This window comes from Pseudomonas citronellolis, from assembly GCF_900112375.1.
In the GTDB taxonomy this organism is placed as follows: Bacteria; Pseudomonadota; Gammaproteobacteria; order Pseudomonadales; family Pseudomonadaceae; genus Pseudomonas; species Pseudomonas citronellolis.
Map to the genome: position 1 here is coordinate 1 of NZ_FOLS01000005.1, position 55,916 is coordinate 55,916.

At 68.9% G+C, this 55,916-nt stretch carries 48 protein-coding genes, 1 pseudogene and 3 riboswitches (1 of these 52 running past the window's edge); of the genes and pseudogenes, 16 read left to right on the forward strand and 33 right to left on the reverse strand.

The genetic code is table 11. The features are described from left to right. The 10 genes from BM060_RS06250 to BM060_RS06295 form a co-directional block, all read right to left on the reverse strand. The coding region (locus BM060_RS06250) for a helix-turn-helix domain-containing protein (RefSeq protein ID WP_177224366.1) at positions 1-222 on the reverse strand (222 nt) is incomplete at its 3' end. A 228-nt stretch (positions 223-450) separates the two neighbouring features. Then, positions 451-1,842 (reverse strand): efflux transporter outer membrane subunit, encoded by a 1,392-nt coding sequence (locus BM060_RS06255; protein WP_074978310.1) that lies wholly within the window; start codon positions 1,840-1,842, stop codon positions 451-453. Further along, positions 1,839-5,024, reverse strand: coding sequence for an efflux RND transporter permease subunit (locus BM060_RS06260; RefSeq protein WP_074978312.1), 3,186 nt, complete (start codon positions 5,022-5,024; stop codon positions 1,839-1,841). The genes BM060_RS06255 and BM060_RS06260 overlap by 4 nt, the downstream gene beginning before the upstream one ends. Positions 5,025-5,141: 117 nt before the next feature. Next, positions 5,142-6,374, reverse strand: coding sequence for a multidrug efflux RND transporter periplasmic adaptor subunit MexE (gene mexE / locus BM060_RS06265; protein WP_074978314.1), 1,233 nt, complete (start codon positions 6,372-6,374; stop codon positions 5,142-5,144). A gap of 484 nt (positions 6,375-6,858) precedes the next feature. Then, positions 6,859-7,761 (reverse strand): hydroxymethylglutaryl-CoA lyase, encoded by a 903-nt coding sequence (locus tag BM060_RS06270; protein WP_074978317.1) that lies wholly within the window; start codon positions 7,759-7,761, stop codon positions 6,859-6,861. 228 nt (positions 7,762-7,989) lie between these two features. Continuing rightward, a complete protein-coding gene (locus BM060_RS06275) occupies positions 7,990-9,939 on the reverse strand; it encodes an acetyl/propionyl/methylcrotonyl-CoA carboxylase subunit alpha (RefSeq protein WP_074978320.1) in 1,950 nt (649 codons plus the stop codon). Positions 9,940-10,024: 85 nt separating this feature from the next. Beyond that, the gene (locus BM060_RS06280) at positions 10,025-10,822 is read right to left on the reverse strand and encodes a gamma-carboxygeranoyl-CoA hydratase (protein WP_074978322.1); all 798 of its coding nucleotides are present in this window, start codon (positions 10,820-10,822) and stop codon (positions 10,025-10,027) included. Between the two features lie 92 nt (positions 10,823-10,914). After that, positions 10,915-12,522 (reverse strand): carboxyl transferase domain-containing protein, encoded by a 1,608-nt coding sequence (locus BM060_RS06285; RefSeq protein ID WP_074978325.1) that lies wholly within the window; start codon positions 12,520-12,522, stop codon positions 10,915-10,917. Positions 12,523-12,614: 92 nt separating this feature from the next. Beyond that, positions 12,615-13,778: an isovaleryl-CoA dehydrogenase gene (locus BM060_RS06290; protein WP_074978328.1), complete on the reverse strand. Its 1,164-nt coding sequence runs from the start codon at positions 13,776-13,778 to the stop codon at positions 12,615-12,617. A 43-nt stretch (positions 13,779-13,821) separates the two neighbouring features. Next, positions 13,822-14,214: a MerR family transcriptional regulator gene (locus BM060_RS06295; protein ID WP_074978331.1), complete on the reverse strand. Its 393-nt coding sequence runs from the start codon at positions 14,212-14,214 to the stop codon at positions 13,822-13,824. 210 nt (positions 14,215-14,424) lie between these two features. On the opposite strand from BM060_RS06295, the gene BM060_RS06300 reads away from it, so the two are divergent. The 4 genes from BM060_RS06300 to qhpG all read left to right on the forward strand — a co-directional run bounded on the left by BM060_RS06300 (position 14,425) and on the right by qhpG (position 20,632). Next, positions 14,425-16,332, forward strand: a complete 1,908-nt coding sequence (locus BM060_RS06300) for a sigma-54-dependent Fis family transcriptional regulator (RefSeq protein WP_074978333.1) — start codon at positions 14,425-14,427, stop codon at positions 16,330-16,332. Continuing rightward, positions 16,332-18,065, forward strand: a complete 1,734-nt coding sequence (locus BM060_RS06305; protein WP_074978336.1) for an ABC transporter ATP-binding protein — start codon at positions 16,332-16,334, stop codon at positions 18,063-18,065. The genes BM060_RS06300 and BM060_RS06305 overlap by 1 nt, the downstream gene beginning before the upstream one ends. After that, the gene (gene qhpE, locus BM060_RS06310; RefSeq protein WP_074978724.1) at positions 18,058-18,726 is read left to right on the forward strand and encodes a subtilisin-like serine protease QhpE; all 669 of its coding nucleotides are present in this window, start codon (positions 18,058-18,060) and stop codon (positions 18,724-18,726) included. Before BM060_RS06305 ends, qhpE begins: the two co-directional genes overlap by 8 nt. A gap of 598 nt (positions 18,727-19,324) precedes the next feature. Then, the gene (qhpG, locus tag BM060_RS06315; RefSeq protein ID WP_074978339.1) at positions 19,325-20,632 is read left to right on the forward strand and encodes a flavin-dependent monooxygenase QhpG; all 1,308 of its coding nucleotides are present in this window, start codon (positions 19,325-19,327) and stop codon (positions 20,630-20,632) included. Here qhpG and BM060_RS33660 read toward each other — a convergent pair whose 3' ends face one another. The 9 genes and pseudogenes from BM060_RS33660 to BM060_RS06355 all read right to left on the reverse strand — a co-directional run bounded on the left by BM060_RS33660 (position 20,633) and on the right by BM060_RS06355 (position 30,789). Continuing rightward, positions 20,633-21,187, reverse strand: coding sequence for a methyl-accepting chemotaxis protein (locus BM060_RS33660; RefSeq protein WP_370686617.1), 555 nt, complete (start codon positions 21,185-21,187; stop codon positions 20,633-20,635). A gap of 303 nt (positions 21,188-21,490) precedes the next feature. After that, positions 21,491-22,765 (reverse strand): annotated as a pseudogene (locus BM060_RS33665) (methyl-accepting chemotaxis protein); the annotation flags it as partial. A 93-nt stretch (positions 22,766-22,858) separates the two neighbouring features. After that, positions 22,859-24,184 (reverse strand): alginate export family protein, encoded by a 1,326-nt coding sequence (locus tag BM060_RS06325; RefSeq protein WP_074978727.1) that lies wholly within the window; start codon positions 24,182-24,184, stop codon positions 22,859-22,861. Positions 24,185-24,764: 580 nt separating this feature from the next. Further along, positions 24,765-25,580: an ABC transporter permease gene (locus BM060_RS06330; protein WP_009622674.1), complete on the reverse strand. Its 816-nt coding sequence runs from the start codon at positions 25,578-25,580 to the stop codon at positions 24,765-24,767. A 10-nt stretch (positions 25,581-25,590) separates the two neighbouring features. Beyond that, on the reverse strand, positions 25,591-26,424 hold the full coding sequence (locus BM060_RS06335; protein WP_043271809.1) for an ABC transporter permease: 834 nt from the start codon (positions 26,422-26,424) through the stop codon (positions 25,591-25,593). Between the two features lie 9 nt (positions 26,425-26,433). Next, positions 26,434-27,549, reverse strand: a complete 1,116-nt coding sequence (locus BM060_RS06340; protein WP_074978345.1) for an ABC transporter substrate-binding protein — start codon at positions 27,547-27,549, stop codon at positions 26,434-26,436. Between the two features lie 59 nt (positions 27,550-27,608). Then, the gene (locus BM060_RS06345) at positions 27,609-28,694 is read right to left on the reverse strand and encodes an ABC transporter ATP-binding protein (RefSeq protein ID WP_074978348.1); all 1,086 of its coding nucleotides are present in this window, start codon (positions 28,692-28,694) and stop codon (positions 27,609-27,611) included. 117 nt (positions 28,695-28,811) lie between these two features. Next, positions 28,812-29,741: a LysR substrate-binding domain-containing protein gene (locus tag BM060_RS06350; RefSeq protein ID WP_074978350.1), complete on the reverse strand. Its 930-nt coding sequence runs from the start codon at positions 29,739-29,741 to the stop codon at positions 28,812-28,814. A 4-nt stretch (positions 29,742-29,745) separates the two neighbouring features. Continuing rightward, entirely contained in the window at positions 29,746-30,789 is a 1,044-nt protein-coding gene (locus BM060_RS06355) for a helix-turn-helix transcriptional regulator (RefSeq protein WP_074978353.1), read from the reverse strand. 103 nt (positions 30,790-30,892) lie between these two features. On the opposite strand from BM060_RS06355, the gene BM060_RS06360 reads away from it, so the two are divergent. Together BM060_RS06360 and BM060_RS06365 are read left to right on the forward strand one after the other, a co-directional pair. Next, the gene (locus tag BM060_RS06360; RefSeq protein ID WP_074978356.1) at positions 30,893-32,638 is read left to right on the forward strand and encodes an amidohydrolase; all 1,746 of its coding nucleotides are present in this window, start codon (positions 30,893-30,895) and stop codon (positions 32,636-32,638) included. Next, the gene (locus tag BM060_RS06365; protein WP_074978359.1) at positions 32,635-33,540 is read left to right on the forward strand and encodes a CobW family GTP-binding protein; all 906 of its coding nucleotides are present in this window, start codon (positions 32,635-32,637) and stop codon (positions 33,538-33,540) included. The genes BM060_RS06360 and BM060_RS06365 overlap by 4 nt, the downstream gene beginning before the upstream one ends. A gap of 755 nt (positions 33,541-34,295) precedes the next feature. Here the strand turns inward: BM060_RS06365 and BM060_RS06370 are convergent. From BM060_RS06370 to BM060_RS06380, 3 genes are all read right to left on the reverse strand, one after another. Then, complete coding sequence (locus BM060_RS06370) at positions 34,296-35,609, reverse strand: NAD(P)/FAD-dependent oxidoreductase (protein WP_074978362.1); 1,314 nt, start codon at positions 35,607-35,609, stop codon at positions 34,296-34,298. A 168-nt stretch (positions 35,610-35,777) separates the two neighbouring features. Continuing rightward, the gene (locus BM060_RS06375) at positions 35,778-37,142 is read right to left on the reverse strand and encodes a glutamine synthetase family protein (RefSeq protein WP_074978365.1); all 1,365 of its coding nucleotides are present in this window, start codon (positions 37,140-37,142) and stop codon (positions 35,778-35,780) included. Between the two features lie 149 nt (positions 37,143-37,291). Continuing rightward, complete coding sequence (locus BM060_RS06380; RefSeq protein ID WP_043271801.1) at positions 37,292-37,477, reverse strand: hypothetical protein; 186 nt, start codon at positions 37,475-37,477, stop codon at positions 37,292-37,294. A gap of 176 nt (positions 37,478-37,653) precedes the next feature. Between BM060_RS06380 and BM060_RS06385 the strand changes: the two genes are divergently transcribed. After that, on the forward strand, positions 37,654-37,923 hold the full coding sequence (locus tag BM060_RS06385; RefSeq protein ID WP_043271800.1) for a MoaD/ThiS family protein: 270 nt from the start codon (positions 37,654-37,656) through the stop codon (positions 37,921-37,923). A 17-nt stretch (positions 37,924-37,940) separates the two neighbouring features. Then, the gene (locus BM060_RS06390) at positions 37,941-39,044 is read left to right on the forward strand and encodes a WD40/YVTN/BNR-like repeat-containing protein (protein ID WP_074978367.1); all 1,104 of its coding nucleotides are present in this window, start codon (positions 37,941-37,943) and stop codon (positions 39,042-39,044) included. Here the strand turns inward: BM060_RS06390 and BM060_RS06395 are convergent. After that, positions 39,041-39,304 carry a hypothetical protein gene (locus tag BM060_RS06395; protein ID WP_043271798.1) on the reverse strand — a complete coding sequence of 88 codons (264 nt, stop codon included), beginning with the start codon at positions 39,302-39,304 and terminating at the stop codon, positions 39,041-39,043. The genes BM060_RS06390 and BM060_RS06395 overlap by 4 nt on opposite strands. An 80-nt stretch (positions 39,305-39,384) precedes the next feature. Next, positions 39,385-40,278 carry a LysR family transcriptional regulator gene (locus BM060_RS06400; protein ID WP_074978370.1) on the reverse strand — a complete coding sequence of 298 codons (894 nt, stop codon included), beginning with the start codon at positions 40,276-40,278 and terminating at the stop codon, positions 39,385-39,387. An 84-nt stretch (positions 40,279-40,362) separates the two neighbouring features. On the opposite strand from BM060_RS06400, the gene BM060_RS06405 reads away from it, so the two are divergent. Continuing rightward, positions 40,363-41,139, forward strand: a complete 777-nt coding sequence (locus BM060_RS06405; protein ID WP_074978373.1) for an NAD(P)H-dependent oxidoreductase — start codon at positions 40,363-40,365, stop codon at positions 41,137-41,139. A gap of 433 nt (positions 41,140-41,572) precedes the next feature. Further along, on the forward strand, positions 41,573-42,325 hold the full coding sequence (locus BM060_RS33520) for a CatB-related O-acetyltransferase (protein ID WP_074978376.1): 753 nt from the start codon (positions 41,573-41,575) through the stop codon (positions 42,323-42,325). Positions 42,326-42,376: 51 nt separating this feature from the next. Here the strand turns inward: BM060_RS33520 and BM060_RS06415 are convergent, their stop codons facing one another. Beyond that, positions 42,377-42,634 (reverse strand): hypothetical protein, encoded by a 258-nt coding sequence (locus tag BM060_RS06415; protein WP_009622642.1) that lies wholly within the window; start codon positions 42,632-42,634, stop codon positions 42,377-42,379. Positions 42,635-42,999: 365 nt separating this feature from the next. On the opposite strand from BM060_RS06415, the gene BM060_RS06420 reads away from it, so the two are divergent. From BM060_RS06420 to BM060_RS06440, 5 genes are all read left to right on the forward strand, one after another. Then, positions 43,000-43,416 carry a hypothetical protein gene (locus tag BM060_RS06420; protein ID WP_009622640.1) on the forward strand — a complete coding sequence of 139 codons (417 nt, stop codon included), beginning with the start codon at positions 43,000-43,002 and terminating at the stop codon, positions 43,414-43,416. A gap of 32 nt (positions 43,417-43,448) precedes the next feature. Further along, positions 43,449-43,510: riboswitch (Fluoride riboswitch) on the forward strand. A 136-nt stretch (positions 43,511-43,646) separates the two neighbouring features. Next, complete coding sequence (locus BM060_RS06425) at positions 43,647-44,891, forward strand: cation:proton antiporter (protein WP_074978379.1); 1,245 nt, start codon at positions 43,647-43,649, stop codon at positions 44,889-44,891. Beyond that, the gene (locus BM060_RS06430; RefSeq protein ID WP_009622637.1) at positions 44,888-45,307 is read left to right on the forward strand and encodes a universal stress protein; all 420 of its coding nucleotides are present in this window, start codon (positions 44,888-44,890) and stop codon (positions 45,305-45,307) included. Before BM060_RS06425 ends, BM060_RS06430 begins: the two co-directional genes overlap by 4 nt. Before the next feature lie 21 nt (positions 45,308-45,328). Further along, positions 45,329-45,799: an HAD family hydrolase gene (locus BM060_RS06435; RefSeq protein ID WP_074978382.1), complete on the forward strand. Its 471-nt coding sequence runs from the start codon at positions 45,329-45,331 to the stop codon at positions 45,797-45,799. 20 nt (positions 45,800-45,819) lie between these two features. Next, positions 45,820-46,446, forward strand: a complete 627-nt coding sequence (locus BM060_RS06440) for a histidine phosphatase family protein (RefSeq protein ID WP_074978385.1) — start codon at positions 45,820-45,822, stop codon at positions 46,444-46,446. Between the two features lie 587 nt (positions 46,447-47,033). Here BM060_RS06440 and zapE read toward each other — a convergent pair. From zapE to crcB, 7 genes are all read right to left on the reverse strand, one after another. Continuing rightward, on the reverse strand, positions 47,034-48,116 hold the full coding sequence (zapE, locus tag BM060_RS06445; RefSeq protein WP_074978388.1) for a cell division protein ZapE: 1,083 nt from the start codon (positions 48,114-48,116) through the stop codon (positions 47,034-47,036). Between the two features lie 49 nt (positions 48,117-48,165). After that, positions 48,166-49,449, reverse strand: a complete 1,284-nt coding sequence (gene eno, locus BM060_RS06450; RefSeq protein ID WP_074978390.1) for a phosphopyruvate hydratase — start codon at positions 49,447-49,449, stop codon at positions 48,166-48,168. Between the two features lie 40 nt (positions 49,450-49,489). Continuing rightward, the gene (gene cfa, locus BM060_RS06455; RefSeq protein WP_245322986.1) at positions 49,490-50,593 is read right to left on the reverse strand and encodes a cyclopropane fatty acyl phospholipid synthase; all 1,104 of its coding nucleotides are present in this window, start codon (positions 50,591-50,593) and stop codon (positions 49,490-49,492) included. A 184-nt stretch (positions 50,594-50,777) separates the two neighbouring features. Next, positions 50,778-50,843, reverse strand: a riboswitch (Fluoride riboswitch). A gap of 48 nt (positions 50,844-50,891) precedes the next feature. After that, complete coding sequence (gene ilvD / locus BM060_RS06460; RefSeq protein WP_074978392.1) at positions 50,892-52,730, reverse strand: dihydroxy-acid dehydratase; 1,839 nt, start codon at positions 52,728-52,730, stop codon at positions 50,892-50,894. A 46-nt stretch (positions 52,731-52,776) separates the two neighbouring features. Next, entirely contained in the window at positions 52,777-53,331 is a 555-nt protein-coding gene (gene ppa, locus BM060_RS06465) for an inorganic diphosphatase (protein ID WP_074978394.1), read from the reverse strand. 19 nt (positions 53,332-53,350) lie between these two features. After that, complete coding sequence (locus BM060_RS06470; protein WP_074978396.1) at positions 53,351-53,695, reverse strand: DUF190 domain-containing protein; 345 nt, start codon at positions 53,693-53,695, stop codon at positions 53,351-53,353. Positions 53,696-53,708: 13 nt separating this feature from the next. Then, positions 53,709-54,092: a fluoride efflux transporter CrcB gene (gene crcB / locus BM060_RS06475; RefSeq protein WP_009622628.1), complete on the reverse strand. Its 384-nt coding sequence runs from the start codon at positions 54,090-54,092 to the stop codon at positions 53,709-53,711. A 124-nt stretch (positions 54,093-54,216) separates the two neighbouring features. Continuing rightward, positions 54,217-54,278: riboswitch (Fluoride riboswitch) on the reverse strand. A gap of 163 nt (positions 54,279-54,441) precedes the next feature. Here crcB and BM060_RS06480 point away from each other — a divergent pair. Beyond that, complete coding sequence (locus BM060_RS06480; protein ID WP_245322982.1) at positions 54,442-55,710, forward strand: MFS transporter; 1,269 nt, start codon at positions 54,442-54,444, stop codon at positions 55,708-55,710. Positions 55,711-55,721: 11 nt separating this feature from the next. Here BM060_RS06480 and BM060_RS06485 read toward each other — a convergent pair whose 3' ends face one another. After that, positions 55,722-55,916 carry the 3' portion of a MutS-related protein gene (locus tag BM060_RS06485; protein WP_074978399.1) on the reverse strand. 1,308 nt of this gene lie beyond the right edge of the window, so the window shows 195 of its 1,503 coding nt (coding positions 1,309-1,503); the start codon falls outside the window, past its right edge — the gene reads right to left on this strand; it ends in the stop codon at positions 55,722-55,724.

Sequence of the window (55,916 nt, forward strand, 5' to 3'; positions counted from 1 at the left end):
CTCATGCAAGGCCAGGACAGCGTGCTCCAGGTCCTCGCTGCTACGGCGGGGGCAACTCAAGGGACGCCGGGACTTATCCAGCAATCCCGGTTCGCCTTGCTCTCGGTAGCGTCGAAGCCACTTGTAGGCTGTTTTCGGACTGATCTCGAAGCGCCGGCACAGCTCCCGCACGTTGGCATCAGGCTGTTCTGCCAGGAGAACGAACTCATATCGACTGGACACAGGTGTGCACTCCTTCCACGGCATCGCTCGATCTCCCGATACGGCAATTCCGTGATCCTAAATGCGTTACCTATGTCTCCCGACACCTGTTACCCATGTCTCCCGGCAGAACACAAGCTCAACCCATCCTACGAAAAGCGCTTCGGCGCAGCGGGCATAAAAAAGCCCCGCGATCAGCAGCGTGCGTCGCGGGGCCAAGTGGCCGGAGAGTGGCCAGGGAGGAACCTGTCAGGCCCGGGGTTGCCAGCCGCCGCCGAGGGCCTTGTAGATGGCGACTATGCCGCGGTACACGTCGACCTCGGCCAGGGCCTGGGCGTCTTCGGCGGCCAGCTGTTCGCGTTCGGCGTCCAGCAGGTTGAGGAAGTCCAGGGTGCCTTCGCGGTACTGCACGCCGGCCAGTTCGGCGGCCTTGCGGCTGGCCTCGGACTGGCGCACCAGTACCAGCATGCGCTGCTGGCGCTTGCCGTAGTCGCTGAAGGCGTTGGAGGACTCTTCCAGGGCCAGCAGCACCTGCTGCTCGTAGCTGGCGAGCGCGGCGTCGGCGTCGGCCTTGGAGGCGCGCAGGCGGGCGCGCACGCTGCCCAGGTCGAAGGCGGCCCAGCTGATGGTCGGCGCCACGCCCCAGGCGCGGGCGGCGCCTGAACCTATCTGCGAGCCGCGCCCGGCGGTGTAGCCGAGGAAGCCGCCGAGGCTCACCCGCGGGAACAGGTCGGCGGTGGCCACGCCGACATCCGCCGTGGCTGCGGCCAGCCGGCGTTCGGCGGCGGCGACGTCGGCGCGGCGGCGCAGCAGGTCGCCCGGGTCGCCGATCGGCAGGGCCTTGGCGATGGCCGGCAGCTGCTTGGGCGAGAGGTCCACCGTCATCTGGTCCGGGCGCTGGCCGAGGAGGGTGGCGATGCGGTTGCGCTGGCGCACTTCCTCGGCCTGCAGTTGCGGCAGGGTGGCTTCGGTGGCGGCCAGGCGCGCTTCGGCGCGCTGCACGTCCAGTTCGTTGCCCACGCCGTTGTCGCGTAGCTGGATGGTCAGGTCGCGGGATTCGCGCTGGTTCTTCAGGTTGTCGCGGGCGATACCTTCCCTCAACTGCGCGCCGCGCAGTTGCCCGTAGGCGTCGGCCAGCTCGGCGACCAGGCTGACCTGCAATTGCTGCAGGTCGGCCTGGGCGGCCTGGCTCTGGGCGTCGGCCGATTCCAGTTCGCGGCGCACGCGGCCGAACAGGTCGACTTCCCAGATCATGTCCAGGCCCAGGTCGTAGCGCTCCTGGTTGACGCGGTCCTCGGTCTGCCCGGGCACCTGGCCCTTGCCGATTTCCGAAGAGACGCGGCTGGTCACGGTGGGGAAGCGGTCGTTGGAGACGTCGTCGCGGATCGCCCGCGAGGCCAGCACGCGGTCGTAGGCCACGCGCAGCTCACGGTTTTCCTGCAGGGTCTGGTCGACCAACTGGCTCAGCAGCGGGTCGTCGAACTGTTTCCACCAGGCGTCTTCGAAGCGGCTGCGGTCGAAGGCTGCCGCGCCGGTTTCGAGCTTGGCCGGCGCGGTGTCCGGCTGCTGGTAGTCGGGGCCGACCATGCAGGCGCTGAGGCTCAGGGCCAGCAGCGCCGGGGCGAAGTGTTTCAGGTTCATGCGTGGCTGGCCTCGTGGGTCAGGCGGGCTTGTTTCTTCGCTTCGCGGGCTTCCATGAAGCGGCGGATGAGGACGTAGAACACCGGTGTCAGCAGCAGGCCGAAGAAGGTCACCCCGAGCATCCCGGAGAACACCGCGACGCCCATCGCGTGGCGCATCTCGGCGCCGGCGCCGGTGGACAGCACCAGCGGCACCACGCCCATGATGAAGGCGATGGAGGTCATCAGGATCGGCCGCAGGCGCAGGCGGCAGGCCTCCAGCACGGCGGCGACGCGGTCCATGCCTTCTTCCTGCTTGTCCTTGGCGAACTCGACGATGAGGATGGCGTTCTTGCACGCCAGGCCCACCAGCACGATCAGGCCGATCTGGGTGAAGATGTTGTTGTCGCCGCCAGCGACTATCACCCCGCCGATGGCCGACAGCAGGGTCATCGGCACGATCAGGATCACCGCCAGCGGCAGGCCCCAGCTCTCGTACAGCGCGGCCAGCACCAGGAAGGCCAGGAGCACGCAGAGCGGGAAGACGAAGGCCGCGGTGTTGCCGGCGAGGATCTGCTGGTAGGTCAGGTCGGTCCACTCGTAGGTCATGCCGTTGGGCAGTTCCTGCTTGAGCAGTTTCTCCATCGCCGCCTCGGCCTGGCCGGAGCTGTAGCCGGGCGCCGCGGCGCCGTTGATCTCGGCGGTGATGAAGCCGTTGTAGTGCATCACCCGGTCGGGGCCGGCGGTGTCGCTGATCTTGATGAAGGTGGCCAGGGGGACCATTTCACCGAGGTTGTTGCGCACCTTCAGCTGGCCGATCTGTTCCGGGTCCAGGCGGAAGTTCTGGTCGGCCTGGACGTTGACCTGGTAGGTGCGGCCGAAGCGGTTGAAGTCGTTGGCGTACAGCGAGCCCAGGTACACCTGCAGGGTGTCGAAGATGTCGCTGATGGCCACGCCGTGGGTCTTGGCCTTCTCGCGGTCGATGGCGGCGTCCACCTGCGGCACGTTCACCTGGTAGCTGGTGAACACCGACATGGGGTTCAGTTCGGGCAGCGCGCGGGCCTTGGCGAGGATGTTCTGGGTCTGCGTGTAGAGCTCCTCGTAGCCCAGGCTGCCGCGGTCCTCGACCTGCACGCGGAAGCCGCCGATGGTCCCCAGCCCCTGTACCGGCGGCGGCGGGAAAATGGCGATGTAGGCGTCCTGGATGTCGGCGAACTGCTTGTTCAGCTCGGCGGCGATCTCGCCGGCGGACATGCCCGGGCCCTTGCGCTGGTCGAAGTCCTTCAGCGGGGTGAAGACGATGCCGCTGTTGGGGCTGTTGGTGAAGCCGTTGATCGACAGGCCCGGGAAGGACACGGTGTGCTCGATGCCCGGGTGCTTGCCGGCGATTTCCGACATGCGCTTGATCACCGCCTCGGTGCGGTCGAGGGTGGCCGCGTCGGGCAGTTGGGCGAAGGCCACCAGGTACTGCTTGTCCTGCTGCGGCACGAAGCCGGTCGGGGTGCTGGAGAAGCCCAGATAGGTGAGGGCGATCAGCCCGGCGTAGATGAACAGGGCGATGGAACTGCCGCGCAGCACGCGGGTGACGGTGCCGACGTAGCCATGGCTGGCGCGGTCGAAGAAGCGGTTGAACGGGCGGAACAGCCAACTGCCCAGCAGCTTGTCGAGGATCAGCGAGAAACGGTCCTTGGGCTCGTGGTGGCCCTTGAGCAGCACGGCGGCCAGCGCCGGCGACAGGGTCAGCGAGTTGAACGCCGAGATCACCGTGGAGATCGCGATGGTCAGCGCGAACTGCCGGTAGAACTGCCCGGTGAGGCCGGAGATGAACGCGGTCGGCACGAACACCGCGCACAGCACCAGGGCGGTGGCGATGATCGGCCCGGTCACTTCCTTCATGGCGCGCTTGGTGGCCTCGATGGGCGTCAACCCGAGGCCGATGTTCCGTTCGACGTTCTCCACCACCACGATGGCGTCGTCGACCACGATGCCGATGGCCAGCACCAGGCCGAACAGCGACAGCGCGTTGAGCGAGAAGCCGAAGGCGTGCATCACCGCGAAGGTGCCGATCAGCGACACCGGCACGGCGGCCAGCGGGATGATCGAGGCGCGCCAGGTCTGCAGGAACAGCACCACCACCAGCACCACCAGCACCAGGGCTTCGAACAGGGTGTGCACCACCGCTTCGATGGAGCCGCGGACGAAGATGGTCGGGTCATAGACGATGGAGTAGTCCACGCCCTGGGGGAAGGCCTTCTTCAGCTCGGCCATCTTCGCCCGCACCTCGTTGGAGATGGCGATGGCGTTGGAGCCGGGGCGCTGGAAGATCGGGATGGCCACCGCCGGCTGGTTGTCCAGCAGCGAGCGCAGGGCGTACTGGCTGGAGCCCAGCTCGATGCGGGCGATGTCCTTCAGGCGGGTGATCTCGCCGTCGGGGCCGCTGCGGATGATGATGTTCTCGAACTCCTCCTCGCTGACCAGGCGGCCCTGGGTGTTGATCGACAGCTGGAAGCTGGTGGCGCTGGGCGCGGGCGGCGCGCCGAGGGCGCCGGCGGCGACCTGGCGGTTCTGCTCGCGGATGGCGTTGACCACGTCGGTGGCGGTCAGGTTGCGCGAGGCCACCTTGTTCGGGTCCAGCCACACGCGCAGCGAGTAGTCGCCCATGCCGAACAGCTGCACGTCGCCCACGCCGTCCAGGCGCGCCAGCTCGTCCTTGATGTTGAGGATGGCGTAGTTGGACAGGTAGAGCATGTCGTAGCGGTTGTCCGGCGAGGTCAGGTGCACGACCATGGTCAGGTCGGGCGAGGCCTTGTCGACGGTGATGCCGATGTGGGTGACCTCCTCGGGCAGCTTCGGCTCGGTCCGCGTCACGCGGTTCTGCACCTGCACCTGGGCGTTGTCCAGGTCGGTGCCCAGGGCGAAGGTGATGGTCAGCGTCATCTTGCCGTCGGCGGTGGACTGCGAGGACATGTAGAGCATGTTCTCGACGCCGGTGATGGCCTGCTCCAGGGGCGCGGCGACGGTCTCGCCGATCACCTTGGGGTTGGCGCCGGGGAAGGTGGCGCGCACCACCACGGTGGGCGGCACCACTTCGGGGTATTCGCTGATCGGCAACTGGAACAGCGAGATGGCCCCGCCGATCAGGATGATCAGCGAGAGCACGGCGGCGAAGATCGGCCGCTGCACGAAGAATTGCGAGAAGTTCATGGTTCGTTCCTGGCGCGCGGGGCGCTAAACCCTGGGCAAAAGGTCACCCGCGGCCCTGGGTGGGGCCAGGGCCGGGTACTGCGTTGTCGATGTGCCCCGCTCAGGGGCGGGTCGTCGTCAGATGCGGCTGGGCTTGCCCGGCGACTGCTCGGCGACCTTCGGCGGCTCGCTGTCTTCCACCGCCTGGCGCGAGCGGGCGAGGGCGGCGAGGGTGTCCGGGCTGGCCATGGGCACGCCCTGGGCATCCACCTCGGCGCCGGGGCGCACGCGCTGCAGGCCGTTGACCACGATGCGGTCGCCCTTGGCCAGGCCGCTGCGGACGATGCGCAGGCCTTCCAGCTTCGGCCCCAGCTCGATGGTGCGGTAGGCCACCTTCCTGTCGGCGCCGACCACCAGCACGAACTTCTTGCCAAGGTCGGTGCCGACCGCTTCGTCCTTGATCAGCGCGGCGTCGTAGGTGCCGGAGCCGACCAGCTTGATGCGTGCGTAGAGGCCGGGGGTGTACAGGCCGTCCTTGTTGTCGAACACCGCGCGGCCGCGGATGGTGCCGGTCTTGGGGTTGACCTGGTTGTCGAGGAAGTCCAGGCGGCCCAGGTGCGGGAAGCCGTCCTCGCCGGTCAGGCCGAGGTACACCGGGGTGCTGCCGCGGGCGTCCGGGCCGCCGGCGCGGGCCATGGCCACGTACTTCAGGTAGACGCGTTCGTCGGCGTCGAAGTAGGCGTAGACCTTGTCGGTGGAGACCAGGGTGGTGAGCAGGCTCTGCCCGGAGTTGACCAGGTTGCCGGCGGTGACTTCGGCGCGCGAGACGCGGCCGTCGATGGGCGCGGTGATCTGGGTGAAGGACAGGTTCAGCCGGGCGTTGTCCAGTTCGGCCTGGGTCGCCGCGACCTGGGCGCGGGCTTCGGTGGCGGCGGCGCTGCGGGCGTCGGCCAGTTCGGCGGAGATGGCGTTGGTGGCGCGCAGGCGGTCGCCACGAGCGGCTTCGTTGGCGGTGCGCACCTGGTTGGCGCGGGCCTGTGCCAGCTGGGCTTCCAGGCGGTGGACCTCGGCCTGGAACGGGCGCGGGTCGATCTGGAACAGCAGGTCGCCTTTCTTCACCAGGGCGCCTTCGCGGAAGGTCACCTTGTCGATGTAGCCGGAGACGCGCGGGCGCAGCTCGACGGATTCGGGCGCCTCCAGGCGGCCGGTGAACTCGTCCCACTCGTTGACCGGCTGTTCGATGACCTCGGCGACGCTGACCTTGGGCGCGGGCATGTTCTGCGCGGCTTCCTGGGGCTTGCCGCAGGCGCTGAGCACCAGGACGGCGGCCAGTGCCAGGGGGATACGCAAGGGTTTGAGTGAACGCTCCATGGGGAAGACTCCGGCATTTTTTCTGTAATGGGCGGAGTCTGCGTTCCAGGCGTCTAAGTCGCTAATCGAACGGGAGCATTCTTATTATCACGGCCAGTGATAAACCCTGTTGCATTATCCGTATCAATCGATGGGGGATTTTCTGCTACCGGGTGGTGGGCTTTTGGCGGGCCGTTTGCGTACATGGATTCAGGGAGTCTTCAGGTTCCGCTTTACGCCGAACGGTCCCCTCTCCCGCTTGCGGGGGAGGGTTAGGGAGGGGGAGCGGAGTAGAGGTTCGGCAGCGGAGTGTCGGCGAAGTCCGCAACCCTCACCCCAGCCCTCTCCCAGAGGGAGAGGGGGCCGTTCGGCGCGGGCGGTGAATCCGGAGTCATCCTGATATGCCGGAGGCGTTATGCGCCTCACGCTACAGGAGAGACGCCATCGTAGGATGGGTTGAGCGAAGCGATACCCATCGCCATGACCGAGCAATAGCGGCGCGGGATCACGCCTTGGCCAGGCGGGCGCGGGCCACGCGCGAGCCGTTTTCCTTGCCGAGCACCGCGCAGATGCGCTGGCCGGCGGCGATCAGGGCGTCGAGGTCGATGCCGGTGTGGATGCCCAGGCCGTTTAGCAGGTAGAGCACATCCTCGGTCGCCACGTTGCCGGTGGCGCCCTTGGCGTAGGGGCAGCCGCCGAGGCCGGCGACCGAGCTGTCGAACACCGCGATGCCTTCCAGCAGGCTGGCGTAGATATTGGCCAGGGCCTGGCCGTAGGTGTCGTGGAAGTGCCCGGCCAGGCGTTCGCGCGGCACGCGGGCGCCGACCGTTTCGAACATGGCGCGGGTGGCGCCGGCGGTGCCGACGCCGATGGTGTCGCCCAGGGAGACTTCATAGCAGCCCATGGCGTCCAGCTCGGCGGCCACGGCGGCGACCTGCTGCACGTCCACCTCGCCCTGGTAGGGGCAGCCGAGCACGCAGGACACGTAGCCGCGCACGCGGATGCCGTGCTCGCGGGTGGCGTCCATCACCGGCACGAAGCGTTCCAGGCTCTCCTTGATCGAGCAGTTGATGTTCTTCTGCGAGAAGGCCTCGGAGGCGGCGGCGAATACCGCCACTTCCTTCACCCCGGCCTCCAGCGCGGCCTCGAAGCCCTTGAGGTTGGGCGCCAGGGCGGCGTAGGTGACGCCGGGTTTCTGCTGGATGCCGGCGAAGACTTCGGCGGAGCCGGCCATCTGCGGCACCCACTTGGGCGAAACGAAGCTGCCGACCTCGACGTAGGAAAGGCCGGCGGCGCTCAGGTCGTCCACCAGGCGCACCTTGTCGGCGACGCTGATGGGCTGTTTCTCGTTCTGCAGGCCGTCGCGCGGGCCGACTTCGACCAGGCGGACGTGGTGGGGCAGGGGCATGCTGGGTCCTCGTTGTGTTCTGTGGGGAACTGTCCTGCGCAGCGGCGGCGGGCGGAGCGTAGGGCGTATAACCGTTCGCGGTTATACGCCGCTACACCGATCTCATGCCCGGCTTCCCGGTCGAACTGGAAGGCTCTGGAACAAACGCTCCGTGACCAAATCCGCATCGCGCCGGGAGCCAAGGCCAAACGGCGTATAACGCGGAGCGTTATACGCCCTACGCAAGGGTCAGGCTTCTTCCAACTCCACCAGCGCCGTACCCTCGGCCACCAGTTCGCCTTCGCTGCAATACAGCGATTTCACCACGCCGGCGTGCGGCGCGCGAATGCTGTGTTCCATCTTCATGGCTTCCAGCACCACCAGGGCGGCGCCGGCTTCCACCGCCTGGCCGGGCTGGACCAGGATGCGCACGATGCTGCCGTTCATCGGCGCGCCCAGGCCGCCGTGGTGGGCGTGGGCGGCCTCGGCTTCGGCGATGGCGTCGTAGCGGCGCACCTGCACCAACTCGCCCTGCCACTCCAGATACAGGCTGTCGCCCTGGCGCAGGGCCAGGTGGCGGCGCAGGCCGTCGAGGTCCACTTCCAGCCATTCGCCCTTGAGCGTCGCGCCGCGCACGCCATTGGCATGGCGCAGGCGCACCACCTGGGATTCGCCCTTGGCCAGCAGGTGCAGGTCGGTTTCCCCCGGCAGGCCGCTGCGCCAGCCGTCGCGGGCGCTCCATGGGGAGTGGGCGTCGTCGTTGCGCACGCGCTCGGCTTCGCTTTGCGCCCAGGCCTCGCCGGCCAGTTGCCAGAACTGCGCCGGCAGTTCGCCGGGCGCCGGCAGCAGCTGTTCCTGGTGGCGGGCGATGAAGCCGGTGTCCAGTTCGGCGGCGGCGAAGGCCGGGTGGGCCAGCACGCGGCGCAGGAACGCCAGGTTGGTCTTGAAGCCGCCCACGGCGGTTTCGCTCAGCATCGACAGCAGGCGCTGGCGGGCTTCCTCGCGGTTCTCGCCCCAGGCGATCAGCTTGGCCAGCATGGGGTCGTAGAACGGCGAGATGTCGTCGCCCTCGCGGATGCCGCTGTCCACCCGGCGGCCGGGGCCGGCCGGCGGTTCGCGGTACAGCGCCAGGTGGCCGCTGGCGGGCAGGAAGCCGCCTTCCGGGTCCTCGGCGTAGAGGCGCACTTCGATGGCGTGACCGTTCAGCGGCACCTGCTCCTGGCTGATCGGCAGCGGTTCGCCACGGGCCACGCGGATCTGCCAGGCCACCAGGTCGAGGCCGGTGATGGCCTCGGTGACCGGGTGTTCCACCTGCAGGCGGGTGTTCATTTCCATGAAGAAGAACTGGCCGCTGCCCTCGTCGTAGAGGAACTCCACGGTGCCGGCGCCGACATAGCCGATGGCCTGGGCGGCGCGCACGGCGGCCTCGCCCATGCCGCGGCGCAGTTCCACCGAGAGGCCGGGGGCGGGGGCTTCCTCGACCACCTTCTGGTGGCGGCGCTGGATCGAGCAGTCGCGCTCGTTGAGGTACAGGCAGTTGCCGTGCTGGTCGGCGAACACCTGGATTTCCACGTGGCGCGGCTTGGTCAGGTATTTCTCCACCAGCATGCGCGAGTCGCCGAAGCCGGACTGGGCCTCGCGCTGGGCGGATTCCAGGGCCTCGGCCAGTTCGCTTTCGCGCTCCACCACCTTCATGCCCTTGCCGCCACCGCCGGCGGCGGCCTTGAGCAGCACCGGGTAGCCGATGCGCGCGGCTTCGCGCTGGAAGGTCGGGTAGTCCTGGGCCTCGCCGTGGTAGCCGGGCACCAGGGGCACGCCGGCGTCTTCCATCAGCGCCTTGGCCGCGGACTTGCTGCCCATGGCGTCGATGGCGCTGGCCGGCGGGCCGAGGAACACCAGCCCGGCCTCTTCGCAGGCGCGGGCGAAGCCGGCGTTCTCCGAGAGGAAGCCGTAGCCGGGGTGGATGGCCTGGGCGCCGGCGGCCTTGGCTGCGGCCAGCACGGCGTCGGCGCGCAGGTAGGATTCGGCCGGCTTGGCGCCGCCCAGGTCGATGGCGATGTCCGCCTCTTCGACGTGGCGGGCGTGGCGGTCGGTGGCGCTGTGCACGGCCACGGTGGTCAGGCCCAGGGCCTTGGCGGTGCGCATCACCCGGCAGGCGATCTCGCCGCGGTTGGCCACCAGTAGGGTCGTGATGGTCATGGGCGGGGCTCCTGGTGCGAATGGGTGGATGGGGTGGCGATGGGTTTCGCTGCGCTCAACGCCATCCTACGGGGGCGATGATTCATCAGTTGCCTCCCTGCCAGGCCGGCTTGCGCTTTTCGAGGAAGGCGTGCAGGCCCTCTTGCCCTTCGGGGCTGATGCGGATGCGGGCGATGGCGGCCTCGGTGTAGCGGCGAAGGTTGGGGCTCAATTCTCCGCTGCCGATCTCCTGGAACAGCGCCTTGCAGGCCACCAGGGCGGCCGGACTGTTGTTCAGCAGGTTGGCGACCCAGGCCTCGACCTTCTCCTCCAGTTCATCGGCGGCGTAGCACTCGTCCAGCAGGCCCAGTTCGCGGGCGCGGGCACCGTCGAAGCGCTCGGCGGTGAGGGCGTAGCGGGTGGCCGCGCGCTGGCCGATGGCCTTGGTCACGAAGGGCCCGATGGTCGCCGGGATCAGCCCGATGCGCACTTCCGACAGGCAGAACTGCGCCTGCTCGCTGCCCAGGGCCATGTCGCAGCAGGCCACCAGGCCCACGCCGCCGCCGAAGGCCGCGCCCTGGACCACGGCCAGGGTCGGTTTCTTCAGCAGGTGCAGGTTGTTCAGCAGCTCGGCCAGTTGCTGGGCGTCGGCGAGGTTGCCCTGGTAGTCGAGCTGCACCGCCTCCTGCATCCAGGCCAGGTCGGCGCCGCCGCAGAAATGCCTGCCGCGGCCGCGCAGCACCAGCAGGCGCACTTCGGCGTCGTCGGCCACCTGGTCCAGCGCTCGGATCAGCTCGGCGATGGTCTGGGCGTTGAAGGCGTTGTTCTTGTCCGGGCGGTTCAGCCATAGGGTGGCGACGCCGCGCGGTTCTTTTTCCAGCTGGATGTTCTGAAAGTCGGTCATAGAGCTACCTTCGGTCGCTAGCGGCAAGCTGTAAGCCTCAAGCTGCAAGGAGTGGCGCTTGCAGCTTGAGGCTTGGTGCTTGCGGCTTCGAGTCACATGCGGAAGATGCCGAAGCGGGTCGGCTCGATGGGCGCGTTGAGCGAGGCGGACAGGGCCAGGGCGAGCACTTCGCGGGTCTGCGCCGGGTCGATCACGCCGTCGTCCCACAGCCGCGCGCTGGAGTAGTAGGGGTGCCCCTGGCGCTCGTACTGGGCGAGGATCGGCGCCTTGATCTTCGCCTCATCCTCGGCGCTCAGCGTATTGCCGGCGCGCTCGGCCTGCTCGCGCTTGACCTGGGCCAGCACGCCCGCGGCCTGCTCGCCGCCCATCACGCCGATCCGCGCGTTGGGCCACATCCACAGGAAGCGCGGGTCGTAGGCGCGGCCGCACATGCCGTAGTTGCCGGCGCCGAAGCTGCCGCCGATGATCACGGTGAACTTCGGCACCTGAGCGCAGGCCACCGCGGTGACCAGCTTGGCGCCGTGCTTGGCGATGCCGCCGGCCTCGTACTTCTGGCCGACCATGAAGCCGGTGATGTTCTGCAGGAACAGCAGCGGGATGCCGCGCTGGCAAGCCAGTTCGATGAAGTGCGCGCCTTTCTGCGCGGCCTCGGCGAAGAGGATGCCGTTGTTCGCCAGGATGGCGATGGGGTAGCCGTGCAGGTGGGCGAAGCCGCACACCAGGGTGGTACCGAACAGCGCCTTGAACTCGTCGAATTCGCTGCCGTCGACCAGGCGGGCGATGATCTCGCGCACGTCGAACGGCTGCTTGCTGTCCACCGGAATGACGCCGTACAGCTCCTCGGCCGGGTACAGCGGCGCGCGCGGGGCCAGCGTGTTGAGCTTGCCGCGCTTGGTCCAGTTGAGGTTGGCGATGCAGCGGCGGGCGATGGCCAGGGCGTGCTCGTCGTCCTCGGCATAGTGGTCGGACACGCCGGAAGTCTTGCAGTGCACGTCGGCGCCGCCCAGGTCCTCGGCGCTGACCACCTCGCCGGTGGCGGCCTTCACCAGCGGCGGGCCGGCGAGGAAGATGGTGGCCTGCTCGCGGACCATGATGGTCTCATCGCTCATCGCCGGCACGTAGGCGCCGCCGGCGGTGCACGAGCCCATCACCACGGCGATCTGCGGGATGCCCTGGGCGCTCATGTTGGCCTGGTTGAAGAAGATCCGCCCGAAGTGCTCGCGGTCGGGGAACACCTCGTCCTGGCGCGGCAGGTTGGCGCCGCCGGAGTCCACCAGGTAGATGCACGGCAGGCGGTTCTGCTGGGCGATGGCCTGGGCGCGCAGGTGCTTCTTCACGGTCAGCGGGTAGTAGCTGCCGCCCTTCACCGTGGCGTCGTTGCCGACGATCATGCATTCCACGCCTTCCACGCGGCCGATGCCGGCGACCACGCCGGCGGCGGCCACGTCCTCGCCGTACACCTCATGGGCGGCGAGGGCGGAAACTTCGAGGAACGGCGAGCCGGCGTCGAGCAGGCGGTTGATGCGTTCGCGCACCAGCAGCTTGCCGCGCGCGCTGTGCTTGGCCTGGGCGGCGGCGCCGCCGCCTTCGTGGACGCGGCCGAGCAGGGCGCGCAGGTCCTGGACGCTCTCCAACATGGTCGCGGCGTTGGCGGCGTATTCGGGGGAGCGCGGGTTGATCTGGGTATGCAGTAGGGCCATGAAAACCTCGAGAAGAGCGCTGTAGGCTGGAGGCTGGACGAGGACTGGAGCGGCTTTTTCGTCCAGCCTTCAGCCTCCAGCGGCTTTTATCGTTATTTGGTTTCGTTGAAGAGCTCGCGGCCGATCAGCATGCGGCGGATCTCGCTGGTGCCGGCGCCGATCTCGTAGAGCTTGGCGTCGCGCAGCAGGCGGCCGGTGGGGAACTCGTTGATGTAGCCGTTGCCGCCGAGGATCTGGATGGCGTCCAGGGCCATTTGCGTCGCGCGCTCGGCGGTGTAGAGGATCACCCCGGCGGCGTCCTTGCGGGTGGTCTCGCCGCGGTCGCAGGCCTGGGCCACGGCGTACAGGTAGGCGCGGCTGGCGTTGAGCTGGGTGTACATGTCGGCGACCTTGCCCTGGATCAGCTGGAATTCGCCGATGCTCTGGCCGAACTGCTTGCGGTCGTGGATGTAGGGGACGATCACGTCCATGCAGGCCTGCATGATGCCGATCGGGCCGCCGGCAAGGACCACGCGCTCGTAGTCCAGGCCGCTCATCAGCACCTTCACGCCGCCGTTGACCGCGCCCAGCACGTTCTCTTCCGGCACTTCCACGTCATCGAAGAACAGCTCGCAGGTGTTCGAGCCGCGCATGCCCAGCTTGTCGAACTTGTTGCCGCGGCTGAAGCCCTTCCAGTCGCGCTCGACGATGAACGCGGTGATGCCGTGCGCGCCCTTCTCCGGCTCGGTCTTGGCGTAGATCACGTAGGTGTTGGCGTCCGGGCCGTTGGTGATCCAGGTCTTGCTGCCGTTGAGCACGAAGCGGTCGCCGCGCTTGTCGGCGCGCAGCTTCATGGAGACCACGTCGGAACCGGCGTTGGGCTCGCTCATGGCCAGGGCGCCGACGTGCTCGCCGCTGATCAGCTTGGGCAGGTACCTGGCCTTCTGCTCGGCATTGCCGTTGCGCTTGATCTGGTTGACGCACAGGTTGGAGTGCGCGCCGTAGGACAGGCCGACCGAGGCCGAGCCGCGGCTGATCTCCTCGATGGCGATGACGTGGGCCAGGTAGCCCATGTTGGCGCCGCCGTATTCCTCCGCGACGGTGATACCGAGCAGGCCCATGTCGCCGAACTTCTTCCACATGTCCATGGGGAACAGGTTGTCGGCGTCGATCTGCGCGGCGCGCGGAGCCAGTTCGCTGGCGACGAAGCCCTGCACCTGCTCGCGGAGCATGTCGATGGTTTCGCCGAGGCCGAAGTTGAGGGACGGGTAGCTCATGGTTGCACCTGCTTTCTTGTACTTGGATAAGGGTAGGGCGCGCTCAGGCGCGCTGTTTCTTCTCGGTCTCGGCCAGGGCCGCCAGGCAGCGCTCCTCGGCCGTGTCCAGTTCCAGCTTCATCTGCTCGATGTCGAGCAGCTGCTGCTCCAGCTGCGCGCGGCGCGCGGCGATCTTGCCCATGAAGGTATCGAGCTGCTTGCGGTTGCCGCTGCTGGGGTCGTAGAGGTCGATCAGTTCCTTGCACTCGGCCAGCGAGAAGCCGATGCGCTTGCCGCGCAGGATCAGCTTCAGCGCCACCAGGTCCTTGGGGCTGTAGACGCGTTCCTGGCCGCGGCGCTCGGGGCTGAGCATGCCTTGCTCCTCGTAGAAGCGGATGGCGCGGGTGGTGACGTCCAGTTCGCGGGCCAGGTCGGAAATGCTGTAGGTGGTCGGCATCGGGCTTGCTCGTTCGTTTACCTTTACGTTAACGTAAACCTGCGTCGAGGGGCTGTCAATCACTTCGCCGCCGACCGGCTGGCCCGCTAATTGCGTGCGTTGCCGGGCAACCGGGAGTCCTCTTTACTGAAGGGGAGGACGGGTGTAGACAGTCCCTGACCAGCCTGACGTCCCGCGCGGCAACGCATCGCGCGGGCAAGCGGAGCCGAGATCGACATGACAAGAACAATAGGCAGCGACCTGCTGCGCGAGGCCCACCGGGCCCGCGAACGCCTGCAGCGCGAGGGCGAGCTACCCGCCGGCGTGCTGCGCGAGGAAATCGACGCCTCCTGGCGGCGCAGCCTGGGCCATGGCCTGGACTGCGGCAGCGGCAACGACCAGGAGCTGGACAACCGCGCCGGCATCGAGCTGCTGCTGGAGAACAACCGCCTGCTGCTCGACGCCGCCACTCCCGAGCTGGACTTCCTGCGCCAGCGCCAGGGCCACGACGCCCTGGTGATCCTGGCCAACGCCGACGCCACCATCGTCTCGGTGGCCGGCGCCCACGAGCGCCTGCGCCGCATCGGCCTGGAAGACATCACCCCGGGCGCCTGCTGGAGCGAGGCCGCGCGCGGCACCAACGCCCTGGGCACCGCCCTGGTGGAAGGCCGCGCCACCCAGATCGACTGCGGCGAGCACTACCTGGAGCGGCTCAGCCGCTTCTCCTGCACCTCCGTGCCCATCAACTGCCCCCGGGGCAATCTGCTCGGGGTGCTCGACCTGACCCGCGAAGGCCCCCTGGCCGGCCCGGTGGAAAGCCTCAGCCTGCTCAACCGCGCCGCGGTGCAGATCGAGGAGCGGCTGTTCGCCGCCAGCTTCCCGGGGCAGGTGGTGCTGTCTTTCCACAGCCGCCGCCAGTACCTGGATTCGCCCTGGCAGGGCCTGCTGGCGCTGAGCCTGGAGGGCCGCATCCTGGCCCTCAGCACGCCGGCCTGCCAGTTGCTCGGCGCGCCGCGCGAAACGCTGATCGGGCGCCGTTGCGAAGACCTGCTGGGCGCCAGGGGCGAGCAACTGCTCGCGCGCCTGCAGTCCGGCGCCCTGGGCAGCCTGCAGACGGCCAAGGGCGAGTTCTTCTACAAGGTGCTGCAGGCGCCGCTGCGCGCCAGCGCGGTGTCGGTGCCGGCGCGCCAGCCGCAGCGCCCGGCCCCGGCCGCGCCGGACCTGGAAGCCCTGGCCGGCGGCAACCCGCGCTACGCCCGCGCTTTGCGCATGGCCCGCCAGGGCCTGCTGAACGAACTGCCGGTGCTGCTGCTGGGTGAGACCGGCAGCGGCAAGGAAGTGGTGGCGCGCGCCCTGCACCAGAGCAGTGCGCGCTCCGGCAAGCCGTTCATCGCGGTGAACTGCGCGGCCATCCCCGAAGGGCTGATCGAGTCCGAACTGTTCGGCTACCGCGAGGGCGCCTTCACCGGCTCGCGCCGCGGCGGCATGGTCGGCCGCCTGCAGCAGGCCCACGGCGGCACCCTGTTCCTCGACGAGATCGGCGACATGCCCCTGGCCCTGCAGGCCCGCCTGCTGCGCGTGCTGCAGGAGCGCAAGGTGGCGCCGCTGGGCGCGGGCGAGGAGCAGGACATCGACGTAGCGCTGATCTGCGCCACCCACCGCGACCTCAAGCGCCAGGTGGAAGAGAAGCACTTCCGCGAAGACCTCTACTACCGCGTCAACGGCATCAGCGTGCGCCTGCCGGCCCTGCGCGAGCGCGACGACCTCGGCCAACTGGCCCAGGGCCTACTGGCCAAGCTGGGCGCGCCCGAGGCGCGGCTGGACGACGAACTCTTCGCGCTGCTGGCCGACTACCACTGGCCGGGCAACATCCGCCAGCTGGAAATGGTGCTGCGCACCGCCCTGGCCATGCGCGAGCAGGGCGAAAACACCCTGGGCCTGGAGCACCTGCCGGACAGCACCCTGGAAGAACTCGCCGCCGGCGAGCGGCAGCCCTGCGGGCGCATCCGCGAGACCGAGATGGAGCTGATCCGCCAGGCCCTGGACCGCCACCAGGGCAACGTCTCGGCGGCCGCCGACGCCCTGGGCATCAGCCGCGCCACCCTGTACCGCAAGCTCAAGCAACTGAAGGGTGGCTGATGTTCTTCACCCGCCTGATCGACAGCGACGACCCCAAGGCCCTCAAGGACGCGCTGCACTGGCTGTACGGCTTCGTCCGCCCGCAGCGCCTGGCCATCCTCGGCCTGCTTGGCCTGGCCTTGTGCGCCTCGCTGCTGGCCCTGGCGCAACCCTGGCTGACCAAGCTGCTGATCGACGACGGCCTGCTGGCCCGCGACTTCCCCCTGCTGGCGCTGCTGGCCGGGGTGATGATCGTGGTCGGGCTGGTCGGCACCGTGCTGTCGGGGCTCAACCGCTACCTGCACACGCGGCTGTCCGGGCGCATCCTGTTCGCCCTGCGCGATGCGCTGTACCGCCACCTGCAAAGCCTGTCGCCGACCTTCTTCGCCCGCCGCCGCATCGGCGACCTGATGTCGCGGCTGGATGGCGACGTCGCCGAAATCCAGCGCTTCGCGGTGGACTCGCTGTTCTCCGCGGTGTCCGCCGTGATCGGCCTGGTCGGCTCGCTGGCGTTGCTGCTGACGCTCAGTTGGCAGCTGTCGCTGCTGGTTGCCGTGCTCATTCCGCTGGACGTGCTCTGGCTGCGCTGGATGCGCAAGAAGGTCGAGCGCGAGGCGCGCCAGTTGCGCGAACGTTCGGCCGACCTGTCGTCGTTCTTCGTCGAGACCCTGCCGGCGATGAAGTTCATCCAGTCCGCCGGCCAGCAGGGCCGCGAGGCGCAACGCCTGGAGGGGCTGGGCCAGGGCTACCTGGGCCAGCTGCTGCGCTTGCAGCTGACCGAATTCTTCACCCAGGCGCTGCCGGGGACGCTGATGTCGCTGTCGCGCGCCTGCGCCTTCCTGGTCGGCGGCTACTGGGTAGTGCAGGGCACCTGGCAACTGGGCTCGCTGATCGCCTTCTCCACCTACCTGGGCATGGCCATCGGCCCGGTGCAGAGCCTGCTGGGCCTGTACGTGGCGCTGCAACGCATGACCGTCAGCCTGGGCCGGGTGATGGAACTGCGCGGCGAGGCGCCGGGCGTGGCGTCGCCGGCGCAGCCCAGGCCGATGCCGAACGTCGGCGAACTGCGCCTGCAAGGCGTGAGCTTCAACCACGCCGGCCGCAGCCAGCCCTTGCTGGACCAGGTGGACGCCTGCATCCCGGCCGGGCGCAAGGTGGCCCTGAGCGGGCCCTCGGGCGTCGGCAAATCCACCCTGACCGACCTGCTGCAACGCTTCTACGACCCCGACCAGGGCCGCATCCTGCTGGACGGCGTGGACCTGCGCGAGCTGGACCTGTTCGAGCTGCGCCGGCGCATCGCCGTGGTCAGCCAGGAGCTGGTGCTGTTCCGCGGCAGCCTGGCGGACAACCTGTCGTACAGCGCGCCCCACGTCAGCCGTGAAGAAATCGAAAGGGTGGCGACCCTGGCCCAGTTGGACGGCCTGATAGCCAGCCTGCCCGAAGGCCTCGACAGCCCCCTGGGCGAGCGTGGCCAGCAATTGTCCGGCGGGCAGAAGCAGCGTATCGCCATCGCCCGCGCGCTGCTGCAGGACCCGCTGGTGCTGATCCTCGACGAAGCCACCTCGCAGGTGGACGAAAGCACCGAGCGCGAGGTGATAGCCGCCATCGACCGACTGTTCGCCGGACGCACGCGCATCCTCGTCAGCCACCGTCCCTCGACATTGGCCGAGGCCGACCTGCGCCTGGAGTTGCAGGACGGCCGGCTGAGTGTGCGCGAGGCGCCGCTGGTGGCCGTGGGAGGGCAGGGTGGCTGAGGTGCGGGTGGGAGTAGTCGACAGCGGCCATGCCGTGGAGCAGGCGGGTTGCGTGGTGGCCGGGCAGCGTTTCTGTCTGGCCGATGAGGGAGTGGAGCGACTGCCATTGGCGGCTGATGTTTTGGGTCATGGCTCGGCGGTGATCCAGGCGGTGCTTGCCCGGGCGCCGCAAGCGCGCTTCAGCGTGGCCCAGGTGTTCGATGGGCGTGGCGTGACCAGCCCGTTGCAGATCGCGGCTGCGTTGCAGTGGTTGGGCGGGCAGGGTGTGCGTGTGGTCAACCTGAGCCTGGGTGTGCGCCAGGATCGGCCGCTGCTGCGTGAGGCGGTGGCGGAACTGGTGGCGGCTGGGGTGCTGGTCTGTGCGTCCAGCCCGGCGCGGGGCGAGCCGGTGTTTCCGGCGGCCTATCCGGGGGTGGTGCGGGTGACTGGGGATGCGCGGTGTGGCGAGGGGGAGTGGTCGTGGCTGGGGAGTGCGCAGGCGGATTTCGGGGCGGCTGTGCGGGTTGGGGGGCAGGCGGGGGCGAGTCTTGGTTGCGCGGCGTTTTGTGGGCATCTGGTTGCTTTGCTGGGGGAGCGGCCGGGGGTGTCGAATTCGGAGTTGTTGGCGTTGATGCGGGAGGGGGCTGCTTACAAGGGGATCGAGCGGAAGGTGAGTTTATGAGTGGGGTTGGGGTTCCTTTCCCTCTCCCCAGCCCTCTCCCTGAAGGGAGAGGGGGCCGTTCGGTGTGGCTGGAAGTTCCGAGTCTTCCTGATATTCCGCGACTGCCGGCTGCATACCTAACTTCGCCACCGCTCCGTACAGTCCAGAGGGTTAGGGAGAGGGGGCGGACGCATCATCGGCACCATGTTTTCCCTCACCCTAGCCCTCTCCCAGAGGGAGAGGGGACCGTTCGGCGTTGCCGGATAGTACGGTTTCTTCCTGGCGTCACAGGAAGAGCGCCATGCCTTGCCACTGCTGAGGACAGCTCCCTCTCCCCCCGGGAGAGGGCTGTTCGGCGTTGCCGGGTAGTGCGGTTTCTTCCAGGCGTCACAGGAAGAACGCCATGCCTTGCTACCGCTGAGGACGGCCCCCTCTCCCCCCGGGAGAGGGCTGTTCGGCGTTGCCGGAGAGTGCGGTTTCTTCCCGGCATCACAGGAAGAACGCCATGCCTTGCCACCACTGAGGACGGCTCCCTCTCCCTCTGGGAGAGGGCTGGGGTGAGGGGGCGGGCCTATCATCGGCACCACAGGCCCAGGCCCGCGATAGGGTTCAAATCTCCATGCCCCCAATCCTGATCCTCGGCGCCGGCCCCGCCGGAGCAGCCACGGCCATCGGCCTCCACCGCCTCGGCCATCCCGTCACCGTCATCAGCGAATGGCGCCGCTTCGCCGCCGTCGAAGGCGTCTCCCAACGCGTCCTCGACGGCCTGCGCCATGCCGGCCTCAACCACGCCCTGGCCTGCACCGCGCCGCCTTCGCAACGCCGGGTGAACTGGAACGGCAGCGAAAGCGCGCAGAACGTCGAATTCATCCTCGACCGCCCGCTGTTCGACCAGGGCCTGCGCCAGGACCTGCACGACGCCGGTATCCAGGTGCTGGAAGACCGCGTGCTCGGCGTGGAATCCGACGCCACGGGCCACCACGTGCGCCTGGAAAGCGGCCAGCACCTGCACACTCCCTTCCTCGTCGAAGCCCGCGGTCGCCAGGCGCCGCTGAACCAGAAGGCCGGCAAGGCCCGTCGCGGCCCGGAAACCCTCAGCCTGCTCAGCCGCTGGCAGGGCGCGCCGGGGCCGGTGGCCAGCGCGGTGCAGAGCCTGGCCGATGGCTGGGCGTGGATGGCGCGGCTGGCCGACGGGCGCTGCTACTGGCAACTGACCCTGGACGTGGCCAGCAGCGCGCTGCCGCCCAAGGAGCAACTACTCGACTACTGCCGCGAACGGCGCCAGCGCTCCGCACTCAGCCAGGCATTCTTCGGCGGCCACCCCGAACAGGACCTGGAACTGCACGCCCGCAGCAGCACGCCGATCCTCTGCCTGGAGGCCTGCGGCGAGAACTGGATTCGCGTGGGCGATGCGGCTATGGCGGTGGACCCGCTGTCCGGCAACGGCATCTTCCAGTCGTTGTCCTCGGCGTTGCAGGCCCCTGCCGTCATCAACACGCTGTTGCGCGCCCCGCAGCGCGCCGAGTTGGCCAAGCGTTTCCACCAGCGCCGGGTGGAGCAGCTGTTCCTGCGCTTCGCCCGCGTCGGCCGCGACTTCTATGCCGAAGAAAGACAATGGGCCGAGCAACCCTTCTGGCAGGCCCGCCGCGCCTGGCCGGACGCGGTGCCCAGCCACGCCTCGGCGGACTTCGAGGCCCTGCGCATCGAGCGCGCCCCGGTGCTGCGCGACGGCCTGGTGGACGAGGCCGAGGTGGTGGTCAGCCCCGACCAGCCCCTGGGCATCTGGCACCTGCAGGGCCTGGAGCTGGCGCCCTGGCTGCGGCGCCTGCGCAGCGAGCCGCAGGAGCAGGTGCTGGCCGCGCTGCCGGAGCAGCAGCGGCGCATCTTCCAGGGCTGGCTGCTGAGCCAGGGCTACCGCCCACGCTGATCAGGCCTTGAACTGCTGCACCAGGCGGTGCTGTTGCTCGGCGCTGTGGTTCAGCTGCTGGCTCAGGTGCGCCGAGCGCTCGGCCTGGTCCGACAGGGCCTGGGTCACGTCGCGGATGGCGCCGATGTTGCGGCCGATCTCCTCGGCCACGCTGCTCTGCTCCTCGGCGGCGCTGGCGATCTGCAGGTTCATGTCGCTGATCAGGTTCACCGCGCCGGTGATGCGCTGCAGCGCGTCTATCGCCTGGCGCGCCTGCTGCACGTTGTCCTGGGCCTGGCGGTAGCTGCTGTGCATGGCGTCGGCCACCGACAGGCTGCGCGCCTGCAGGTTTTCGATCACCCCGCGAATCTCCTCCACCGAATCCTGGGTGCGCCTGGCCAGGCCGCGCACCTCGTCGGCCACCACGGCGAAGCCGCGCCCGGATTCGCCGGCCCGCGCCGCTTCGATGGCGGCGTTCAGCGCCAGCAGGTTGGTCTGTGCGGCGATGCTCTGGATCACCTCCAGGATGGCGCCGATCTGCTCGTTGCTGCTGGCCAGGTTCTGCAGCTCGCCCATGGCCTGGTTCATGTCGCCGGCCAGGGCGTCGATGCCGGCGCTGGTGGCCTCGATGGTGGCGTAGCCCTGCTGGCTGGCGCGCTCGGCCTCGCTGGCGGCCTGGGCGGCGCTGGCCGCGCTCTGCGCCGAGGCGTTGGCGGTGGCGGACATCTCCTGCAGCGCGGTGGCGACCATGTCGATCTCGCGGAACTGCTGCTGGATGCCGTCGCTGGTCTGGCGGGCGATGGCGGCGGTCTGGTCGGCGCCGGCGCGGGCCTCGCCGCTGGCGGTCTGCACCGCGGCGATGCTCGGCTGCAGCTTGTCGAGGAAGCGGTTGAAGGCCAGGGCCAGGCGGCCGAGCTCGTCGTGGCGCGGGTAGTTCAGGCGGCGGGTGAGGTCGCCTTCGCCGTCGGCGATGTCCTCCAGCATGCGCGCTAGGCCGAGGATCGGCCGGCTGATGCCGCGGGCGGTGAGGGTGATGATGCCCAGGCCGAATAGCGCCACCAGCGCGCCCAGGCCGATTTCCAGCCAGGTGCTGCGCGCGCGCAGGCCTTCGAGGGTGTGCTTCAGCGACTGCGCCGGGGCCAGCAGCACCTGCCGGGGCACGCTGAGCAGGATGCCCCAGGGCTTGGCGCCGGCCAGCGGCGCCAGGCTGGCGAGCACGCTCACGTCCTCGCCCTGGTCGTAGGCCAGCGAGCGGCCCTGGGCCATGTCGCCCAGCAGCTGGGGCAGCGCCGCGTCCTTGAACGGCTGGCCGAGGCCGGCGGCGTTGGCGCTGTCGCTGGCCAGCAGGCCGTTGGGGCTGAGGATGCGGATGCGCCCCTGGCCGTCGAACAGCTGGCGGCTGCCCTCGACGCTGCTCTGCTGCAGCGCCGCGAGGTCGATGTCGAAGCCCACGGCGGCGACGAACTTGCCGTCCTCCAGCAGCGGCAGGGTGATGCTGGTGACCAGCCGGCGCTGCCCGGAGGCGTCGTCGAAGTAGGGGTCGAGCACGCAGGGCTGCAGGCTGTCCCGCGAGCAGGTGAAGAAGGCGTTGTACGGCTGGCCGCTGGGGCCGGGGGTGGTGTCGGCCAGCACCTGCTCGGTGCCGACCACGTTCTGCTGCTGGCCGCCGCTGCGCAGCAGGTAAAGGGTGAAGCGGCCGTTCTCGTTGCTGCCCAGCTCGTCGCGGCCCTTGAAGCGGGCGTCGGCGCCGTCCAGGGCATCGACGCCGAAGACCACGAACAGCCCCAGCAGCTCCGGGTGCGCGGCCAGGGTGCCGCCCATCTCGGCGACCACCTTGCGCCGCAGCGCCTCGGCGTCGAGGTTGCCCAGGCGCTGCTGCTCGCGCAGCGCCTGCAGGGTGCGCGACAGGCCCTCGCCGAGCAGCAGCTTGTCCTGCAGCTGGCGTTGCAGTTGCAGGGCCTGCACCTGGCCCTGGGTCTGCAGGCTGGCGTGGGCGGCCCCGGCGAACAGCTTGCCGCTGTCCTCGGCGATCACCTGGCTGTCCTGGCGCGCCTGGTACAGCGACAGGCCGATCAGGGTGGCGGCGATGCCCAGCAGGCACAGGCCGGCGAGCCAGGTGATGCGGCCCTGGAGGGTGGAGTGGATGCTGCGCATGGGGAGGCCTCCCTGGAAACCGCGAAACCCGCCGGCGCGCCACGGCCGGGATGGGGCCGGCGGTGGCGCGGAGGCGGGTTCGTGGCTTGTGGCTTAGAAGGTGCTGGTGAAGATCAGCTGGGTGTAGAGGTTGTCGTCGTTGCCGCCGATCTGGGTGCCGCCTTGCTCGGCGCTCTTCTTCGGCTTGTACACGCCGACCAGCGGGGTGATGGTCAGGTGCGGGCTGACGGTCCAGTCGGCGTACAGGTCGATCTCGTGGCCGCCGAGGTTGCCCAGGTCCTTGTCGATGGTGTCGAAGCGGAACCACTGCAGGCCGACGTCGAAGGTCTCCGTCGGCTGGATCCTGGCGCCGACGTTGTGGACGCGGGTGTTGCTGTTGAACGGGCCGGAGTAGTTGCCCGCCACCTCGCCCTGGAACCAGGTGCCGAAGCCGCGGCTGAAGCCGTAGAACAGCGGATCGAAGCCTTCGGAGAAGCGGCTGAAGCGGTAGCTGACGTAGGGCTTCCAGGCGGCGTCGGCGAAGGTCCAGCCGGCTTCCAGGTACCAGGCGTTCTCGTCGTCGGCGTGGCGCTTGTCCTGCCAGGCGTACTCGCCGGAGAGGAACAGGTTCTCCACGCCGGCGTTGCCCTGGCCGCGCAGGCTGTAGGTCTTCATGTCCTTGCGGTCGAGCTGGGCGGGGGAGGCGTACTGCTCGTCGATGTCGGTGACGTCGATGTAGGTCAGGCCCAGGGTGCCGGCGTCACTGACGTGCTCCAGGGTGCCGACGTACAGCTCGGGCTTGGCCTGGGCCGGGTTGTCGGACTTCAGGCGCATGATGTCGCCGCGCCAACCCTGCTTGCCGCCGATGCGCAGCACCGCGGTCTCGTCGAAGCTGCGGCGGCCGGCCAGGTAGTAGGCGCCGCCGCGGTCGAACATGCCGTCGGCCAGGCCATTGCCGAAGTTGAGGGCGTCGCCGTTGATCAGGAAGCCGTCGCCGACCACGATGTTCTGGCGGCCGAAGGAGAAGTCGATGCCGTCCTCGCCCAGCACCGGGAACAGCGTGCCCGAGCGCCAGCCCAGGTAGGCGTCCTCGATCTTGGTGGTGCGCTCGGAGCCGTCGGTGAAGCCGGCGGCGTCGCCATCGCCCCAGGTCGCCGAGCTGAGCAGGGCGAAGGCGCCATACACGCTGCCGGCGCCGCCCAGGCGCTGGTCGCCGCTGAGGCCGTACTTGATGAAGCCTTCCTGCCAATAGGACGAGCCTTTGCCCTTGGTGCCGCTCTGCGCATAGTTCTCCTGGCTGTGCAGCAGCGCGTAGACCGCGGTGAGGTCGGCGTTGAGGTGGGTGTCGTCGGTGGAATACAGCGAATAGGCGCTGGCCTGGCCGCTGCCCGCGATCAGCAGGGCGAGCAGCGTCGGGCGCAGGACGGTGGATCGGGTCATGGCGTGCATCCGTATCGTTATTGTTGGCAGGGGACGAAACTGCCTGGGATGCTAAGGCCATGGGCGCTGCTGGCCTTGTGCCTGTCTGCCAAGTGCTTGGATGTGCTTGCCAGATGTCTGCGGGATCGCGGACGGAGCCCGCTTCGGGTGCAAGGGAAACACCCGTAGGATGGGTTGAGCGAAGCGATACCCATCACCGATGGCCGCATGGGTATCGCAAGCTCAACCCATCCTACGAAAAGCATCTCGGCGCAGGTGGCGGGATGCAGGGCGGACAGGTGCCTCTCGGAAACCTGTAGGAGCAGGCCCTGCCTGCGATTCGCGCGCAGGGCGCGCTCCTACATGGGAATGGTGTGAGTGGCGCAGCGTAGGAGCGGATCTCATCCGCGAACCGCGCCGGAACCCCCGGCTATCGCGGACAAGGTCCGCTCCTACGTGGCAGGGAAACTCGGGCGTAGGAGCGGACTCCGTCCGCGATGGCTTCCCGGTGGCTCCGGGCCATGCGCTCGTGGGGAAGCCCAGCCGGCGGCGCTGTCCGGGGCGCCGACAATCCCCCGGACAGCGCCGCCGGCGTGGCTGCTCAGTGCCCGGCCGGCTTGGCGGCGGCGCGCCCGGCGAGCATGCGGCCGAGCAGGGCGAGGAGGGTGATGGCGATCAGCAGCACCGAGATGGCCGCCACCGCCGGGTCGATGTTGTCGCGCAGGCCGGACCAGATCTGCCGCGGCAGGGTGTTGACCTCGGTGCTGGTGACGAACAGCGTCACCGCGATCTCTTCCCAGCTCAGTGCGAAGCACAGCAGCGCGGTGCTGGCCACGCCCAGCTTGAGGTTTGGCAGCACCACCAGGAAGGTGGTCTGCGCCAGGCTGGCGCCGAGGTTGCGCGCGGCCAGTTCGATGCGCCGGTCCAGTTGGCTCAGGGCCACCAGCATGGTCACCACGCCGTAGGGCACCACCATCACGATGTGGGCGATGGTCAGGCCGAACAGGGTGTCGTAGCCCAGGCCGGGGGCGAACTTGCTGACCGTGGTTTCCATGAAGTACAGCACCATCGCCGAGATCATCGGCGGGATGGCCATGGGCAGCAGCACCAGGCCGATCAGCAGCGCCGCCCAGCGCGAGCGCAGGTACCAGATGCCCAGGGCGAAGCTCACCGCCAGGGCGGTGGCGACCACACAGGCGGCGCTGGCCACCACCAGGCTCTGGCCCACCGCCGAGAGCCACTCGGGGCTGTCCAGCAGGGCCTTGTAGTGGCGCAGCGACCAGTTGCCGTCGGGCATGGAGAGGAAGCGCTTGCCGGTGAAGGACACCGGGATCACCGCCAGCAGCGGGAACAGCATGAAGATCATCGCCATGGCGGCGAGCAGGCGGCTCGGCGCGCGGCTTTCGTGTGCGTTCATTCGGCGTTCCTCATCCCACCAGCTTGTCGACGCGGGTCATGCGCAGCAGCGCCCAGATCAGCCCCGCCACCAGCGCCAGCAGCACCACCGAGAGCGCCGCGCCCAGGCCCCAGTTGCTGGTCTGGAACATCTGCAGGTAGACGTACTCGGCCACCATCACCGTCTGCCCGCCGCCGAGGATCGCCGGGGTGATGAAGAAGCCCAGGCAGAACACGAAGACGATGATGAAGGCGCCGAGGATGCCAGGGATGGTCTGCGGCACGAAGATGCTCCAGAAGGTGCGCAGCTGCCCGGCGCCTAGGCCGCGGGCGGCCAGCAGCACGCGCGGGTCGAGGCGGCGCATGGTCGACACCAGCGGGAACAGCGCGAAGGGCACCATGAAGTGGACCATGCCGATCACCACTCCCAGCTCGTTGCGCGTCAGCTGCAGCGGCTCGCTGGTGATGCCCAGCGCCTGCAGCCAGCCGTTGAGCAGACCGTTGCTGCGCAGGGCGATCAGCCAGCCGAAGGCGCGCACCAGCACCGACAGCCAGAAGGGGATGAACACGCAGATTTCCACCATGCGCTGCCAGAACGGCGGGCTGTACACCCAGCAGTAGGCCATCAGGTAGGCGATCAGCAGCGACACCACGCTCACCGTGGTGCACAGGCGGAAGGTGCGCCAGAGCACGTCGTGGATCGCCGGGTCGCTGGCGATGCGCTGGTACTGCTCGATGCCCGGGGTGGGCAGGCTGAAGCTCCAGCCCACCACCCCGGCGAAAGGCAGCACGTAGAACAGCAGCAGCACCAGCGGCAGCGGCGCCAGCAGCAGGGCCAGCTTCAGCCGCGAGGGGTTCTCCGCCATGGGCTCACCTCACTTGGAAACGTGGGTCAGGTACTGCTCCAGGGCCACCGCGTAGTGGTCGGTGTACCACTCGTGGCTGAGCATGATCTGCCTGGGCAGGTTGTCCGGGTCGGTGCAGTTCAGGTGCTTGCGGTCGGCCGGGATGAGCGCGGCGGCGGCCGGGTTGGCCGGGCCGTTGCCGAACATCTTGAACAGCTCCACCTGGGATTGCGGGTCCTGGGCGTAGGCGATGAAGCGCATGGCCGCGTCCTTGCCCGCCGGGTTGCCCTTGAGCACGCCCCAGTTGCTGCAGCCCAGCAGGGCGTTGTCGAAGGTCCACTTGATGCGGCCCTCGCTGTCCTCGGTGATGATCTGGGCGCGGGTGTTCCAGATGGCGCCCATGCTCACCTCGCCCTCGATCAGCAGCTGCTGGGTCTCGGCGCCCGAGCCCCAGAAGGCCAGGATGTGCGGCTTGAGTTCGTCGATCTTCTTCAGCGCGCGCGGCACGTCCAGCGGGTAGAGCTTGTCCGGCTCGACGCCGTCGGCCAGCAGCGCGGCCTCCAGCATGCCGTTCATCCACTTGTACAGGGTGCGTTTGCCGGGGAAGGCCTGCACGTCCCAGAAGTCCTTCCAGGTCTTCGGCGCCTTGTCGCCGAAGCGCTCGCTGTCGTAGGCGATCACGTAGCTGAGCATGTAGTCGGCGATGCCGTATTCGTAGGCGAAGCCCGGCAGCACCTTGTCCCTGGAGACGATGCCGTAGTCGATCGGCTCCACCAGGTTTTCCTTGCCCAGGTTCTGCAGGATGGAGCTTTCCGCATCGACCACGTCCCAGCTCACCCGGCCACTGCTCATCTGGGTGCGGATGGCGCCCTCGGTGGGGCCGCTGCCGTCGATCTTCACCGGGATGCCGGTGCTCTTGGAAAAGCCCTCGGTCCAGGCCTTGCCGAACGCCTTGATGGCGTCGCCGCCCCAGTTCACCACCACCAGCGGCTTGTCGCCGGCGGCGAAGCTGACGCCGCTGCGCAGCGCCAGGGGCAGGGCGGCCAGCAGGCCCATGCCCTTGAGGAAGGTGCGGCGGTCGATCTGCCCGCGGCGGGCCTTTTCCATGAGGACTTCGATGCAGTCTTGCTGATGCGGGTTGAACATGAATGCAGCTCCCAGGCGGGGATGGCGAAAAGGGGGAGGGCGCGCGGGCGCCCCGGGAATCAGGCGAGCAGCAGGCTCTTCTCGATCGGCCAGCTCAGCCACACGCGGGCGCCCTGGTCCAGGCGCGCGGCCTGGTGCTCGGCGTGCACCGCCAGGCTCATGGGCAGCGCGCCCTCGGCGGCGGTGGCCAGGCCCAGCTCGGTGCTGGCGCCCTGGTAGGTCTTGGCGGTCAGCACCGCCTGCACCACGTTGTGGCCTTCCACCTGCGGCGGCGCGCTGTGCAACTGCATGTGCTCGGGGCGCACCGCCAGCAGCGGCGCGGCGGCCTCCAGGGCGGCGGAGGGTTCGGCGTGCAGCTGGGCGTCGCCGAAACGCCCCCAGGCGAGGGCGCCGGCGCGGCCCACCTGGCTCAGCGGGAACAGGTTCATCTTGCCGAGGAACTCGGCGACGAAGCGGTTGGCAGGCTGGTTGTAGATGGCCTGCGGGGTGTCGATCTGCGCCACTTGGCCGCGGTTGAAGATGGCGATGCGGGTGGACAGCGCCAGGGCCTCGTTCTGGTCGTGGGTGACGAACACGAAGGTGGTGCCGACCTGGCGGTGGATGCGCTGCAGTTCGGCCTGCAGCTGCTCGCGCAGGTTCTTGTCCAGCGCCGAGAGGGGTTCGTCGAGCAGCAGCAGGTCGGGCTCGAACACCAGCGCGCGGGCGATGGCCACGCGCTGCTGCTGGCCGCCGGACAGCTCGCCGGGGCGCTTGCCGCGGTGCTCGCCCAGGCCTACCACTTCGAGCATGTGGCGCACCCGGCGGTTGCGTTCCTCGGCTTTCACGCCGCGGATCTTCAGCGGGAAGGCGACGTTGTCGTCGATGCTCATGTGCGGGAACAGCGCGTAGCCCTGGAACACCATGCCGAAGTTGCGCTTCTCCGCCGGGCGCCGGGTGATGTCCTGGCCGAGGGCTTCGAGGCGCCCGCTGGACGGGTCCTGGAAGCCGGCGAGGATCATCAGGAAGGTGGTCTTGCCGGAGCCGGAGGGGCCGAGGAGGGTGAGGAACTCGCCCTGCTGGATATCGATGGACACATCGCTCAGGGCACGGAAATCGCCATAGCGCTTGCCGATGTCGATGGCACGAAGTTGGGGCTGTCGCTCCACTGCATTCACCTCGTCTTATTCTTGTTCTGTGGCGCGGCGACCCAGCGGCCAGCCGTCCTTTTGCGCAGTATTGTCAAATCCTCCTGCGCTTCAATCGCGTTTTTTCGCCGTCATTGTTCAAATTCCTTCACCAATCACGCCGCCACGGCTGCCCTTGCGGAACTGTTCGGACAGCCGCAGCTCGGCCTTCATCCAGGCCTTGAAGGCCTGCACGTCGGGGCGCTCGCTCTTGGCCGCGTCGGTGACGAAGTAGTAGCGGTTCGGCGGCTCGATGGAGACGTTGAACAGCCGCACCAACTGCCCCTTGGCCATGGCGTCGCCGCTGACCAGGGCGTCGCCCATGGCCACGCCTTGCCCGGCGATGGCCGCCGACTGCACCAGGTGCGCGTCGGAGAAGACGATGCCGTTGCGCACGTTGAGGTCGCGTACCCCGGCGGCGGCCGCCCACAGCAGCCAGTCGGAGTGGTCGACCATGTGCAGCAGCGGCAGGTTGGCCAGGTCCTCCGGCGAGTCCAGCCCGCCGGCGGCGTTGAGCAGCGAGGGGCTGCACACCGGGAAGGTGTCGAGGGTGGCGATCAATTCGACGTGCAGGTCCGGCCAGTCGCCCACGCCGTAGGCGATGAACAGGTCGACGTCGCGGTTGCTGACGTCGTCGGGAATCCGCGGCGCCACCAGGTTCAGTTCGACCTGCGGGTGGGCGCGCTGGAACTTGCCGATCTGGTGGCACAGCCAGTAGGTGGCGAAACCCGGGGTGCAGCTCACGCACAGGCGCCCGGCGATCTCCTGGGCGTCGGTGAAGCGCCGCGCCTCGTTGAGGATGCCCAGGGCGCGCTGGGTCTCGCGGGCGAAGTACTCGCCGCGGTAGGTCAGCACGATGCCGCGCCCGGATTTCTCGATCAGCGCGGTGCCCAGGCATTCCTCCAGGCTGCGCAACTGGTGGCTCACGGCGCTGCGGGTCAGGCTCAGCTCGCTGGCGGCGGCGGACAGGCTGCCCAGGCGGGCGACGGCGTCGAGCACGCGCAGGGCGGTCATCGAAGGGAAGCGCATGGGCTCACTCCTGGTGGGGGCGGGCGCGCCGCTGGCGGAAGCCTTCCGGGGTGGTCCCGGCGTGGCGCAGGAAGGCGCGGTGGAAGCTGGTGACGTGTTCGTAGCCGAGCAGGAAGGCGATCTCCTGCAGGCTCATGCGGCTGGCCAGCAGGTAGCGCTCGGCCAGGGCCATGCGCACCTCGTAGACCACGCCCTTGAAGGTCAGGCCGTGGGCGCGCAGGCGCCGCTGCAGGGTGTGCGGCGGCAGGCGGAAGTGCGCGGCGGCCTGCTCCAGGTCCGGCAGCGGCACCCGGGCGTTCTGCAGCAGGTAGAAGCGCAGGTCGTCGGGCAGTGCCTCGCCGCTCTCGAAGCTGGCCAGGGTGGCCGCGCCCTGGGCCTGGCACAGGCGCAGCACCGAGGGGTTGGAGGTGGAGAAGGGGCGGTCGTGGAATGCCCGCGGGATGCGCAGCTCGGCGCGGCTGGCGGCGAACTCGCTGCGGCCGGGGAACAGCTCGGCGTAGAGCGCGGCGTGGGGCGGTGCGGCGAACGGCAGGCGCACCTGCATGCCGGCGCATTCGGCCAGCTCCGGCAGGCGCTGGCACAGCCAGCGCCAGGTGCTGCTGAACCATTCCTCCAGCAGCGCCTGGGTTTCCACGGGGCTGTAGGGCGGCGCCTGCAGGGCCAGCACCAGGTGCTCGCCGTGCTCCTCGCGGGTGACGTGGATGGGGTGCGGTAGCAGGCTGGAGGGCTGGCCCAGGGAGATGTCCCAGGAGCGCCGCAGGTTGGCCGCGCTGATCAGCGCGTAGCCGATCACCCCCAGGTCGAACAGGTTGTAGCGCTGGCCCAGGCGCAGGAAGAAATCGCTGGCGCCGAGCAGCCCGGCGGCCTGGCGCAGCAGGCGGTAGTAGCGGGCGAAGGTCATGTTGGCAGCGGCCTCGGCGGCCGGCACGCCGAGCCCGGCGAGCAGCGGCGCGAGCGGCGGCAGCCGGGGCCGGGCCTGCCATTCCTCGAGGAAGCGCTGGTACAGCTGGCGTGCGGCGTAGTCGATGTCGGACTGCTGGTCGGGCATGTTCGTGCTTGTTATCTGAGGCTAGCAAGTTGTCATCTTATGCTAGTCAAAGGCTTCTGGCAGCTCCCTATACTCGGCGCAAAACAACAAGGGGAGCACCGACATGACGGCGCCCGATACATTCCGTTCGTCCCATTCGCCTGCCAACCGCCACGCCGACCTGCTGCTGCGCAACGGCCGCTTCTACACCCTCGACCCGGCGCAGCCCTGGGCCGAGGCCGTGGCCATCCGCGACGGCCGTTTCCTCGCCGTCGGCCGCGCCGAGGAACTGGCGCACCTGGTCGGCCCGCAGACCCGCCAGCACGACCTCGGCGGCGCCTTCTGCATGCCCGGCCTGCACGACATGCACACCCACCCGGACCTGGCCCTGGCCCCGCGCTACGCCGACGACCTCGACGTGGGCATCGAGGACCCGAGCCCCGAGCAGTTGGCCGCGGCCATCCGCGCCTACGCCGACAGCCACCCCGGCGACGGCTGGGTCTACGGCCAGTACTGGGTGCGCTACACCTTCCGCGAGGCCGGGCTGAAACCGGGCCGCGAGTGGCTCGACAGCGTCATGCCGGACCGCCCGGTGGCGCTGCTCGACCGCATGTGGGGGACCATGATGGTCAACTCCCGCGCCCTCGAACTGGCCGGCATCGACGCCGCCACGCCCGACCCGCGCAACGGCTACCTGGAGCGCGACGAGCTGACCGGCGAACCCAACGGCCTGCTGATCGACGGTGCCTACGCGCTGATCCACGCCGCCATGCCGCCCACCCCCATCGAGGTGCTGCGCCGCGCCTACCGCGACGGCGTGCACTTCCAGAGCGCCCGCGGCGTCACCGCCAGCAAGTACGTGCACGTCTGCGAACGCCGCCTGCAGGCGCTCAAGGAACTGGACGACGCCGGCCAGCTGACCCTGCGCGTGGAAGCGGCGATCAGCTGGCAGGACGACATCTTCCCGGTGCGCCGGCGCTGGGAACTGCTCAGCGGCGAGCGCCACTACTACCGCAGCGCGCGGCTGTCGGCCAACGCCGTGAAGTTCCACTTCGACGGCACCGTGGAGCCGCGCTCGTCGTTCCTCATCAGCCCCTGGCCGGGCGAGGACAGCTGGCGCGGCAAGCTCAACCTGACCCCCGAGCACATCACCGACATGGTGGTGGACATGGACCGCCGCGGCATCCGCGTGATCGCCCACTGCACCGGCGACGGCGCCTCCGACGTGTTCCTCGACGCGGTGGCCGAGGCGCGCCGGCGCAACGGCTTCAGCGGCATCCGCCACCAGTGCGCGCACAGCACCATCCTGCACCCGGGCAACCTCAAGCGCTTCCGCGAGCTGGAAGTGATCGCCGAGTTCTCCCCGGCAGCCTGGTACCCCACGCCCTTCGCCAGCGGCGCGCGCTCCGGCTACGGCGCCGAGCGCCTGAAGCGCATCTACGACTACAAGGGCGTGCTCGCCGCCGGCGGCATCGCGGTGATGGGCACCGACTGGCCGGTGGCCTCCATCGACCCCTGGCTGGCCCTGGAGACCATGATCACCCGGCAGAACCCCTGGAACGACGACCCGGCCTGCTTCGGCGAACCCATCGGCCTGGAGCAGGCGCTGCAGGTGGTGACCCTGAACGGTGCCCACGCCATGGGCCTGGAGCACCTGACCGGCAGCATCGAGGCCGGCAAGTCGGCGGACTTCATCGTGCTGGACCGCGACCTCTTCGCCCAGCCGCCGCGCGGCTACATCCACCGCACCCAGGTCGAGCAGACCTTCGTCGAGGGCCGCCCGGTCTACGACCGCCAGGGCGTGTTCAGCGGACCGCTGCAGGCGGTGTGGCAGGGCGAAGTGCCGCAGATCATGAGGGACGACCGATGAGCATCCCGGTGACCGTGGTCGCCGGCTTCCTCGGCGCCGGCAAGACCACCCTGCTGCGCCGCCTGGTGCAGCAGTGCGCCGGGCAGCGCCTGGCGCTGATCGTCAACGACTTCGGCGAACTGAACGTGGACGCCGAGATGATCGCCGAGCAGAGCGACGCGGTGTACGCCCTGCAGAACGGCTGCCTGTGCTGCACCATGCAGGACGACCTGCTGGCCCAGCTCGGCCGCCTGGCCGCGATGCAGCCGGCGGTGGAGCGCATCGTCATCGAATGCAGCGGCGTGGCCGACCCGCAGCCGATCATCCAGGCCCTGGGCTACCCGCAGCTGCGCAGGCACATGCACCTGGACGCGCTCATCACCCTGGTGGACGCCGCCCGCAGCCAGCCGCTGGAAGGCGAGTACGCGCAACTGGAAAGGCGCCAGGCGGCCGCGGCCGACCTGCTGCTGCTGAACAAGGCCGACATAGCGACGCCGGAGCAACTGCAGGCCCTGCGCCAGCGCTTCGGCGAGCCGCGGCGGATGCTGCAGACGGTGCAGGCGGAAATACCCGACGAGCTGCTCTACGGCGAACGCCCGGAGCGCGCGCAGCGCCTGGCGCCGCTGGGTGTCGATCACGGCCGGCTGTTCGACAGCTGGACCTGGCGCCACGCCGGCCAGTTCGACCCCCGGCGCCTGCGCGCCTGGCTCGACCAGTTGCCGGAAGGCCTGTTCCGCCTCAAGGGCCGGGTGCAGGTCAGCGGCCGCGAACAGCCGCTGTGGCTGCAATACGTCGGCGGCCGCAGCCAGTTCCTGGCGGCGCAGGCGCAGGAGGGCGACAACTGCCTGGTATTCATCGCCAGCGCCGCTGCCGGGCTGCGCGAGCGTCTGGAGGCCAGCCTGGAACAGTGCCTGGCCGCCTGACGCGAGAAGCCGTGTTCCCCGGCAACCTGTAGGAGCGGGCCCTGCCCGCGATATCGCGCGCAGGGCGCGCTCCTACAGGGGAATGGCGTGGGTGGGGCGGCGTAGGAGCGGATCCCATCCGCGAATCGCGCCGATATGTCCGGCCATCGCGGACAAGGTCCGCTTACGTTTCCAGGAAGCACGGCTCTTCGCAGGATGGTGTTGAGCGAAGCGATACCCATCAGCGCAACTGGCCGCCTGAAGCAGGGCTCGCTCCTACGAGAAGCCGTGTTCCCCGGCAACCTGTAGGAGCGGGCCCTGCCCGCGATTCGCGCGCAGGGCGCGCTCCTACAGGGGAATGGCGTGGGTGGGGCAGCGCAGGAGCGGATCCCATCCGCGAATCGCGCCGATATGCCCGGCCATCGCGGACAAGGTCCGCTTACGTTTCCAGGAAGCACGGCTCTTCGTAGGATGGTGTTGAGCGAAGCGATACCCATCAGCGCAACTGGCTGCCTGAAGCAGGGCTCTTCGTAGGAGCGAGCTTGCTCGCGAACCAACCCCCGCTGCGAGGCCGGGTTCGCGAGCAAGCTCGCTCCTACGAGAAGACGTGTTCCCCGGCAACCTGTAGGAGCGGGCCCTGCCCGCGATATCGCGCGCAGGGCCCGCTCCTACAGGGGAATGGCGTGGGTGGGGCAGCGTAGGAGCGGATCCCATCCGCGAATCGCGCCGATATGCCCGGCCATCGCGGACAAGATCCGCTCCATGAGCCACGAAGCTCAGCGGAATTTCTCCAGCAGCTGGTAGTACCACATCCCCGCCGCCAGCATCGGGTTGCCGAACACGTCGCCCAGGGGCACCTTCACGTGCTTGCACTGGGCGAAGGTGTCGAATTGCTCCAGGTCGCCGCTCATGGCCGTGGCCATGATCTCGCCCATGATGTGGGTGGTGGCCACGCCGTGGCCGGAGTAGCCCTGGCAGTACCAGACGTTGTCCGAGAGCTTGCCCAGTTGCGGGATGCGGTTCATCACGATGCCCATGGCGCAGCTCCACTGGAATTCGATCTCCACGCCCTTGAGCGCCGGGAAGGTGCGTTCGATGCACGGGCGCAGTTCGCCGGCGATGTCCCGCGAGTCGCGCCCGGAGTAGTTGGCGCCGCCGCCGAACAGCAGGCGGCCGTCGGCGGTCAGGCGGTAGTAGTCGAGCACGAAGCGGCAGTCGTAGACGGCCAGGTCCTGCGGGTTGATGCGCTTGGCCAGCGCGCCCAGCGGCTTGGTGGTGACGATGCCGCCCATGGCCGGGAAGATCATGCCCTTGAGCTGCTTGCGTTCCAGCTTGTGGTAGACGTCGCCAGCCAGCAGCACCTGGGCGGCGTTGATCCGCCCGCCGGTGGTGACCACCGCCGGCCGCGGGCCGTGGACGATGTCCAGCACCTCGGAGTGCTCGAAGATCAGCCCGCCCAGGCTCTCCAGGGCCTTGGCCTCGCCGATGCACAGGTTGAGCGGGTGCAGGTGCATGTTGCGCATATTCTTGATGGCGCCGCAGTACAGGTCGCTTTCCAGGTGCTGGCGCACGCCGGCGGCGTCGAGCAGGCTGATCTCGGCGCTCATGCCGCGGCGCACGGCCTCTTCATAGGAGGCTTCCAGCTCGGCCATGTGCGACGGCTTCATGGCCGCGTGCAGGTGGCCGAACTTGAGGTCGCAGGCGATGCCGTATTTCGCCACGCGGCTCTTGATGATCTCGTGGCCACGCCAGCGCAGGTGCCAGATAAAGTCGTCGACGTCGTTGCCCAGCCACTGCTGCATCTGCTTGCGCATGGCCGAATCGCCGGACAGGCTGCCGGTGACCTGGCCGCCGTTGCGCCCGCTGGCGCCCCAGCCGACCTTGTTGGTCTCGACGATGGCCACCTTGTAGCCGCGCTCGGCCAGCTCCACGGCGGTGGTCACGCCGGTGAAGCCGCCGCCGATGATGGCGATGTCGACGTTCACTTCGCCTTGCAGGGTGGGGTAGTCGGTCTCCACGGCCAGGCTGGCGGAATAATAGGAAGGGGCGCGCTCGGGGGCGGCTTTGGCGGGTTTCAGTGCGGCGTTCATTTTTTGTGTTTTTCCTGTTGTCTGGTTTCCCTCTCCCTAGCCCTCTCCCTGAAGGGAGAGGGGACTGTTCGGAGCGAGGGTTTGAATTCGTTGTCAGCCGGTGGCGCCGTTGTTCAGCGCTACGCCGGACTGCCCCTCTCCCGCTTGCGGGAGAGGGGCTCTTAAGCCTCAAGCCTGATGCAGATACCACCGCCAATCCTGCTCCCCCACCTCACCCATGAACTGCCGGTACTCCGCCTGCTTCACCTTCAGGTACACGCCCAGGAACTCCCGCCCCAGCGCATCCCGCGCCCAGCTCGACTGTTCCAGCGCGCGCAGCGAGGTGAGCCAGTCGGTGGGCAGCAGTTCCCTGGCCTGGGCGTAGCCGTTGCCCTCGACGGGCGCGCCCGGGTCGATGGCTTCGCGGATGCCGCGATGGATGCCGGCGAGGATCGCAGCCGCCGCCAGGTAAGGATTGGCATCGGCCCCGCAGATGCGGTGCTCGATGTGCCGGGTGTGCGCCGGCCCGCCCGGCACGCGCAGGCTGACGGTGCGGTTGTCGACGCCCCAGGTCGGCGCCAGCGGCGCGTAGCTGTTGGCCTGGAAGCGCCGGTAGGAGTTGGCGTTGGGGCAGAACAGCAGCAGCGAGTCGAGCAGGCTGGCGAGCATGCCGCCCACCGCCTGGCGCAGCAGGGGCGTGCCGGCCGGCTCTGCGCTGGCGAACAGGTTCGCCCCGGCGGCATCGGCCAGCGACACATGCATGTGCATGCCGGTGCCGGCCAGGTCGTCGAACGGCTTGGCCATGAAGCAGGCCTGCATCCCATGCTTGTGCGCCACGCCCTTGACCAGGCGCTTGTAGCGCACGGCCTGGTCCATGGCGGTGAGGGCGTCGCCGTGCTCCAAGGTGATCTCCACCTGGCCCGGGGCGTATTCGGAGATGGCGGTGCGCGCCGGGATGCCCTGGGCCTTGCAGGCGGCATAGAGGTCGGCGAGGAAGGGTTCGATCTGCTCCAGTTCGCGCAGGCCGTAGACCTGGGTGGAGCGCGGCCGGCCGCCGTCGGCGTCCAGCGCCGGTTGCGGGCGGCCGTTGGCGTCGCGCTTGGCGTCCAGCAGGTAGAACTCCAGCTCGCAGGCCATCACCGGGTGGTAGCCGGCGGCCTTCAACTCGTCGATCACCTTGACCAGCACGTGGCGCGGGTCGGCGATGTCCGCCGGCTTGCCTTCGACCGGGTGCATGCTGACCTGCACGGCGGCGCTGGGAATCTGCCGCCAGGGCAGGCGCACCAGGCTGCCGGCCAGTGGGTAGGCGCGGCAGTCGATGTCGCCGACCTCCCACACCAGCCCGGAATCCTCCACGTCGTCGCCGTGCAGGGTCAGGCCGAGAATGGTGCTCGGCAAGGGCCGGCCGGACTCGTAGACCGCCAGCAGTTCCTCGCGGTGCAGCAGCTTGCCGCGGGGCACGCCGTTGGCGTCGAGGATGAACAGCTCGACCATCTCGATGTCGGGATTGGCGGCCAGGAAGTCCTGGGCCTCTTGCACGGGGGCGAATTTCATTGGTGTTCTCGCATAGCGCCAATGGGCGCGCTGATGGCCTGCGCGGCCGGGCTGCGGCGGGGCAGGCGATGCAATGGCTACGCCAGCTCGCGCAGCGTCGGGCGCCTGCGTTCAGCGTAGTTCCAGCAAAGGGGTGGGCGGGGCGCCCGTCAGCGTGCGGCGCTATCCGGTGGACGCGCGTGGCGGCAGTGCCAGAGCGCCCAGAAGGCCAGCTCCAGCGGCAGCGAGAGGGGTTGCAGGCGCAGCCAGCGGCAGCGTTCGCGCGGCAGGCGCAGGGGCTCTGCCTGGGAGGCGGAGGCGCTGGCGGCGGCGAAGTGCTGTTGCAGAAGGTGCATGGGTGGCTGCGTGGGGGACGATGCCCGGAGACTCGCACAGGCGATGGGTGCTTTAAATGTGAATCTGGTGGAACTCAGTTGAGCGAAATCGAAACTGATTGCCGCCCGGTCGATCCGCGCCACCGGCGCCGGCCCTGCCGCCTAAACTGAGCGAAACCCGTCACGCCGCGCAGCCCATGGCCCATATCGTCTTCGCCCCGTCCATCCAGCGCCACGTCGAAGTGCCCGAGCAGGACCTGCCCGGCGCCACCCTCGGCGGCCTGCTGGAGGGCGTGTTCGCCCGGCATCCGCGCCTGCGCGGCTACCTGCTGGACGACCAGGGCGGCCTGCGCCGGCACGTCACCGTGTTCATCGACGGCCTGCGCCTGCGCGACCGCCAGGGCCTGGGCGACGTGGTGGCGGACGACAGCGAGGTGTACGTGGTGCAGGCGCTGTCCGGCGGCTGAAACCCGGAGGAGGGCAGATGGAAGACCGATTGCTGGTGGCCACGCGCAAGGGCCTGTTCAGCTTCCTGCAGGATCGCGGCACCTGGCACGAGGCGGGCCAGGACTTCCTCGGCGAGCCGGTGAACATGCTGCTGGCCGACCCCCGCGACGACACCCTCTACGCCGCCCTGGACCTCGGCCACTTCGGCTGCAAGCTGTGGCGCAAGCCCTGCGGCGGCGACTGGCAGGAATGCGCGGTGCCGGTCTACCCGCCGCAGCCGGACCCGCTGCCCACGCCGGCCGAAGGCGAGGCCCCGCAGGCGCCCTGGAGCCTGCAGCTGATCTGGTGCCTGGAGACCGGCGGCACCGACCAGGCCGGCACCCTCTGGGCCGGGACCATCCCCGGCGGCCTGTTCCGCAGCGACGACCATGGCGACAGCTGGACGCTCAACCGCCCGCTGTGGGACCGCCCCGAACGCGCCCGCTGGTTCGGCGGCGGCTACGACTGGCCGGGCATCCATTCCGTCAGCGTCGACCCGCGCGACAGCCGCCACCTCACCGTCGGGGTGTCCTGCGGCGGCGTCTGGCAGAGCCACGACGAAGGCGCCAGCTGGCGCAACACCACCGCCGGCATGTACGCCGACTACATGCCGCCGGACCTGCGCGAGGAGGGCGCCATCCAGGACCCGCACCGCCTGGTGCACTGCCCGGCGCGGCCGGACCGGCTGTGGGTGCAGCACCACAACGGCATCTTCGTTTCCAGCGATGGCGGCGCCAACTGGCGCGACGTGCCGGCGCAACCGTCCAGCTTCGGCTTCGCCGTGGCCGTGCACCCCACGCGGCCGGACACCGCCTGGTTCGTCCCGGCGACGAAGGACATCTGCCGCATCCCGGTGGCCGGGCGATTCTTGGTCAACCGCACGGAGGATGGCGGCCAGAGCTTCCAGGCCCTGGACCACGGCCTGCCCCAGGGCCCGTGCTACGACCTGGTGTACCGCCACGGCCTGGCCGTGGACGACGACGGCGAGCGCCTGGCCATGGGCTCGACCACCGGCGGCCTGTGGTTGTCGGAGGACGGCGGCGAGCGCTGGGAATGCCTGTCCGCGCACCTGCCGCCGATCTACTGCGTGCGCTTCGGCTAGGGCTGCCCGTCGCGCTCGTCCTGCTTCTGGTAATGCGCCAGGATCATCCGCGCCGGGATCAGCGCCGCCAGGCCCAAGGCGCCGCACAGGGTGATGATGCTGGTGCCGGTGGGGTCTTCCAGGCTGTCGCCCAGGGCCGCCAAGCCGATGGTCAGCAGGATCATCACCAGGCCGAACCATTGCGCCATCTGCGCCCAGCGCAACAGCATGGCGCGGCGCGCCTCGTGCAGGTGGAAATCCGGGTGGCTGTGGTGCCGCATGCTCGTGTCCTCCTCGTGTTCTCGCACCAGCCTACGCCGCTGGCGGCGTCGGCGGCGGCGGCCGGCCGAGCGGTAGGCCGTCACATCGCCGCGGCGATGAACTCCCGCAGCCACTGGTGCGCCGGGTCGCGGTGCGTGCGCTCGTGCCAGAGCATCGACATCTCGTAGCCCGGCACCTCCAGCGGCGCCTCCACCATGCGCAGGCCGCTGTCCGGGCGCACCAGGCGCTGCGGCAGCATGGCCACCAGATCGGTGCTGGCCAGCACCGGGGCGACGAACTGGAAGTGCGGCACCGACAGCACCACCCGGCGCTCGCGGTCCAGCCCGGCCAGGGCCTTGTCGGTGGGGCCGTGGAAGCCGCCGCCGTCCGGCGAGACGATCACCTGCTCCAGCTGGCAGAACTGCGCCAGGCTCGGCCGGCGCTTGAGCCGCGGGTGGCCGGCGCGGCCGACCAGCACGTAGCGTTCCCGGAACAGCGGGCGCCGGCGCAGCCCTTCGGGGGCGTCCTCGGTGATGTGGAACACCAGGTCGGCGTCGCCCTGTTCCAGCTGCTGGACGATCAGCGCCGGCTGCAGCGGCAACAGCGCCAGGCGCGTGCCCGGCGCCGCCTCGCGCAGGCCGGGCAGGGCGGGCAGCACTACGGTGGCCTCGCTGTAGTCGGAAGCCACCAGGCGCCAGGTGTTGCTCGCGGCGTGCGGGTTGAACGGTTCGCTCGGCGCCACCGCCCGCTGCAGCGCCGCCAGGGCCTGGCGCAGGGGCTCGCGCAGCGCCTCGGCGCGGGCGGTGGGGCGCATGCCGCGGGGGCCGGGCAGCAGCAGCGGGTCGTCGAACAGCTCGCGCAGCTTGGCCAGCTGCACGCTCACCGAGGGTTGGGAAAAGTGCAGGCGCTCGGCGGCGCGGGTGACGTTGTGCTCGGCCAGCAGCACGTCGAGGGTCACCAGCAGGTTCAGGTCCAGGGTGCGCAGATTGGTCATGACTATACCTAGTGTAATGGATATTCATTTCCACTATACCTTGCGTAACGCCATGCTGCGGCCATCCACCCACTGGAGGCCGTCATGAACATCCTCATCGTCTACGCTCACCCCGAACCCCGCTCGCTCAACGGTTCGCTCAAGGACTTCGCCGTGGCCCGCCTGCAGGCCGCCGGCCACCAGGTACAGGTCTCGGACCTGTACGCCATGGGCTGGAAGGCCCCGCTGGATGCAGCCGACAGCCTGGACGGCGCCGCAGCCGAGCGCTTCGACCCCTCCGAGGACTCCCGCCGCGCTTACGCCAGCGGCCGGCAAAGCGCCGACATCGCCACCGAACAGGCCAAGCTGCGCTGGGCCGACGCGCTGATCCTGCAGTTCCCGCTGTGGTGGTTCTCGATGCCGGCCATCCTCAAGGGCTGGGTCGAGCGCGTGTACGCCTATGGCTTCGCCTACGGCGTGGGCGAGCACTCCGACGCGCGCTGGGGCGACCGCTACGGCGAGGGCAGCCTGGCCGGCAAGCGCGCCATGCTGGTGGTCACCACCGGCGGCTGGGAATCGCACTACAGCGCCCGCGGCATCAACGGGCCGATCGATGACCTGCTGTTCCCCATCCATCACGGCGTTCTCTACTACCCGGGCTTCGAGGTGCTGCCGGCGTTTCTGGTGTATCGCACTGGGCGGATGGATGAGGCTCGCTATGCCGCGATCGAACAGGCTTATGGCGAGCGCCTGGACAGTCTGTTCAGCGCCGCGCCCATTCCGTTCCGCCGGCAGAATGCTGGGGACTATGAGATACCTGCGTTGACCTTGCGTGAGGATATTGCGCCGCAGTTGACTGGCTTTGCTGCGCATCTGAGCTGAGAGCTTTGGCGGGGTCGATGTCCCGCTTTTCGTAGGAGCGAGCTTGCTCGCGAACAGCGTGAACCGGCCACTTCTCTGCATGGGCTTGACCACGGTCCCCTCTCCCCAGCCCTCGGCTGCGCGCCCCGCCCTGAAGGGAGAGGGGGCTAGGCCGTGCCGAGAGAAGGGATGGTTTCAGCCGGAAACTACCGTGCTTGCCGGCTGACTCGGGAAAACCAGACCGCTCCGAACGGTCCCCTCTCCCTTCAGGGAGAGGGTTAGGGAGAGGGCGCTCTCAAATCCAGCACTTGCATTCCCGGTGAACTCTGTTCGCGAGCAAGCTCGCTCCTACGAAAAGCAACTCACACCCTCGCAACTCACTTAAACCGAACCTTGCCCGTATCCCACCTGTCAGAGGTCCGTATCGGAAAACATACAAAGGATCACGGACCCCATGTTGAAGCGTTGGCGCAACAGTCACTGGAAGCACTGGCTGGAAGGCTACGACATCGAATTCCGCAGCGGCGTCAGCCGCCTGGGGCGCGGCAAGCGCCTTTTGGTCGAGGCGCCGGGCAGCATCGGCGAGGCGGAGTTCAAGATCTACCGGGACGAGATGCACATCGGCGCCTTTTCCACCATCCGCGCCACCAGCTTCCACCGCATTTCGCACTTCGGCCGCTTCAGCTCCACCGGCCAGCACTGCCGCATCGGCCTGGCCGCCCGGGCGCACCCGATGGACTGGCTGAGCACCAGCTCGGTGCAGTACGAGCCGGGCGTGTTCGACCGCTACGACACGCCGCGCCAGCGCTACGAGGACACCGACGCCGACACCTGGATCGGCAACGACGCCTTCATCGGCGAGGGCGCAGTGGTGATGAGCGGGGTGAAGATCCACGACGGCGCCGTGGTGGCCGCCATGTCGGTGGTGACGCGCGACGTGCCGCCCTACGCCATAGTCGCCGGCTCGCCGGCGAAGGTGGTGCGCTACCGCTTCCCGCCGGACATCTGCGAGCGCCTGCAGGCCAGCCGCTGGTGGGACCTGGCGCCGGCGCAGATCGCCGCGTTGCCGTTGCAGCGCATCGAGGAGGCGTTGGAGCGTGTGGAGGCCTTGCGGGCCAGCGGCGAGGCGCGGCCGCCGATCTATCCGAACATCGAAATCCGCCGCCAGGGCTGCCGCCTGCTGTCCGAGGGGCCGGCCAGCTCGTGAAGCGCGGGGCGGCACTGCTGCGCCGCCCCGCACGCAAGCGCCCAGGGGCGCTCAGCTCCGGCTCTGGGCCAGTCGGTAGAGTTGCCGCGCTTCCGCCGCCATCGGCAGCAGGGCCGAGACCAGGCGGGCCTGGCCTTGTACCAGCGGCATTTCGTCGGGGCAGTCCGCCAGCAGGCAGAGCAGGTCTTCCAGGGCTATCAGGCGACGCTCGGCGGCCTCGTACAGATGCTCGGCGGGGGCGCTGGCGTCGACGAACAGCACGTCGTCGTGGGGTTGCGAGAGAGTGGTGACGGGTTGCAGGTCAGACATGGCGCGCCTCCGAGGTGTGGAGGGCGAAGTGCGGAGAGTGCATGTTCCATTGCTCCTGAGTGGGACCAAGAGCCGCCTCCCCAAAAAAGGGAGGCGGACCGTACGGGGGTAGGATCACCGGGTATGAGGAAAACGGCAGGCCGAAGCCTCCCCGCACGGTCCGCCACGGAACGCGAATACAGACGGCGATGGATCACTTGTACTCGCGACATAACGCACCACTCCTCGTACCAACGGGATCCTACCCCCGACCACAACAAGGTTGCGGCAGGGCGGAATCTATCCAGCGCCCTCGTAGGACCTCAAGGCGATTTCAGCGTGGGAATTTTCACGAAGGGTAGCGGCGCGGAGCCGGCCGAATCGCTATGCTCGACGCCATGAACGGCCAGCTCCCCCTCCGCCAACCCTGCCCGCCGGGCGCCTGCGATTGCGGGCGCGAGGCGCTGCTGGCCGAGCCCCATGGCGACATCCGCATCCTCCTGCTCACCCGCCAGGAAGAACAGCGCCTGGTGCAGCGCCTGGAACAGCTCAAGGACCTGGCCGACCTGCAGCACATGCAGCAGCGCATGTACGAACAGCTCGGCCTGCGCCTGAGCATCGCCCCCGGCTTCAACGAGGTGCGCAGCATGCGCGGCCTGGACATCCGCATCGCCGCGCAGCCCGGCCTGTGCCGCAAGACTCGCCAGGCCATCCCCGCGGCCATCCGCCGGGGCCTGGAACGCACCCCGGAAATCGCCTGGCGCCTGCTCGACTCCTTCGACCTGCTCGGCGGCAGCCACTAGGGGCGTGCATTTTCCCAAGGCTTTGCTAATGTCGTTAGGCAGGAGATGGCATTCCTCCTCTAACCGCCCCCCGGCTGATGATGCCTACGCATAACCCTTCATGGGCGGTGTAGGCATTGTTCTGCTGTCCATGGTCTGCCCGTGGATAGCGAACATGCCCAACCCATCCCGTTCCGCCGCTTTTCCTCTTTCGCACCGCGCCGTCCCCCGGCTTCAGCGGAGCCGCCGCCATGACTGAGATCTGGGCCCAGGCCGCCCTGTGGCTGGGGCTGGCGCTGCTGGCGACGCTGGTGTCGATCTTCCTGCGCATCGCCACGGCATTGTCGGAAATCGTCGTGGGGACCATCGCCCAGCTGATCATCGGCGCGCTGCTGGGCATGGCGGTGCTGCAGGGCGACGCCAGCTGGATCAAGTTCCTCTCCGGCGCCGGGGCCATCCTGCTGACCTTCCTGGCCGGCGCCGAGCTGGACCCGAAGGTGTTCCGCGCGCACTGGAAGCAGGCCACGGTCATCGGCCTGGTGGGCTTCGTGGTGCCCTTCCTCGGCTGCGCGGCGCTGGCGTACTGGGGCCTGGGCTGGAGCGCGCAGGCCAGCTGGCTGGCCGGCATCGCCATGTCCACCACCTCGGTGGCGGTGGTCTACGCGGTGATGCTGGAGCTGGGGCTGAACACCAGCGAGTACGGCAAGATCGTGCTGGCCGCCTGCTTCGTCAACGACCTGGCCACGGTGATCGCCCTGGGGCTGATCTTCGCCCCCTTCACCCTGAAGACCGCCGGTTTCGCCGGGGCCCTGGTCCTGGCCGCGCTGCTGCTGCCGTGGCTCACCCCGCGCTTCTTCCGCCGCTTCGGCGGCCGCCCTTCGGAGCTGGAGGCCAAGTTCCTCATGCTCTGCCTGTTCGGCCTGGGCGCGGCGGCGACCTGGGCCGGCAGCGAGGCGGTGCTGCCGGCCTACCTGATCGGCATGGTGCTGGCCGGCACCGTGGGCAAGGACCACGCGCTGATCCGCCGCCTGCGCACCCTGACCTTCGGCCTGCTGACGCCGTTCTACTTCATCCGCGCCGGTTCGCTGGTGTCGCTGCCGGCCCTGGCCGCCGCGCCCGCGGCCTTCGTGCTGCTGTTGCTGGTGAAGATGCTCACCAAGCTGGTGGGCGTGTACCCCACCTGCCTGGTCTACGGCTCGCCGCGCCGGGAGGGGGCCTACACCACGCTGCTGATGTCCACCGGGCTGACCTTCGGCACCATCTCGGCGCTGTTCGGCCTGGCCCACGGGCTGATCGACCAGGGCCAGTATTCGGCGCTGGTGGCCGCGGTGATCGGCAGCGCCGTGGTGCCGACGCTGATCGCCAACGCCTTCTTCCTGCCCCGGCACCTGCTGCCCAAGGGCGACCCGCAGGAGGAGGGCGCCGCCCCGCCGGCGGAGCCCGCGCGCCACGACGACTTGCGCCCGCAGACGCGGCGCAGAGGAGGTGAAGCATGATCAAGCGCATCCTGGTGGCCTACGACGCCTCCACCGCGGCGGAGCTGGCCCTGAACTTCGCCAACGAGCTGGCCGAGCGCTTCGGCGCCGGCCTGCACATCCTCTCGGTGGCGCAGCCGCCGGAGTTCGGCGACGAGGTGGAGACCGAGGCGGTGATCGAACGCTCCCGCGCGCACTTCCACCACGCCTTCAAGCTGCTGGGCTACAGCCGCCTGCCGGTCGAGGAACGGCCGACCACCCACGTCTCGGTGGGCCGCCCGGCCGAGCAGATCGTGCGCTACGCCGAGGAGCACCACATCGACCACATCGTCATCGGCCACCGCGGCCATTCGGGCTTCGAGCGCTGGCTGCTGGGCTCGGTGGCGCGCCAGGTGATCGACCACGCGCCCTGCGCGGTCACGGTCATCCGCGGCTGAGCGGCCGGGGGAGGAAACGACATGCTGCAGATCGACATTCCCGGGCTGGGGAGCTTGCAGTTGAAACACATGATCTGTGACTACAACGGCACCCTGGCGGTGGATGGCCGGCTGATCGACGGGGTGGCCGAACGCCTGCAGGCGCTGGGCCGCAAGCTGGCGCTGCACGTGGTCACCGGCGACACCTTCGGCAGCGCCGAGGCGGAACTGGCGGCGCTGGACGTCAACCTGCTGGTGCTGTCGGAGAAGGACCAGGCCATCTCCAAGGAGGACTACCTGCGCACCCTGGGCCTGCACGGCGTGGTGGCCATCGGCAACGGCAGCAACGACCGCTACATGCTGCAGCAGTCGGCCCTGGGCATCGCGGTGATCGGCCCGGAGGGCGCCTCCTCGGTGGCCATCGGCTCGGCGGACCTGGTGGCGCTGGACATCCTCTCGGCCCTGGATATGCTGACCCACCCGCAGCGTATCATCGCCAGCCTGCGCTGCTGAACCTTCGAAGGAGCAGGAAGATGACAAGGATCATTCTGACCCGCCACGGCCACGTGGACTGGATCGCCCCGGAACGCTTCCGCGGCCGCGCCGAACTGCCGCTGTCGGCCCTGGGCCGGCGCCAGGCCGAGGCGGTGGCGCGGCGCATAGCCGAAAGCTGGCAGCCGGTGGCGATCTACACCAGCCCGCTGTCGCGCTGCATCGACACCGGCGCCGCCATCGCCCAGGCCACCGGCGCCCCGGCCCAGGCGCTGGAAGGCCTGGCGGACACCGACTATGGCCAGTGGCAGGGCCTGACTCACGACGAAGTCCGCGCCCGCTGGCCGGAAGAACACCGCACCTGGCTGGAGGCGCCGGACCTGGCGGCCATCCCCGATGGCGAGAGCCTGGCCGACGTGCTGGCCCGGGGTACCCGTGTATTGCGTGAGGTGTTGCGGCGTCACGGTGGGCAGACATTGGTGTTGGTGGGGCATGACAGCATCAATCGGGTTCTGCTGCTGCAGGCGCTGGGGTTGCCGTTGGCGCGGTATTGGCGGTTGAAGCAGGAGCCTTGCTGCCTTAATGAGATCGCCGTCGAGGATGACGTGTTTACGTTGTATCGGATCAATGAGACCTATCACCTGGCTGGGGTGACGGCTGAGGGGTGAGGCTGTTTTCAACGACGGATGATCGCGGACGGAGTCCGCTCCTACGGTTCCAGGAAGCACGGCTTTTCGTAGGAGCGAGCTTGCTCGCGAACGGTGCTCGCCGGTGGCGTAGGTGCCGGGTTTAAGAGCCCCTCTCCCCAACCCTCTCCCTGAAGGGAGAGGGGGCTAGTCCGTGCCGAGAGAAGGTATGGTTTCAACCAGAAAGCACGGTGCCAGCCGGCTGACTCCAGAACATCAGACCCTGCCCAACGGTCCCCTCTCCCTTCAGGGAGAGGGTTAGGGAGAGGGAAAGGCGTCCAGCCAAAACACCGCAGCCACCGGTGAGCACCTGTTCGCGAGCAAGCTCGCTCCTACGAAGAGCACCTCGGCGGTTCCAGGGAGCCTCGGGCGTAGGAGCGGACTCCGTCCGCGATTGGATTCGTCGGCCACGCCGGACGTCCCGGTGGCACAGCCAACGGCGCAGTATCAGGATGACTCCGAAGTCTCCGCTCGCTCCAAACGGCCCCCTCTCCCTCCGGGAGAGGGCTGGGGTGAGGGTGCGGAGTCAGCCCAATGCACCATTTCCCGCAGCGAAGGCCCAGCTTCACTCAAACCGCCGCCAGCCGCACCTCCGTCATCTGCCGCAAGCGACTGAGGGTGCGCTCGAAATCCAGGGTGGTATCGCCGCTGGCCAGGCCCTCCAGCGGCACCGTGGCGTAGAGCTGCAGTTTCAGGCGCCTGTCGTAGGCGATGTCGATGAAGTTCAGGAAGCGCCTGGCGACGTCGTCGGGGTAGTTCTGCAGCGGTTCCAGGCCGCTCACCGCCAGGTGCGGGAAGCGTTCGATCAGCCACAGGTAGTCGGCCGCCGAGTGCGGGCGTTCGAACAGTTCGTCGAAGTCGAGCCAGGCGTGGTCGTCGTCATGGGCGCGCACGCGCAGCGGGTGGTAGTTGACCTGCAGCACTTCGTCGAAGCAGGCCTGCGGGCCCAGCCCGAAGCGCTCGCGCAGCGGCGCGGGGGCGTCGGCCGTGGCGGGCCACAGGTAGCTGCCCCAGGCGTCCAGTGGCGTCAGCCGGCGCCGGTAGTCCTCGCCCTTGTCCAGCGCCAGGACCTCGAAGCGCTGTTCGATCAGTTCGACCACCGGGCGGAAGCGCTCGCCGTACAGCGGGTCCGCGCACAGCCCGGACGGCGGGTAGTTGGAGGTGCACACCAGGCCGACGCCCTGGTCCACCAGTTGTTGCAGCGTCGGCCCCAGCAGCATGGCGTCGCCGATGTCGTGCACGTGGAATTCGTCGAAGCACAGCAGGCGGGTTTCCTCGGCGATGCGCCGGGCGGTCTTCGCCAGCGGGTCGGGCTGGCCGGCGAAGGCCTGCAGGCGCGCCTGCACTTCATCCAGGAAGGCGTGGAAGTGCACGCGGCGCTTGGCTTGCAGCGGGGCCGCGGCGAAGAAGGCGTCCATCACGAAGCTCTTGCCGCGGCCCACGTCGCCCCACAGGTAGACGCCGGCGGTCGGCTTGCGGAACCAGCCATGGCGGCCCTGGAGGAAGCCTTCCAGCCAGTTGGCCAGGTGCTCGATGGCGTATTGCTGCTGAGGGTCGGCGCGGTAGCCGCGCTCCTCCAGGGCCACCCGGAAATGCCGGAGGATGCGTTCGGCGATCGATTCCGGGGCGGCCAGACGGTCGGCGGCGCTCATGCTTCACCTCTGCGCGAGTGGCGCGGGGGCACGAGGCGCCCCCGGCCGTTCAGTGGACGAAGGCCTTGCGCCCGGCATAGTGGGCGGTACCGCCGAGCATTTCCTCGATGCGCAGCAACTGGTTGTACTTCTCTACCCGCTCGCCGCGGCAGGGCGCGCCGGCCTTCAGGTGGCCGGTGCCGAAGGCCACGGTGAGGTCGGCGATGAAGCTGTCGACGGTCTCGCCGCTGCGGTGCGAGACCATCGCGCCCCAGCCGTTGTTGTGGGCCAGCAGCACGGTGGTGCGGGTTTCGCTGAGGGTGCCGATCTGGTTGGGCTTGATCAGCACGGCGTTGGCGGTGTGTTCGAGGATGCCGCGGCGGATGCGTTCGGCGCTGGTCACGAAGAGGTCGTCGCCGACCAGTTCGATGCGCTGGCCGAGCGCCGCGGTCAGGCGCTTCCAGCCCTCCCAATCGTCTTCCGCCAGGCCGTCTTCCAGCACCACTATGGGGTAGCGCTGCACCCAGTCGGCGTACAGCCCGATCATCTCGTCGGCGTCCAGCAGGCGGCCTTCGCTGTGCAGGCGGTAGAAGCCGTTCTCGTAGAGGGCGCTGGGCGCCGGGTCGATGGCCAGCTGGACCTGCTCGCCGGGGCGGTAGCCGGCGGCCTCGATGGCTTTCATCAGCAGGTCCAGGGCTTCGGCGTTGTATTTCAGCGGCGGGGCGAAGCCGCCTTCGTCGCCCACCGAGGTGGAGAAGCCCCTGGCCTCCAGCAGGGTGCGCAGGTGCCGGTAGATTTCCGCGCCCCAGCGCAGCGCCTCGCGGAAGCTGCCGGCGCCGGAAGGGACGATCATGAATTCCTGGAAGTCGGTGCCTTGCCAGTGGGCGTGCACGCCGCCGTTGAGCACGTTGAACATGGGCACCGGCATGCGCGTGGCCTGCTCGCCGCCGAGGTAGCGGAACAACGGCATGCCGCTGGCGGCCGCCGCCGCGCGGGCCACCGCCAGGCTGACGCCGAGGATGGCGTTGCTGCCCAGGCGCGCTTTGTTCGGCGTGCCGTCGCACTGCAGCATCGCCAGGTCGATGGCCGTCTGCTCGCTGGCGTCGTGGCCGCGCAGCAGCGGGGCGATCTCGCTGCGGATGTTGTGCACCGCGCGCAGCACGCCCTTGCCCGCGTAGCGCGCGGGGTCGCAGTCGCGCAGTTCCACCGCCTCGTGCTTGCCGGTGGAGGCGCCCGAAGGCACCGAGGCGCGCCCCTGGGAACCGTCTTCCAGAGTCACGTCCACTTCCACCGTCGGGTTGCCCCTTGAGTCGAGGATTTCCCGGGCGTCTATCTGCTTGATGAATACGGCCATGCCGCTCTCCTTCAGTCGTTCGAATGCTTACGCGGGGTGTTCACAGCTGCGGGCGCAGGTAGCCGCCGGCCACGCCGCGCCTGGACAGCACCCATTGCCAGAGCTGGATGTCGCGGGCGCGGAAGGCGCCGGCGCAGGACAGCAGGTAATAGCGCCACATGCGCCGGAAGCGCTCGCCCAGCGCCGAGAAGCGCGGCCAGGCGGCTTCGAAGTTGGCGTGCCAGGCCATCAGCGTGCGGTCGTAGTAGGCGCCGAAGTTGTGCAGGTCCTCGACCACGAAGAGGCCGTCCGCGGCGTCGCCGACCTGGCCGATGGAGGGCAGGTCGCCGTTGGGGAAGATGTAGCGGTCGATCCACGGATCGGGCCGGGCGCGGCGTTCGTTCTTGCCGATGCTGTGCAGCAGGAACAGGCCGTCGTCGGCCAGGCAGCGCTGGGCCACCTGCATGAATGCGCGGTGGTTCTTGTGCCCGACGTGCTCGAACATGCCGACACTGGCGATGCGGTCGAACTTGCCGGTCAGGGTGCGGTAGTCCTGCAGGCGGAACTCCACGGGCAGGTCGCGGTAGCGGTCGCTGGCCCAGTTCGCCTGTTCCTGGGAGACGGTCACGCCCACGCATTCCACGCCATGGTGCTGGGCGGCATAGGCCATCAGGCTGCCCCAGCCGCAGCCGATGTCCAGCAGGCGCATGCCCGGTTCCAGCCGCAGCTTTCGGCAGATCAGTTCCAGCTTGGCTTCCTGGGCCTGCTCCAGGGTGGTGGCCGTTTCCCAGTAGCCGCAGCTGTAGGTCATGCGCGGGTCGAGCATGGCCTGGTAGAGCGCGTTGCTCAGGTCGTAGTGGCGCCGGCCCACCTGCCAGGCGCGCCTGGCGTTCTGCAGGTTGAGCAGGCGGTAGCGCAGGGCGTGGGCGAGCAGGCGCCAGGGCTGCACTTCGCGGTCGAGCCGGGCGCGCAGCAGGCGGTGGAAGAATTCGTCCAGGTGCTGCGCGTCCCAGTCGCCGTCCATGTAGCTTTCGCCCAGGCCCAGGCTGCCCTGGCCCAGCGCGCGCTCGAACACGCGCGGGCGCAGCACCTGCATGTCCCAGGGGCGCTGGCCGTTGATCTGGATGCCGGCCTTGCGCAGCAGGCCGGCGGCGAGCCGCTGCAGCTCCGGGTCCGGGCCGGCTGGCGACGACGGCCAGGGCGCATCATCGTGCAGGGGAGTGCCCACTTTGCTACCTCCAGGTGCTGAGGCCAGCTCGTGCCTATGGCGAAGCGAGGCTGGCGGGAAGGACGACCTGAACGAAGTGGGGCGGCGGATACGAAAAATGCCTACCGCTCCCGCCTTCGCGAGTTCGGTAGGCATCATCAGCTGACGGCGTCAGCGGTTAATGGAGAATGCCATCTCCTGTGGAAACTCTATCACCGGCTCCCGGGCTTGCAAGAAACCCGGGGCCTTCGGGGCGTCAGTCCTCCAGCAGCGCCTTGTTGCGCACGGCGCCCTTATCCGCACTGGTAGCCAGCAACGCATAAGCCTTCAGCGCCGTACTGACGCGACGGGCACGCGGCTGCGCCGGCTTCCAGCCCTTCCTGTCCTGCTCGATGCGGCGGGCGGTGAGTTCTTCATCGCTGACCAGCAGGTTGATGCTGCGGTTGGGGATGTCGATCAGCACCTTGTCGCCGTCCTGCACCAGGCCGATGGCGCCGCCCGCGGCGGCTTCCGGCGAGGCGTGGCCGATGGACAGGCCCGAGGTGCCGCCGGAGAAGCGGCCATCGGTGAGCAGGGCGCACTGTTTGCCCAGGCCCTTGGACTTCAGGTAGCTGGTGGGGTAGAGCATTTCCTGCATGCCCGGGCCGCCTTTCGGGCCTTCGTAGCGGATGATCACGATGTCGCCCGGCTTCACCTCGTCGGCGAGAATGCCCTTCACCGCGGCGTCCTGGCTTTCGAAGATCTTCGCCCTGCCCTCGAACACGTAGAGCGACTCGTCCACACCGGCGGTCTTCACCACGCAGCCATCCAGCGCGATGTTGCCGTACAGCACGGCCAGGCCGCCTTCCGCCGAATAAGCGTGCTCGACGCTGCGGATGCAGCCTTCGGCGCGGTCGTCGTCCAGGCTCGGCCAGCGGGTGTTCTGGCTGAACGCGGTCTGCGTCGGAATGCCGGCGGGGCCGGCCTTGAAGAAGGTGTGGACGGCTTCGTCGCGGCTCTGGGTGATGTCCCACTGGGCGATGGCGTCGGCCATGCTCGGGCTGTGCACGGTCGGTACGTCGGTGTGCAGCAGGCCGCCGCGGGCCAGCTCGCCGAGGATGGAGAAGATGCCGCCGGCACGGTGCACGTCTTCCAGGTGGTACTTCTGGATGTTCGGCGCCACCTTGCACAGCTGCGGCACCTTGCGCGACAGGCGATCGATGTCGCGCAGGTCGAAGGCCACCTCACCCTCCTGCGCGGCGGCCAGCAGGTGCAGGATGGTGTTGGTCGAGCCGCCCATGGCGATGTCCAGGCTCATGGCGTTCTCGAAGGCCAGGAAGCTGGCGACGCTGCGCGGCAAGACCCAGGCGTCGCCTTCGCCGTAATAGCGCTGGCACAACTCCACGGCCAGGCGCCCGGCACGCAGGAACAACTGCTCGCGGTCGGCATGGGTGGCCAGGGTCGAGCCGTTGCCCGGCAGCGACAGGCCCAGGGCCTCCACCAGGCAGTTCATCGAATTGGCGGTGAACATGCCGGAGCAGGAGCCGCAGGTGGGGCAGGCGCTGCGCTCGTACTCGGCGACCTGCTCGTCGGAGCAACAATCATCCGCCGCCACCACCATGGCATCGACCAGGTCCAGCCCGTGGCTGGCCAGCTTGGTCTTGCCAGCCTCCATCGGCCCGCCGGAGACGAACACCACCGGGATGTTCAGGCGCAGGGCGGCCATCAGCATGCCGGGGGTGATCTTGTCGCAGTTGGAGATGCAGACGATGGCGTCGGCGCAATGGGCGTTGACCATGTATTCCACGGAGTCGGCGATGATCTCGCGCCACGGCAGGGAATAGAGCATGCCGTCATGGCCCATGGCGATGCCGTCGTCCACGGCGATGGTGTTGAACTCCTTGGCCACGCCGCCGGCCTTCTCGATCTCGCGGGCGACCAGCTGGCCCAGGTCCTTCAGGTGCACGTGGCCGGGCACGAACTGGGTGAAGGAGTTGGCGATGGCGATGATCGGCTTCTTGAAGTCTTCGTCCTTCATCCCGGTGGCGCGCCAGAGGGCGCGGGCGCCGGCCATGTTGCGGCCGTGGGTGGAGGTTTTCGAGCGGTAGTCTGGCATGGGTGTTCCTATCGGCTGATCAGGGCTTTTTCTTGTCTTGTGGGGTTCAGGCGGGCGGGGTGCCTGTTCGATGCGCCGACTCGTAGGCCGCCACCGACTTGCGGATTTCCTCGCGGGCGTCGTCCAGGCTGCCCCAGCGCTCCATGCGCACCCATTTGCCGGGCTCGAGGGTCTTGTAGTTCTCGAAGAAGTGCTGGATCTGCTTGAGCAGCAGGTCGCTCAGGTCGCTGCACTGGCGCAGGTTGGCGTACAGGGTGCTGAGCTTGTCGTGGGGCACGGCGATGATCTTGGCGTCCGGCCCGGCTTCGTCGGTCATGTACATCACGCCGAGCGGGCGGCAGCGCAGCACGCTGCCGGGCGCGACCGGGCAGGGGGCGACGACCAGGATGTCCAGGGGGTCGCCGTCCTCGCTGAGGGTGGATGGAATGAAGCCGTAGTTGGCCGGGTAGAACATCGGCGTGCTGAGGAAGCGGTCGACGAACAGCTGGCCGCTGGCCTTGTCCAGCTCGTACTTGATCGGCGCGTGGTTGGCCGGAATCTCGATCACGGCGTAGAGATCGTCCGGGATGCCCAGGCCGGCGGGGAGGTCGGTGAAGCTCATGTCGCGGTCTCCGTAAACGTCAGGTGGCGGGGGTGTCGCGGTCGGCCTTGCGCTTGCCCACGGTGCCCATTTCCACGGGGGTCTTCACGTAGAACAGGGCGAGGTCCTCGGCCTCCAGGCGTTCGAACAGGCGCTCGCACTCGTCCTCGGTGACGGCCAGGCAGATTTCCACCGGCTGGTCGGCCAGTTCGAAGAAGTGGTAGGAGTGCACCCGCCCGGCGTGGCCGAAGCCTTCCGCGCCGACGACCAGGGTGGCGCCCTTGAGCTTCATGCCCCGGGCCAGGTCGACCATCCAGTCGGTGATCAGCTTGCCGCCGTGGCGGCGGCTCTGTTGGGTGAAGAATGTCACCAGGTAGCCTTTCATGATTGCGCCTCCGTCAGCGTGCGCCCAGCAATGTGTAGGTTAGAACGCCCGCGGCCGTTGCCAGCAGCGAACCTACGACGTGCACCGCGATTTCCCCCAGCGCCCAGGCCACGCGGCCGGTCTGCAGCAGCGAGAAGGTTTCCGCGGAAAAGGTCGAGAAGGTGGTCAGGCCGCCGCAGAAGCCGGTGATCAGCAGCAGGCGCCATTCCGGGCTGAGGCTCGGGTTGGCGGCGAAGAAGGCCACGGCCAGGCCGACGACGTAGCCGCCGATCATGTTGGCGGCCCAGGTGCCCGGCGGAATGGTGGGGAACAGGGCGTTGAGCTGCAGGCCGAGGAACCAGCGCAGCAGGCAGCCGATGGAGCCGCCGAGGACGATCACCAGGATGGATTTCAGCATGCCGGCGAGCCCCCATGGAAAGAGGGTACGGGCGATGCGGGGGAGGGGAATGGGTGGGGTGTTGCGGTCACGGTCCGGTCCTTTTGCAAAAGGACAGGACGCACACCTACGCACCCTGTCCAGGGTTCACGTAGGCATCATCAGCACGGGGGCGGTTAAAGGAGGAATGCCATCTCCTGCGGCGAAAGCTAGCACTTTTGCCGCGCCGGGGGAAAGCCCCCCGGGTACGTCTTGCAGCCATGGGCCGAACAGGTTCTTCTAAGCTGCAACGGGTGACGCCCGGCGGGTATTCCGCTGGACCCCGGAGCCGCCTGCCTGCGCAGGGCCCGCGCTCCGCCAACGAGGAGACATGATGGAGCCATCGCAGCAGCGGGCGCCGGAGACGGCCGGCAAGACGGGCCGCGCCGCCTGGCTCAACGCCACGGTCGTGGGGGCGGGGGTGACCAGCGCCCTGGGCGATTTCTGCTACGAGACCACCACCGTGATCCTGCCGGGGTTCCTGGCGGTGCTCGGGGTGCCCGCCGCCGCGCTGGGCACCATCGAGGGCATCGCCGATGCCCTGGCCGCCTACACCAAGATGTTCTCCGGCTACATCGCCGACAAGCTGGGGCATCGCAAGCTGCTGGTGGTGGTCGGCTACGGGCTGACGCCGGTCGGCCAGGTGCTGCTGGCCCTGGCGCTGGGCTGGCCGCTGATCCTCCTCGGGCGGCTGGTGTCCTGGTTCGGCAAGGGGCTGCGCGGGCCATTGCGCGATGCCATCGTGATCCAGGCGGTGACCGCCGAGACCCGCGGCCGGGCCTTCGGCTTCCACCGTGCGATGGATACTGTGGGCGCCGTGGCCGGGCCCCTGCTGGGCGTCGCGCTGCTCGGCTGGGCCCAGCAACTGCACTGGGACGATGACAGCGGGCCGTTCCGCCTGGTGCTGTGGCTGAGCGTGATTCCCGGCGCGCTCGCCGTGCTGGCGTTCCTGACCCTGGTGCGCGACCCGCAGCATTCGCCGAACCCGCAACTGAAGCTGCTGCAGACGCTGAAGGGCCTGCCCCTGCGCTTCAAGCGCTACCTGGGGGCGGTCGCGGTGTTCGGCGTCGGCGACTTCAGCCACAGCCTGCTCATCCTCGCCGCCACGCAGCTGCTGGCCGGCGGCCTGGGCCTGGTCCAGGCGGCGCAGGTGGCCGGCCTGTTGTACGTCTGGCGCAACCTGGTGCAGGTGCTGACGTCCTATCCCGTCGGCGCGCTGGCCGATCGCCTGGGTTCCCTGCCGGTGCTGGTGGCCGGCTATGCCCTTGGCGTCCTCACGGCGCTGCTGGCGGCCCTGGCCTTCTGGCTACGGGTGGACAGCCTGCCGCTGCTGGTGCTGCTGTTCACCGTCGCCGGGCTCTACGTCTCGGTGCAGGAGGCCCTGGAGTCCACCGTGACCGCCGACATGGTGGAGCCGCAGACATTGGCCCTGAGCTATGGCGCGCTCGGCACGGTGAACGGCACCGCGAAGTTCATTTCCAGCGCGACAGTCGGCCTGCTCTGGAGCGCCGTCTCGCCGGTGCTCGCATTCGTCTGCGCCGCCGTGCTGATGGCCGCGGGCAGCGCCGCGCTGGCCCGGCTGCCGGCCCGCGCCGGCTAGCCGTTGCGGCCTCAGGCCGGCTCGCCGAAGACCTGCGCATACAGGTCGGTGCCGAAGGCGGTGGCCAGCGGCTCGCCCTCGACGATGCGGAAGGTCCGCCCGCCGTCGTCCCGGCGTTCGGCGCGCAGGAACAGGCTGCCTTCGGGCGGCTCGCGGTAGAGGCTTTCGGCGAAGTCGTGGAGGTGGGTGACGAAGAAGGTCTTCAC

What these genes read in the sequence shown, in the direction of transcription:
- BM060_RS06415 (WP_009622642.1), bottom strand. Translation starts at nt 42,634, where the DNA reads ATGTCTGACCTGCAACCCGTCACCACTCTCTCGCAACCCCACGACGAC.
- BM060_RS06430 (WP_009622637.1), top strand. Translation starts at nt 44,888, where the DNA reads ATGATCAAGCGCATCCTGGTGGCCTACGACGCCTCCACCGCGGCGGAG.
- BM060_RS06435 (WP_074978382.1), top strand. Translation starts at nt 45,329, where the DNA reads ATGCTGCAGATCGACATTCCCGGGCTGGGGAGCTTGCAGTTGAAACAC.
- BM060_RS33660 (WP_370686617.1), bottom strand. Translation starts at nt 21,187, where the DNA reads ATGGGCGAGCTGCAGAACCTGGCCAGCAGCAACGAGCAGATCGGCGCC.
- qhpG (WP_074978339.1), top strand. Translation starts at nt 19,325, where the DNA reads ATGCCCCCAATCCTGATCCTCGGCGCCGGCCCCGCCGGAGCAGCCACG.
- BM060_RS06295 (WP_074978331.1), bottom strand. Translation starts at nt 14,214, where the DNA reads ATGCCGACCACCTACAGCATTTCCGACCTGGCCCGCGAACTGGACGTC.
- BM060_RS06305 (WP_074978336.1), top strand. Translation starts at nt 16,332, where the DNA reads ATGTTCTTCACCCGCCTGATCGACAGCGACGACCCCAAGGCCCTCAAG.
- BM060_RS06275 (WP_074978320.1), bottom strand. Translation starts at nt 9,939, where the DNA reads ATGACCATCACGACCCTACTGGTGGCCAACCGCGGCGAGATCGCCTGC.
- BM060_RS06360 (WP_074978356.1), top strand. Translation starts at nt 30,893, where the DNA reads ATGACGGCGCCCGATACATTCCGTTCGTCCCATTCGCCTGCCAACCGC.
- BM060_RS06260 (WP_074978312.1), bottom strand. Translation starts at nt 5,024, where the DNA reads ATGAACTTCTCGCAATTCTTCGTGCAGCGGCCGATCTTCGCCGCCGTG.
- BM060_RS06440 (WP_074978385.1), top strand. Translation starts at nt 45,820, where the DNA reads ATGACAAGGATCATTCTGACCCGCCACGGCCACGTGGACTGGATCGCC.
- BM060_RS06325 (WP_074978727.1), bottom strand. Translation starts at nt 24,184, where the DNA reads ATGACCCGATCCACCGTCCTGCGCCCGACGCTGCTCGCCCTGCTGATC.
- crcB (WP_009622628.1), bottom strand. Translation starts at nt 54,092, where the DNA reads ATGCTGAAATCCATCCTGGTGATCGTCCTCGGCGGCTCCATCGGCTGC.
- BM060_RS06255 (WP_074978310.1), bottom strand. Translation starts at nt 1,842, where the DNA reads ATGAACCTGAAACACTTCGCCCCGGCGCTGCTGGCCCTGAGCCTCAGC.
- BM060_RS06270 (WP_074978317.1), bottom strand. Translation starts at nt 7,761, where the DNA reads ATGCCCCTGCCCCACCACGTCCGCCTGGTCGAAGTCGGCCCGCGCGAC.
- BM060_RS06395 (WP_043271798.1), bottom strand. Translation starts at nt 39,304, where the DNA reads ATGCGGCACCACAGCCACCCGGATTTCCACCTGCACGAGGCGCGCCGC.
- BM060_RS06470 (WP_074978396.1), bottom strand. Translation starts at nt 53,695, where the DNA reads ATGAAAGGCTACCTGGTGACATTCTTCACCCAACAGAGCCGCCGCCAC.
- BM060_RS06405 (WP_074978373.1), top strand. Translation starts at nt 40,363, where the DNA reads ATGAACATCCTCATCGTCTACGCTCACCCCGAACCCCGCTCGCTCAAC.
- BM060_RS06340 (WP_074978345.1), bottom strand. Translation starts at nt 27,549, where the DNA reads ATGTTCAACCCGCATCAGCAAGACTGCATCGAAGTCCTCATGGAAAAG.
- zapE (WP_074978388.1), bottom strand. Translation starts at nt 48,116, where the DNA reads ATGAGCGCCGCCGACCGTCTGGCCGCCCCGGAATCGATCGCCGAACGC.
- BM060_RS06380 (WP_043271801.1), bottom strand. Translation starts at nt 37,477, where the DNA reads ATGCACCTTCTGCAACAGCACTTCGCCGCCGCCAGCGCCTCCGCCTCC.
- mexE (WP_074978314.1), bottom strand. Translation starts at nt 6,374, where the DNA reads ATGGAGCGTTCACTCAAACCCTTGCGTATCCCCCTGGCACTGGCCGCC.
- BM060_RS06480 (WP_245322982.1), top strand. Translation starts at nt 54,442, where the DNA reads ATGATGGAGCCATCGCAGCAGCGGGCGCCGGAGACGGCCGGCAAGACG.
- BM060_RS06350 (WP_074978350.1), bottom strand. Translation starts at nt 29,741, where the DNA reads ATGCGCTTCCCTTCGATGACCGCCCTGCGCGTGCTCGACGCCGTCGCC.
- BM060_RS06375 (WP_074978365.1), bottom strand. Translation starts at nt 37,142, where the DNA reads ATGAAATTCGCCCCCGTGCAAGAGGCCCAGGACTTCCTGGCCGCCAAT.
- BM060_RS06385 (WP_043271800.1), top strand. Translation starts at nt 37,654, where the DNA reads ATGGCCCATATCGTCTTCGCCCCGTCCATCCAGCGCCACGTCGAAGTG.
- ppa (WP_074978394.1), bottom strand. Translation starts at nt 53,331, where the DNA reads ATGAGCTTCACCGACCTCCCCGCCGGCCTGGGCATCCCGGACGATCTC.
- BM060_RS06355 (WP_074978353.1), bottom strand. Translation starts at nt 30,789, where the DNA reads ATGCCCGACCAGCAGTCCGACATCGACTACGCCGCACGCCAGCTGTAC.
- eno (WP_074978390.1), bottom strand. Translation starts at nt 49,449, where the DNA reads ATGGCCGTATTCATCAAGCAGATAGACGCCCGGGAAATCCTCGACTCA.
- BM060_RS06335 (WP_043271809.1), bottom strand. Translation starts at nt 26,424, where the DNA reads ATGGCGGAGAACCCCTCGCGGCTGAAGCTGGCCCTGCTGCTGGCGCCG.
- BM060_RS06285 (WP_074978325.1), bottom strand. Translation starts at nt 12,522, where the DNA reads ATGGCCCTACTGCATACCCAGATCAACCCGCGCTCCCCCGAATACGCC.
- BM060_RS06330 (WP_009622674.1), bottom strand. Translation starts at nt 25,580, where the DNA reads ATGAACGCACACGAAAGCCGCGCGCCGAGCCGCCTGCTCGCCGCCATG.
- BM060_RS06280 (WP_074978322.1), bottom strand. Translation starts at nt 10,822, where the DNA reads ATGACCGACTTTCAGAACATCCAGCTGGAAAAAGAACCGCGCGGCGTC.
- BM060_RS06420 (WP_009622640.1), top strand. Translation starts at nt 43,000, where the DNA reads ATGCTCGACGCCATGAACGGCCAGCTCCCCCTCCGCCAACCCTGCCCG.
- BM060_RS06425 (WP_074978379.1), top strand. Translation starts at nt 43,647, where the DNA reads ATGACTGAGATCTGGGCCCAGGCCGCCCTGTGGCTGGGGCTGGCGCTG.
- BM060_RS06365 (WP_074978359.1), top strand. Translation starts at nt 32,635, where the DNA reads ATGAGCATCCCGGTGACCGTGGTCGCCGGCTTCCTCGGCGCCGGCAAG.
- BM060_RS06370 (WP_074978362.1), bottom strand. Translation starts at nt 35,609, where the DNA reads ATGAACGCCGCACTGAAACCCGCCAAAGCCGCCCCCGAGCGCGCCCCT.
- BM060_RS06290 (WP_074978328.1), bottom strand. Translation starts at nt 13,778, where the DNA reads ATGAGCTACCCGTCCCTCAACTTCGGCCTCGGCGAAACCATCGACATG.
- BM060_RS06390 (WP_074978367.1), top strand. Translation starts at nt 37,941, where the DNA reads ATGGAAGACCGATTGCTGGTGGCCACGCGCAAGGGCCTGTTCAGCTTC.
- ilvD (WP_074978392.1), bottom strand. Translation starts at nt 52,730, where the DNA reads ATGCCAGACTACCGCTCGAAAACCTCCACCCACGGCCGCAACATGGCC.
- BM060_RS06400 (WP_074978370.1), bottom strand. Translation starts at nt 40,278, where the DNA reads ATGACCAATCTGCGCACCCTGGACCTGAACCTGCTGGTGACCCTCGAC.
- BM060_RS33520 (WP_074978376.1), top strand. Translation starts at nt 41,573, where the DNA reads ATGTTGAAGCGTTGGCGCAACAGTCACTGGAAGCACTGGCTGGAAGGC.